The sequence below is a fragment of the Serratia nevei genome (assembly GCF_024160145.1).
Lineage (GTDB): Bacteria > Pseudomonadota > Gammaproteobacteria > Enterobacterales > Enterobacteriaceae > Serratia > Serratia nevei_A.
Genome location: NZ_JAMYWQ010000017.1, coordinates 1 through 56,700, shown reverse-complemented (window position 1 = coordinate 56,700; position 56,700 = coordinate 1). Strand labels below are relative to the sequence as shown.

51 protein-coding genes, 2 tRNA genes, 3 other RNA genes and 1 pseudogene are annotated in these 56,700 nt (G+C 56.3%); 29 read left to right on the top strand and 28 right to left on the bottom strand.

Annotated features, from left to right (window positions below; translation table 11 throughout):
• Nucleotides 1–125: 125 nt before the first annotated feature.
• Nucleotides 126–1,661, bottom strand: coding sequence for a SpoVR family protein (locus M6G53_RS13525; RefSeq protein ID WP_253332149.1), 1,536 nt, complete (start codon nt 1,659–1,661; stop codon nt 126–128).
• Nucleotides 1,662–1,974: 313 nt separating this feature from the next.
• On the opposite strand from M6G53_RS13525, the gene zinT reads away from it, so the two are divergent.
• A complete protein-coding gene (gene zinT / locus M6G53_RS13520) occupies nt 1,975–2,625 on the top strand; it encodes a metal-binding protein ZinT (RefSeq protein ID WP_253332147.1) in 651 nt (216 codons plus the stop codon).
• A 196-nt stretch (nt 2,626–2,821) separates the two neighbouring features.
• On the opposite strand, the gene M6G53_RS13515 is transcribed toward zinT, so the two are convergent.
• Both M6G53_RS13515 and M6G53_RS13510 read right to left on the bottom strand, forming a co-directional pair.
• Nucleotides 2,822–4,093, bottom strand: coding sequence for an acyltransferase family protein (locus M6G53_RS13515; protein WP_253332145.1), 1,272 nt, complete (start codon nt 4,091–4,093; stop codon nt 2,822–2,824).
• A gap of 4 nt (nt 4,094–4,097) precedes the next feature.
• Nucleotides 4,098–4,775 (bottom strand): acyltransferase family protein, encoded by a 678-nt coding sequence (locus tag M6G53_RS13510; protein ID WP_253332143.1) that lies wholly within the window; start codon nt 4,773–4,775, stop codon nt 4,098–4,100.
• Between the two features lie 629 nt (nt 4,776–5,404).
• Here M6G53_RS13510 and M6G53_RS13505 point away from each other — a divergent pair.
• Both M6G53_RS13505 and dadX read left to right on the top strand, forming a co-directional pair.
• The gene (locus M6G53_RS13505) at nt 5,405–6,709 is read left to right on the top strand and encodes a D-amino acid dehydrogenase (RefSeq protein ID WP_253332141.1); all 1,305 of its coding nucleotides are present in this window, start codon (nt 5,405–5,407) and stop codon (nt 6,707–6,709) included.
• Between the two features lie 76 nt (nt 6,710–6,785).
• A complete protein-coding gene (gene dadX, locus M6G53_RS13500) occupies nt 6,786–7,859 on the top strand; it encodes a catabolic alanine racemase DadX (protein WP_253332139.1) in 1,074 nt (357 codons plus the stop codon).
• Nucleotides 7,860–7,867: 8 nt separating this feature from the next.
• On the opposite strand, the gene M6G53_RS13495 is transcribed toward dadX, so the two are convergent.
• From M6G53_RS13495 to M6G53_RS13485, 3 genes are all read right to left on the bottom strand, one after another.
• Complete coding sequence (locus M6G53_RS13495) at nt 7,868–9,061, bottom strand: multidrug effflux MFS transporter (RefSeq protein WP_253332137.1); 1,194 nt, start codon at nt 9,059–9,061, stop codon at nt 7,868–7,870.
• Between the two features lie 77 nt (nt 9,062–9,138).
• The gene (locus M6G53_RS13490; RefSeq protein WP_253332135.1) at nt 9,139–9,699 is read right to left on the bottom strand and encodes a 3'-5' exonuclease; all 561 of its coding nucleotides are present in this window, start codon (nt 9,697–9,699) and stop codon (nt 9,139–9,141) included.
• Nucleotides 9,700–10,014: 315 nt separating this feature from the next.
• Nucleotides 10,015–10,497, bottom strand: a complete 483-nt coding sequence (locus M6G53_RS13485) for a hypothetical protein (RefSeq protein ID WP_253332133.1) — start codon at nt 10,495–10,497, stop codon at nt 10,015–10,017.
• A 225-nt stretch (nt 10,498–10,722) separates the two neighbouring features.
• On the opposite strand from M6G53_RS13485, the gene M6G53_RS13480 reads away from it, so the two are divergent.
• Nucleotides 10,723–11,016, top strand: coding sequence for a hypothetical protein (locus M6G53_RS13480; RefSeq protein WP_253332131.1), 294 nt, complete (start codon nt 10,723–10,725; stop codon nt 11,014–11,016).
• Between the two features lie 269 nt (nt 11,017–11,285).
• Here the strand turns inward: M6G53_RS13480 and M6G53_RS13475 are convergent, their stop codons facing one another.
• The gene (locus M6G53_RS13475) at nt 11,286–11,462 is read right to left on the bottom strand and encodes a GhoT/OrtT family toxin (protein ID WP_253332129.1); all 177 of its coding nucleotides are present in this window, start codon (nt 11,460–11,462) and stop codon (nt 11,286–11,288) included.
• 845 nt (nt 11,463–12,307) lie between these two features.
• On the opposite strand from M6G53_RS13475, the gene M6G53_RS13470 reads away from it, so the two are divergent.
• Nucleotides 12,308–12,997 (top strand): alpha/beta hydrolase, encoded by a 690-nt coding sequence (locus tag M6G53_RS13470; RefSeq protein WP_253332127.1) that lies wholly within the window; start codon nt 12,308–12,310, stop codon nt 12,995–12,997.
• A 198-nt stretch (nt 12,998–13,195) separates the two neighbouring features.
• Here M6G53_RS13470 and M6G53_RS13465 read toward each other — a convergent pair whose 3' ends face one another.
• Complete coding sequence (locus tag M6G53_RS13465; RefSeq protein WP_253332125.1) at nt 13,196–13,426, bottom strand: biofilm development regulator YmgB/AriR family protein; 231 nt, start codon at nt 13,424–13,426, stop codon at nt 13,196–13,198.
• Nucleotides 13,427–13,775: 349 nt separating this feature from the next.
• Between M6G53_RS13465 and M6G53_RS13460 the strand changes: the two genes are divergently transcribed.
• From M6G53_RS13460 to M6G53_RS13450, 3 genes are read left to right on the top strand one after another with little or no spacing between them, the layout of a single operon-like run.
• Nucleotides 13,776–14,339 (top strand): fasciclin domain-containing protein, encoded by a 564-nt coding sequence (locus M6G53_RS13460; RefSeq protein ID WP_219227584.1) that lies wholly within the window; start codon nt 13,776–13,778, stop codon nt 14,337–14,339.
• A 45-nt stretch (nt 14,340–14,384) separates the two neighbouring features.
• Nucleotides 14,385–14,933 carry an RNA polymerase sigma factor gene (locus M6G53_RS13455; RefSeq protein ID WP_253332122.1) on the top strand — a complete coding sequence of 183 codons (549 nt, stop codon included), beginning with the start codon at nt 14,385–14,387 and terminating at the stop codon, nt 14,931–14,933.
• Nucleotides 14,930–15,580, top strand: a complete 651-nt coding sequence (locus M6G53_RS13450; protein WP_253332120.1) for an anti-sigma factor — start codon at nt 14,930–14,932, stop codon at nt 15,578–15,580. The genes M6G53_RS13455 and M6G53_RS13450 overlap by 4 nt, the downstream gene beginning before the upstream one ends.
• A gap of 84 nt (nt 15,581–15,664) precedes the next feature.
• Here M6G53_RS13450 and M6G53_RS13445 read toward each other — a convergent pair whose 3' ends face one another.
• Both M6G53_RS13445 and yeaG read right to left on the bottom strand, forming a co-directional pair.
• Nucleotides 15,665–16,933 (bottom strand): YeaH/YhbH family protein, encoded by a 1,269-nt coding sequence (locus M6G53_RS13445; RefSeq protein ID WP_253332118.1) that lies wholly within the window; start codon nt 16,931–16,933, stop codon nt 15,665–15,667.
• 132 nt (nt 16,934–17,065) lie between these two features.
• Nucleotides 17,066–19,000 carry a protein kinase YeaG gene (gene yeaG / locus M6G53_RS13440; RefSeq protein ID WP_019452766.1) on the bottom strand — a complete coding sequence of 645 codons (1,935 nt, stop codon included), beginning with the start codon at nt 18,998–19,000 and terminating at the stop codon, nt 17,066–17,068.
• 426 nt (nt 19,001–19,426) lie between these two features.
• On the opposite strand from yeaG, the gene M6G53_RS13435 reads away from it, so the two are divergent.
• Nucleotides 19,427–20,191 (top strand): MipA/OmpV family protein, encoded by a 765-nt coding sequence (locus M6G53_RS13435; protein WP_253332116.1) that lies wholly within the window; start codon nt 19,427–19,429, stop codon nt 20,189–20,191.
• 94 nt (nt 20,192–20,285) lie between these two features.
• Here M6G53_RS13435 and M6G53_RS13430 read toward each other — a convergent pair whose 3' ends face one another.
• Complete coding sequence (locus tag M6G53_RS13430; protein ID WP_253332114.1) at nt 20,286–21,161, bottom strand: D-hexose-6-phosphate mutarotase; 876 nt, start codon at nt 21,159–21,161, stop codon at nt 20,286–20,288.
• An 84-nt stretch (nt 21,162–21,245) separates the two neighbouring features.
• Entirely contained in the window at nt 21,246–22,241 is a 996-nt protein-coding gene (gapA, locus tag M6G53_RS13425; RefSeq protein WP_004932222.1) for a glyceraldehyde-3-phosphate dehydrogenase, read from the bottom strand.
• A 348-nt stretch (nt 22,242–22,589) separates the two neighbouring features.
• Here gapA and msrB point away from each other — a divergent pair, with 348 nt between their 5' ends.
• Together msrB and M6G53_RS13415 are read left to right on the top strand one after the other, a co-directional pair.
• Nucleotides 22,590–23,003, top strand: coding sequence for a peptide-methionine (R)-S-oxide reductase MsrB (gene msrB / locus M6G53_RS13420; protein WP_253332112.1), 414 nt, complete (start codon nt 22,590–22,592; stop codon nt 23,001–23,003).
• A 63-nt stretch (nt 23,004–23,066) separates the two neighbouring features.
• The gene (locus tag M6G53_RS13415; RefSeq protein ID WP_033634809.1) at nt 23,067–23,339 is read left to right on the top strand and encodes a YeaC family protein; all 273 of its coding nucleotides are present in this window, start codon (nt 23,067–23,069) and stop codon (nt 23,337–23,339) included.
• 25 nt (nt 23,340–23,364) lie between these two features.
• Here M6G53_RS13415 and M6G53_RS13410 read toward each other — a convergent pair.
• The 4 genes and pseudogenes from M6G53_RS13410 to sppA all read right to left on the bottom strand — a co-directional run.
• Nucleotides 23,365–23,478, bottom strand: a pseudogene (locus M6G53_RS13410) (hypothetical protein); the annotation flags it as partial.
• A gap of 176 nt (nt 23,479–23,654) precedes the next feature.
• A complete protein-coding gene (pncA, locus tag M6G53_RS13405; RefSeq protein ID WP_253332110.1) occupies nt 23,655–24,287 on the bottom strand; it encodes a bifunctional nicotinamidase/pyrazinamidase in 633 nt (210 codons plus the stop codon).
• A 22-nt stretch (nt 24,288–24,309) separates the two neighbouring features.
• Nucleotides 24,310–25,326: an asparaginase gene (gene ansA / locus M6G53_RS13400; RefSeq protein WP_047730911.1), complete on the bottom strand. Its 1,017-nt coding sequence runs from the start codon at nt 25,324–25,326 to the stop codon at nt 24,310–24,312.
• A gap of 93 nt (nt 25,327–25,419) precedes the next feature.
• Complete coding sequence (gene sppA, locus M6G53_RS13395; protein ID WP_253332108.1) at nt 25,420–27,276, bottom strand: signal peptide peptidase SppA; 1,857 nt, start codon at nt 27,274–27,276, stop codon at nt 25,420–25,422.
• Nucleotides 27,277–27,436: 160 nt separating this feature from the next.
• Here sppA and M6G53_RS13390 point away from each other — a divergent pair, with 160 nt between their 5' ends.
• From M6G53_RS13390 to M6G53_RS13370, 5 genes are all read left to right on the top strand, one after another.
• Entirely contained in the window at nt 27,437–27,988 is a 552-nt protein-coding gene (locus M6G53_RS13390) for an NAD(P)H nitroreductase (RefSeq protein WP_253332106.1), read from the top strand.
• A 157-nt stretch (nt 27,989–28,145) separates the two neighbouring features.
• Nucleotides 28,146–29,189: a selenide, water dikinase SelD gene (gene selD / locus M6G53_RS13385; protein ID WP_060423833.1), complete on the top strand. Its 1,044-nt coding sequence runs from the start codon at nt 28,146–28,148 to the stop codon at nt 29,187–29,189.
• A gap of 8 nt (nt 29,190–29,197) precedes the next feature.
• The gene (gene mnmH / locus M6G53_RS13380) at nt 29,198–30,307 is read left to right on the top strand and encodes a tRNA 2-selenouridine(34) synthase MnmH (RefSeq protein ID WP_253332104.1); all 1,110 of its coding nucleotides are present in this window, start codon (nt 29,198–29,200) and stop codon (nt 30,305–30,307) included.
• On the top strand, nt 30,307–32,229 hold the full coding sequence (locus tag M6G53_RS13375) for a DNA topoisomerase III (protein ID WP_253332102.1): 1,923 nt from the start codon (nt 30,307–30,309) through the stop codon (nt 32,227–32,229). The genes mnmH and M6G53_RS13375 overlap by 1 nt, the downstream gene beginning before the upstream one ends.
• Entirely contained in the window at nt 32,226–32,522 is a 297-nt protein-coding gene (locus M6G53_RS13370) for a YnjH family protein (RefSeq protein WP_253332100.1), read from the top strand. The genes M6G53_RS13375 and M6G53_RS13370 overlap by 4 nt, the downstream gene beginning before the upstream one ends.
• A 21-nt stretch (nt 32,523–32,543) precedes the next feature.
• Here the strand turns inward: M6G53_RS13370 and M6G53_RS13365 are convergent, their stop codons facing one another.
• The 10 genes from M6G53_RS13365 to M6G53_RS13320 all read right to left on the bottom strand — a co-directional run bounded on the left by M6G53_RS13365 (nt 32,544) and on the right by M6G53_RS13320 (nt 36,943).
• Complete coding sequence (locus M6G53_RS13365; RefSeq protein ID WP_253332206.1) at nt 32,544–32,945, bottom strand: pyrimidine (deoxy)nucleoside triphosphate diphosphatase; 402 nt, start codon at nt 32,943–32,945, stop codon at nt 32,544–32,546.
• A gap of 44 nt (nt 32,946–32,989) precedes the next feature.
• Nucleotides 32,990–33,796 carry an exodeoxyribonuclease III gene (gene xthA / locus M6G53_RS13360; protein WP_038877231.1) on the bottom strand — a complete coding sequence of 269 codons (807 nt, stop codon included), beginning with the start codon at nt 33,794–33,796 and terminating at the stop codon, nt 32,990–32,992.
• 100 nt (nt 33,797–33,896) lie between these two features.
• On the bottom strand, nt 33,897–34,469 hold the full coding sequence (locus tag M6G53_RS13355) for an LOG family protein (protein WP_253332098.1): 573 nt from the start codon (nt 34,467–34,469) through the stop codon (nt 33,897–33,899).
• Nucleotides 34,470–34,653: 184 nt separating this feature from the next.
• A non-coding RNA gene (locus M6G53_RS13350) (RtT sRNA) lies at nt 34,654–34,781 on the bottom strand.
• A gap of 47 nt (nt 34,782–34,828) precedes the next feature.
• A non-coding RNA gene (locus tag M6G53_RS13345) (RtT sRNA) lies at nt 34,829–34,956 on the bottom strand.
• Between the two features lie 46 nt (nt 34,957–35,002).
• Nucleotides 35,003–35,087, bottom strand: a tRNA-Tyr gene (locus M6G53_RS13340).
• A gap of 96 nt (nt 35,088–35,183) precedes the next feature.
• A non-coding RNA gene (locus tag M6G53_RS13335) (RtT sRNA) lies at nt 35,184–35,271 on the bottom strand.
• A gap of 29 nt (nt 35,272–35,300) precedes the next feature.
• Nucleotides 35,301–35,385 (bottom strand) — tRNA-Tyr (locus tag M6G53_RS13330).
• A gap of 176 nt (nt 35,386–35,561) precedes the next feature.
• Nucleotides 35,562–36,410: a formyltetrahydrofolate deformylase gene (purU, locus tag M6G53_RS13325; protein WP_047730553.1), complete on the bottom strand. Its 849-nt coding sequence runs from the start codon at nt 36,408–36,410 to the stop codon at nt 35,562–35,564.
• Nucleotides 36,411–36,478: 68 nt separating this feature from the next.
• Complete coding sequence (locus tag M6G53_RS13320) at nt 36,479–36,943, bottom strand: YchJ family protein (protein WP_253332096.1); 465 nt, start codon at nt 36,941–36,943, stop codon at nt 36,479–36,481.
• A gap of 118 nt (nt 36,944–37,061) precedes the next feature.
• Between M6G53_RS13320 and rssA the strand changes: the two genes are divergently transcribed.
• The 5 genes from rssA to M6G53_RS13295 all read left to right on the top strand — a co-directional run bounded on the left by rssA (nt 37,062) and on the right by M6G53_RS13295 (nt 42,616).
• Nucleotides 37,062–37,964 (top strand): patatin-like phospholipase RssA, encoded by a 903-nt coding sequence (gene rssA, locus M6G53_RS13315; RefSeq protein WP_253332094.1) that lies wholly within the window; start codon nt 37,062–37,064, stop codon nt 37,962–37,964.
• 103 nt (nt 37,965–38,067) lie between these two features.
• Nucleotides 38,068–39,081, top strand: a complete 1,014-nt coding sequence (gene rssB / locus M6G53_RS13310; RefSeq protein WP_253332092.1) for a two-component system response regulator RssB — start codon at nt 38,068–38,070, stop codon at nt 39,079–39,081.
• A 210-nt stretch (nt 39,082–39,291) separates the two neighbouring features.
• On the top strand, nt 39,292–40,209 hold the full coding sequence (gene galU, locus M6G53_RS13305) for a UTP--glucose-1-phosphate uridylyltransferase GalU (protein ID WP_253332090.1): 918 nt from the start codon (nt 39,292–39,294) through the stop codon (nt 40,207–40,209).
• A gap of 43 nt (nt 40,210–40,252) precedes the next feature.
• A complete protein-coding gene (locus M6G53_RS13300) occupies nt 40,253–41,596 on the top strand; it encodes a UDP-glucose dehydrogenase family protein (protein ID WP_253332088.1) in 1,344 nt (447 codons plus the stop codon).
• Between the two features lie 9 nt (nt 41,597–41,605).
• Nucleotides 41,606–42,616 (top strand): NAD-dependent epimerase, encoded by a 1,011-nt coding sequence (locus M6G53_RS13295; RefSeq protein ID WP_253332086.1) that lies wholly within the window; start codon nt 41,606–41,608, stop codon nt 42,614–42,616.
• A 181-nt stretch (nt 42,617–42,797) separates the two neighbouring features.
• Here M6G53_RS13295 and hns read toward each other — a convergent pair whose 3' ends face one another.
• Complete coding sequence (gene hns / locus M6G53_RS13290) at nt 42,798–43,205, bottom strand: histone-like nucleoid-structuring protein H-NS (RefSeq protein WP_004932170.1); 408 nt, start codon at nt 43,203–43,205, stop codon at nt 42,798–42,800.
• A gap of 703 nt (nt 43,206–43,908) precedes the next feature.
• Here hns and M6G53_RS13285 point away from each other — a divergent pair.
• The gene (locus tag M6G53_RS13285) at nt 43,909–44,493 is read left to right on the top strand and encodes a thymidine kinase (RefSeq protein ID WP_253332084.1); all 585 of its coding nucleotides are present in this window, start codon (nt 43,909–43,911) and stop codon (nt 44,491–44,493) included.
• Nucleotides 44,494–44,611: 118 nt separating this feature from the next.
• On the opposite strand, the gene adhE is transcribed toward M6G53_RS13285, so the two are convergent.
• Nucleotides 44,612–47,284 carry a bifunctional acetaldehyde-CoA/alcohol dehydrogenase gene (adhE, locus tag M6G53_RS13280; RefSeq protein ID WP_142110013.1) on the bottom strand — a complete coding sequence of 891 codons (2,673 nt, stop codon included), beginning with the start codon at nt 47,282–47,284 and terminating at the stop codon, nt 44,612–44,614.
• Between the two features lie 531 nt (nt 47,285–47,815).
• Here adhE and M6G53_RS13275 point away from each other — a divergent pair.
• The 7 genes from M6G53_RS13275 (at nt 47,816) to oppF (ending at nt 56,533) form a co-directional block, all read left to right on the top strand.
• Nucleotides 47,816–48,460 (top strand): YchE family NAAT transporter, encoded by a 645-nt coding sequence (locus M6G53_RS13275; protein ID WP_253332082.1) that lies wholly within the window; start codon nt 47,816–47,818, stop codon nt 48,458–48,460.
• A 696-nt stretch (nt 48,461–49,156) separates the two neighbouring features.
• On the top strand, nt 49,157–50,794 hold the full coding sequence (locus tag M6G53_RS13270) for an ABC transporter substrate-binding protein (RefSeq protein WP_253332080.1): 1,638 nt from the start codon (nt 49,157–49,159) through the stop codon (nt 50,792–50,794).
• A gap of 148 nt (nt 50,795–50,942) precedes the next feature.
• Complete coding sequence (oppA, locus tag M6G53_RS13265; RefSeq protein WP_253332078.1) at nt 50,943–52,580, top strand: oligopeptide ABC transporter substrate-binding protein OppA; 1,638 nt, start codon at nt 50,943–50,945, stop codon at nt 52,578–52,580.
• A gap of 83 nt (nt 52,581–52,663) precedes the next feature.
• The gene (gene oppB / locus M6G53_RS13260) at nt 52,664–53,584 is read left to right on the top strand and encodes an oligopeptide ABC transporter permease OppB (protein ID WP_253332076.1); all 921 of its coding nucleotides are present in this window, start codon (nt 52,664–52,666) and stop codon (nt 53,582–53,584) included.
• Between the two features lie 14 nt (nt 53,585–53,598).
• Nucleotides 53,599–54,507: an oligopeptide ABC transporter permease OppC gene (gene oppC, locus M6G53_RS13255; RefSeq protein ID WP_253332074.1), complete on the top strand. Its 909-nt coding sequence runs from the start codon at nt 53,599–53,601 to the stop codon at nt 54,505–54,507.
• A gap of 11 nt (nt 54,508–54,518) precedes the next feature.
• On the top strand, nt 54,519–55,535 hold the full coding sequence (locus M6G53_RS13250; protein WP_253332072.1) for an ABC transporter ATP-binding protein: 1,017 nt from the start codon (nt 54,519–54,521) through the stop codon (nt 55,533–55,535).
• Nucleotides 55,532–56,533: a murein tripeptide/oligopeptide ABC transporter ATP binding protein OppF gene (gene oppF / locus M6G53_RS13245; protein WP_253332071.1), complete on the top strand. Its 1,002-nt coding sequence runs from the start codon at nt 55,532–55,534 to the stop codon at nt 56,531–56,533. Before M6G53_RS13250 ends, oppF begins: the two co-directional genes overlap by 4 nt.
• Nucleotides 56,534–56,700: the final 167 nt, after the last annotated feature.

The following is a 56,700-nucleotide window of genomic DNA, read 5'->3' as shown; positions in this document are numbered from 1 at the left end:
TACCGAAATTAGAAGTCGATGGGCTTTTTGTCAATTTTACCCGTCTGTTTTCGGACTTTTTCCGCCGCCGGTTAAATGGATAAATAAAGCCATTCCCCGGCTGGCCGGGGAATGGCGCGGTGCGGTTACAGCGGCGTCGGCCGCGGCGGGCAACGATCGAGTAACTCCACGCTGCCGTCTTCGTTTTGCTGCTCGAGAATCACGTCGAAGCCCCACAGGCGATGCAGGTGCTTCAACACGTCGCGCCGGCTCTTATCCAGCGGTGCGCGTTCTTGCGGGATATAGCGCAACGTCAGCGAGCGGTCGCCGCGCAGGTCCACGTTCCAGATCTGAATGTTCGGCTCATGGTTGCTCAGGTTGTATTGCGCCGACAGCTCCTGGCGGATCGCCCGATAGCCGGCTTCGTTATGGATCGCGGCAATCTCCAGATAGTTGTTGCGATCGTCGTCCAGCACGGTGAACAACCGGAAGTCACGCATCACTTTGGGCGACAGGAATTGGCTGATAAAACTTTCGTCCTTGAAGTCGCGCATGGCGAAGTGCAACGTTTCCAACCAGTCTTTGCCGGCGATGTCCGGGAACCAGTAACGGTCTTCTTCGGTCGGCGATTGGCAGATGCGCCTGATGTCCTGGAACATGGCGAAGCCCAGCGCATAAGGGTTGATGCCGTTATAGTACGGGCTGTTGTACGGTGGCTGGTACACTACGTTGGTGTGGCTGTGCAAAAACTCCAGCATGAATCGCTCGGTTACCCGGCCCTCGTCGTACAAATGGTTGAGGATGGTGTAGTGCCAGAAGGTGGCCCACCCCTCGTTCATCACCTGGGTTTGTTTCTGCGGGTAGAAATACTGGCTGACTTTGCGCACGATGCGCAGCACCTCACGCTGCCAGGGTTCCAGCAGCGGCGCATTCTTCTCGATAAAATAGAGAATGTTTTCCTGCGGTTCGCTCGGATACCGGCGCGCCTGCTCCGGCGACTCTTCGCGCGCCACGCGCGGCAGGGTCTTCCACAGCGTGTTTACCTGGCTTTGCAGATACTCTTCGCGGCTTTTCTGGCGCGCTTTCTCTTCCACCAGCGAGATTTTCTGCGGGCGTTTGTACCTGTCGACGCCGTAGTTCATCAGCGCATGGCAGGAGTCCAGCAATCTTTCCACTTCATCGACGCCGTAGCGTTCTTCGCACTGGCTGATGTAATGGCGGGCGAACAGCAGATAATCGACGATGGAGCTGGCGTCGGTCCAGCTGCGGAACAGATAGTTATTCTTGAAGAACGAGTTGTGGCCATAGCAGGCGTGCGCCATCACCAGCGCCTGCATGGTGATGGTGTTCTCTTCCATCAGGTAGGCGATGCAGGGATTGGAGTTGATGACGATTTCGTAGGCCAGCCCTTGCTGGCCCTGTTTGTAGCGCTGCTCGGTTTCGATGAATTTCTTGCCGAACGACCAATGGGTATAGTTGATCGGCATGCCGACGCTCGAATAGGCATCCATCATCTGCTCGGAGGTGATCACCTCGATTTGATGGGGGTAGGTGTCGAGCCGGTAATGCTTGGCGACGCGGTCGATCTGCTCCAAATACACCTGCAGCAGTTCGAACGTCCAGTCCGGTCCATCGCTCAGACGTTTATCATCCTTAACCTTTTCATGTGTTGAAGTAGTCATCAGCGCACCCTCATTATTCACAGGTCTTGCTCAAACGGCAGGCCCTGTAACAAGCATAGTTCAAGTCATAATTAACCGTTGCAAATCAGTGAAATAAAAATGGCGGTACGCAAGGGAGCGAACGGCAGTCAATCCGTCGCCCGCCGGCGCCGCGTCCGTCTTGGCAGAAGGCGGCACCGAGACGCATATCCTCTTCGAGTATAACCCCGCGGTGAGGGCACGCAACACATTGCCGGCTGCGTGACAGGGATTGAAAGTTGTTATGTTATATTGTAACTTTTAATTTTTCTCAATGACGGACAAGGAGCATCTTTTGGCGAGGCATTTTGGCAAACTGGCGGTGGCGCTGGTGGCGTTGTTTATCAGCGGGCAGGCGCTTGCCCACGGGCACCATTCACATGGCAAGCCGCTGACGGAAGTGGAAAAAAAGGCGGAAGCGGGCGTGTTCGACGATAAGGACGTTAAAGATCGCAACCTGGCGGATTGGGAGGGCGTGTGGCAATCCGTGTATCCTTATCTGCTCAATGGGGACCTCGATCCGGTGTTCAAGAAGAAGGCGGCGCAGGATAAGAGCAAGTCCTTCGCAGAAGTGAAGGCGTATTACCGCAAAGGGTACGCCACCGATGTGGATACCATCGGCATTGAGAACGGCGTCATGGCGTTTCACCGCGGCGACCAATCCAGCGCCTGTCAGTATAAGTACGCCGGGCATAAGATCCTGACCTATGTCTCCGGTAAAAAGGGCGTGCGTTATCTGTTCGAATGCCAGGATGCCGGCAGCCAGGCGCCGAAATTCGTGCAGTTCAGCGATCACATCATCGGTCCGCGCAAGTCTGCGCATTTTCATATCTTTATGGGCAATACCTCGCAGGAGGCGTTGCTGAAAGAGATGGACAACTGGCCGACCTACTACCCGTTCCAGCTGCAGACCAAAGACGTCGTGGACGAGATGCTGCATCATTGATGCGGCAATTCCGCTGATTCTGGGTGCGGCCAAGTCGATCGTACGGCTGCAAATAGCCACAATAAGGGGAAACCTGCCGCATTCTTAACTCTATGAGCTAAGCATTACTGACAGAGTGTCAGTGAAATGTGTCCACGTGATTTAGGACGTCATCCCCAAAAATAAACCCGCAATTGCGGGTTTATTGATTCGTGCACTACAGGAATATTTGCTGAAACATCGGTACTAACAGTTTGTTGCCATATTCACTGAGGTGGTCGTCATCGTAATAGATCGGGCGGCCATTGTGTGTGCTGTCGCAGAGACCGTTTTTGCACAGAATCGGAAGAGGATTGAGGATTTTGACACCGCATTTCTCCGCTGCCTCGTTCTGCGCTTCCCAAACGAATTGATGACGTTTGTGGTAATCCTCTTCCGAGAGGTAAATGTGCAAGCTCTTACCCAGCATCATTGAGCGGGAAAGTGTTTTCGGGACATCCAGCATCATTTCCGGCGTTGGCCTAACCATGAACACCGGATGATCAACGGCCAACTCGCATGCTGTTTCCACCAGATCCTTTTTGAACTCCTTCAGAAATTCGGGGGTAGGGCGCGAATAGATCTTGGAAAAATAAACCATCGGCATGTTCATTTTCGCCACGATATTGTGTTGGCCGAAGGCGTAGACGGATGAACGGTTTATGATGACGATCGGGATCGTTTTATCAATGCGCTTCAACCTCTCACGTTCCCACTGGTTAAATTCGTGACACTGGCTTCCCGGCACTTCTCCGGGCACCATCTTCGCTCCGAAAAGAGTCGGGCAACTGGCGTAAGTCAGGTCAAGAACCCCGTCATTCTTGTTAGGTAATGCGGCGACGACCCCAGTCAGCATAGCGTCGGCATGGCTATCGCCTACCACCACGGCTTTAATGTCATGGCCGCCGTATATGCATTCCGGTGAACGGGTGCTGGTAGAGGCAATGCACTTGTCGCGATTAGGGATGACGTTTAGGCTTTCGTTGGCCACTACATCAATTTGCGGTGGCACGCGATGTGGGAAATTGATCTTGAATAGCGCGATAGAGGCGAAACCGATGACCGTAGTGCAGGTTGCGATCGTAAATACATTTCCCCAGGCTGTTTGCCTCGACAGTCTTTTTCTGGCGAGGTTTTCGATCATTCTTAATGAGAGTTCGCCAAGAATAAGACTCAAAATGATGCCGGCAATCAGCCAATTCCATGAGCTCGCAGCGTTGTTATAGCCGAGAAACACGACAATAGGCCAGTGCCAAAGATAGATTGAATAGGACGAGACGCCAAGGCGTTCTGCCAGGTAGTTAGAGGTAAACAGAGAGTTTTGGCGGCTTGCAGCCAGCACCAACATGGCGCCAGTAACCGGCACCGCTGCATATAACCCGGGCCACGCCAAGCTGGGATTAAACAGCGTGATGGCGGCGATAATTAAAGCGAAACCAGACCATTCCAACCATTTAGCCTTGGTGGCATGGAGTTGAACGTTTCGTGTCAACCCCCACACTGCCCCCCCCGGCCAGCATCTCCCAAGCACGCGTTGGCAGCAAATAAAATGCTGATGACGGGGATTTGATCGCGAGGTAGCAGGACAGGGCAAATGAAAGTATCAGGCCGACGAATATCGTCAATTGAATGCCGCGAGTTCTCCACAGACGAGCCATGAACACGAGGGCAATGGGCAGAATAATATAAAATTGCCATTCAACGGAAAGTGACCAGGTATGCAGTAACCACTTCTCATGCGAGTCTGCGTCAAAATAGCCGGCCTCACGCCAAAACTTGACATTTGAAATAAAAAGAATTGCGGTCAGAACGTGTTTGTCAAGGGTGGTGTAATCCGTAGAGACAAGGAAAAACCACCCCAGTACCAATAAAGTGATGCACAGTGCCATGAGCGCTGGAATGATTCGCCGAGCGCGCGCCAGATAAAAATGCCAGATAGAGAATTTGCCGGTTTCCAAACCGCTGACAATTATTTGTGTCATTAAAAAGCCGGAAATAACAAAAAACACATCGACTCCGACAAAACCGCCCGCAAAACCGGGGATGCCGAAGTGAAAAAGAACAACGGCGATGACGGCCCAGGCTCTTAAGCCGTTAATGTCATGCCGGAAGACCCTTGCAGTAGAAGTCATATTGATACTCATTTATCAAAATGATGATGCTGATTAACAACTTGTAACGTTGCTTGGCGATGTATTTTGCACCAAGTGGCAAAAAATGCCTATACGTCTGGCTGTTGAATAGGATTTTTACGCAGAAACAGGCGCTTGATCGGTTATGAAGTGATGTGTTGGCCTGAAGAACGGGCGATTTTGGGTATGGTGCGCCGCAAACGGAGATACGCAAGCCATAAAGTGTTTAGGGGATGTTGGTTTTTACTGCGTTTTTTCTGCTGTCGAGGTTGAAATTCTTATTTTCTTTTTATGCTTTATTTCTTTTGTATTTTGGTTTTGTATTCTTTACGTTTTGTGGTTGGTGTTTTTATGTTCTGTTAAATTCTTGTTACCTATCATGCCTTTTTTTGGTGCTATCATTGACAGCGTTGCTGTCGATTCAGTGGCGGTATGACGCCATAATCCCCCTTAAACCGCATCTTATCGCTATTTGGCGGCGGCTATTGCAAACGCAGTCCCCATCGACGATAAATTAATTGTGAATATTGTCACGTTTGATGATGAAGTTGTTGGACGGATTTTTTCACTGAGTTAATTTCCTGTGAGCAGAAGATTATGCTTTGTGAGGCCTTGGGCTGGAGTCAGCGATGCGAGTAGTAATTTTAGGTAGTGGAGTGGTGGGCGTAGCCAGTGCCTGGTATTTGGCGAAGGCGGGACACGAGGTGACGGTGATCGATCGTCAGCCTGGCCCGGCATTGGAAACCAGCGCGGCGAACGCCGGGCAAATTTCTCCAGGCTATGCCGCTCCCTGGGCGGCGCCGGGTGTGCCGCTGAAGGCCATCAAGTGGATGTTCCAACGCCATGCGCCGTTGGCGATCCGTTTCGACGGCAGCAGCTTCCAGCTCAACTGGATGTGGCAGATGCTGAAAAACTGCAACACCGAACACTACATGACCAACAAAGGCCGCATGGTACGCCTGGCGGAATACAGCCGTGACTGTATCAAGGCGCTGCGGCAGGAAACGGGGATCCAGTACGAAGGGCGGCAGGGCGGCACGCTGCAGCTGTTCCGCACCCAGCAACAGTTCGAAAACGCCGCGAAGGACATCGCGGTATTGGAAGATGCCGGGGTGCCTTACAAACTGCTGGAGGCTAGCCAGCTCGCCAGCGTTGAGCCGGCCCTGGCGCAGGTGGCGCACAAGCTGACCGGCGGCCTGCAGCTGCCGAACGACGAGACCGGCGATTGCCAGCTGTTTACGCAACGGCTGGCGAAGATGGCAGCGGAGGCGGGCGTGACCTTCCTGTTCAACCGCGGCGTCGATCGTCTGCTGGTGGAGGGCGACAAGATCGCCGGCGTGCAGTGTGGCGAGGACGTGTTCAAGGCCGATAGCTACGTGGTGGCGTTCGGCTCGTACTCCACGGCGCTGCTGCGCGGCCTGGTGTCGATACCGGTTTACCCGCTGAAGGGCTATTCGTTGACCATTCCTATCACCGACGAAGCGGCGGCGCCGTTCTCTACGGTATTGGATGAGACGTACAAAATCGCCATCACGCGCTTCGACCAGCGTATTCGCGTTGGTGGCATGGCGGAGATCGTCGGTTTCAACACGCAGCTGGAGCAAAAACGGCGCGAAACGCTGGAGATGGTGGTACGCGATCTCTACCCGAACGGCGGCAGAGTGGAGGACGCGACGTTCTGGACCGGCCTGCGGCCGATGACGCCGGACGGCACGCCAATTGTCGGCCGTACTTCGCTGAAGAACCTGTATCTCAATACCGGGCATGGCACGCTGGGCTGGACGATGGCCTGCGGTTCCGGGCAGTTGTTGTCCGATCTGATGTCCGGTATTACGCCGGCGATCCCTTCCGATGATCTGGCGGTGGCGCGTTACAGCGCCGGGTTTCGCCAGCAACACGCGGTTCCGCTGAACGACGTGCATCCCGCACGTTAATCGTCGACGCTGTCATAGACTTTCCCGGCCACGCGCAGGTGCGCGTGGCCGCTGTATGCTGCCCCAAGGAGAACCGATGCCCCGTCCCATAACCGCCACGCTGCATCTCGGCGCGATTGAAAATAACCTGCAGGTGGTGCGTCGTTTCGCCCCCGGCGCCAAAGTCTGGGCGGTGGTCAAAGCCAACGCCTATGGTCACGGCATCAAACACGTTTGGCGCAGCATGGCGCAAACCGACGGCTTCGCCCTGCTGGATCTGGCGGAAGCGGTGCTGCTGCGCGAGTCGGGTTGGCAAGGGCCGATTCTACTGCTGGAAGGTTTCTTCCAGCCGCAGGATCTGGCGTTGCTCGATCGTTACCGCCTGACGACGGCGGTACACAGCGACTGGCAGCTGGCGGCGATTGCCGACGCCGCGCTGAGCGCGCCGCTCAATGTCTATCTGAAAGTGAACAGCGGCATGAATCGGTTGGGGTTTGCACCCGAGCGGCTGCGCGAGGTGTGGCAAAGGGTGCAGGGAGTAGCCAACATCGCCGAGCTGACGCTGATGAGCCATTTCGCTACCGCCGACGGCCCGGAAGGCGTAACCCAGCAGATGGCCACTATCGAGACGGCGGCTACCGATATACCGCTGCCGCGCTGCCTGGCTAACTCGGCCGCCACGCTGTGGCACCCTTCGACCCATGGCAGCTGGGTCCGCCCTGGGATCATTCTGTATGGCGCTTCGCCGAGCGGTTGCTGGGACGACGTTGCAGCGATGGGACTGCAGCCGGCGATGACGCTGAGCAGCGAGATCATCGGCATTCAACAGCTGAAGTTTGGCGATCGCGTGGGCTATGGCGGCCGTTACAGCGCCAGCGGCCCTCAGCGTATCGGCGTGGTGGCCTGCGGTTACGCCGACGGCTATCCGCGTCATGCGCTGACAGGAACGCCGGTATGGGTTGACGGCGTGCTGACGCGCACCTTGGGGGCGGTATCGATGGATATGCTGGCGGTGGATCTGACCCCTTGTCCGCAAGCCGAGTTGGGTGCCGAAGTGGAGCTGTGGGGGAAACGCCTGCCGGTGGACGAGGTGGCCACGGCGGCAGGGACGTTAGGTTATGAGCTGCTGTCGGCCCTGACGGCGCGAGTGCCGGTGGTTACCGAAGCCTGAGCTGCGGCTCAGGCCACTTTTCGTATCTGTCCTTTAATCTGCTTGCTGAGCCGCCGCGCGTGCAGCTCCAGCAGGCAGCCCGCCAGCATCACCAACGCCAGCGACAGCTTAGGTTGCAGCGGCAACGCCATCGCCACCAGACCCAGCGCAGCGCCGCCCGCCATCTGCACGAAACCGACCAGCGCGGACGCGACGCCGGCCTCATTGGAATACGGCTCCAGCGCGTAACTGGTAGCCGGGCCCATCACGAACGCCAACCCGGCGCAGGCGCTGGCGACCGGCAGCATATACGCCAGCCAGTGCACCTGCGCCGTCGCAGGCAGCAGCATGACCCCCAGCAGCAGGCCCAGGCAGCCCAGCCCCATCAACATGCCGCCGGTCGCCAGACAAACCGGGCGGCCGACCTTGTGAATGATGCGGTTGGCGAAGAAGCTGACCAGCATAATCCAGAAACCGTTGGCGCCGAACACCAGCGAGAATTGCAGCGGGGTCAGGCCGGCAGTGCCCATCAGCACGTTAGGAGCCAGCGAAACGTAGGTCAATGCCATGCCCATCGCCCCGGAGTTCACCACCGCAAAGGAGAGGAAGCGCCGTTCGCTGAGGATGCGCGCGTATTGGCGCACCGGCAGCCCTTTGACCGGCACGGTGTCGGCGGGGCGGGTTTCCGGCAGGCGCAGCGCGATGAGCGCCAACACCAGCAGCGCGTAGCCGACCAGGAACCAGAAAGGCGCGCGCCAGCCGAAGGCTTCGGCGAGCAGGCCGCCGAGCAGCGGCGCCAGTGCCGGGATGATGTTCAGCGTGCCGTTGAGAAAGCCGAAGGCGCGGGCGGCGTCGTCGCCATTCAGGCGATCGCGCACGCCGCTGAAGGCGACGACGGCGGTGCAGCAAACCGCCACGCCTTGCAGCAGACGCGAAGCGATGAAAACCGTTGGGCTGGTGGCCAGCGCCGCCATGGCCGCGCCGATCATGTAGAGGATAATGCCGGCCAGCGCCACCGGCTTGCGGCCATAGTTATCCACCAACGGACCGGCGATCACCTGGCCAAGGCCAAGCACCAGAATAAACAGCGAAATAGTGGATTGGATCAGCGCTTCACTGCTGCCGAGGCCGGTGGCGATGGCGGGAATGGTCGGTAGGTAAAGATCGATGCCCAATGGGCCGAGCAGCACCAGGCTGAGAAGCATAAACAGAAACTTTTGCATAACAGGAAAGGCACGTCCGAGTGACAAAGAGGGCTAGAGTAGAGATTCTGGCGATAAATGAAAAGAGGCAAAGCGGGTCAGCGCTGCGCCCCCTGGCGGACGTAGAGTGCCGAGACGGTATCGGCCACATAGCGTGCCTGGTGGCGTGCGTCGTCCAACGCGCGATGCGGCATGCCTTCGAACGGACGGGTCTTTTTCGGGTTAAAGCCGTGCAGTTCCGCCAGCGTGATCACCGTACGCACGTCCTGAGTATCCCAGAATTTCCACGGGCAGGGCATCTCCTGCTGCTGGAAGGCGTGTTCGAGGATCGCACAGTCGAACTCTTTGCCGTTGCCCCAGACCTTCACCGTGTCGGTGCTGTTCATATGGATAAAGCGGCTGAGGCTGCTCAACACGCGCTTCAGGCTCTCGGTGCCGCCGAAAGCCAGTTTGCGCGCTGCGTCGGACTGTTTCGCCCACCAGGCAACCGTGTCCAGGCTAATGGTTCGGCCTGGTTGCTCCTTCTGGCTGCTGACGGTGGCTTCGAATTCGGCGCCCAGCTCCCCGGTGCGAGGATCGAAGAACACCGCCGCAACCACCAGAATGACGGCGCTGGGTTTTATGTCCAAAGTTTCAATGTCTAACATCAGATGGTTCATCGGCGTTTCCGGCGGTTGGCATGAGGGTTCAATGTTACTACAGAACGCATGGCGATGCGGCTCGTACACGAATGAAATACTTTGATACGGGCTAAAGCACCCCGTTCAGGTTATGATGCTTGCGATATTCTTGTCAGGTTGGTCGCTATCGGTGAGAACGCTTATCTTTATTTTGTGCATGGTCGGCTACTTACTGCTGCTGGGTTATCTTAGCGTGTATGTCACGGACAAGATCTGTGAAAAAGCGGGAAACTACACCAAAATATGCCGAATGGTGGACGTTTCCGAACCCCATATTCCCAAATAGCCCCCTGTTTATCCCAGATAGTCGGTGGTAATCAACGGCGTCAGGATGGCCGCCAGCGCCGTGAGCGCTCCCCATTGGCGCCAGCCCAGCCGCGCCAGCCAGTCCAGCCGCTGTGGCGGCGTGGCCAACTGCCCGACGGCCACCGTGCCGGTAAGGAGCAGCGTCAAAATCAACAGTACCAGCCCGCGGCTCACCAGCGTGAACTCGACATGCAGCAGATTGGCGTAATACAGGCGCATCAGAATAAAATAGCTCAGCAAGATCCAGGCGAAAACGACGTTTTTCTTGAGCACCTGCTGCAGCATCAACGCGAGGAACAGGCTGTGAAACAGCGACAGCAGCGGGGCTTCGATCGGGTGCCGAACGCAAACGTTGTAGACCGCCATGTAGATGTTAAAAACCAACAGAATATAGATAACGTAAATATACCAGCCGTAGATCACCTTGAGCTTTTTCGCGGTCGGCGGCGGGGAGAGGGCGTCCGGTTTCATTAAGGCCTCCTGATGATGCGGCATAAACGCTGCGGTTGAAGGCGGCGCGCCGGCATCATAATTTAAAATCCACAGGGTATATATCATTCGAGGGCTAAATGAGCATTAAACGCTGGACAGGCTTTATTTATGCGTTGGCGTGGAACTCTTTTTCGCTCACAGGGTCGGTAAGCGTGCGGCCGTCAGGCGATTTTCGCACTGAGATGAAGCAAGCAATACGTTGATATGAAAGATTATAAAAACACTTATGGCACAAAATTCCTGCTGATATTCGGCCTGGCTTTTTACCTGCTGTTGCCGCCGTTGCTGACGGCCTGTGTCTTCAACCGTTTTAACCTCAACCCCTTCGCGATCGTCAAGTTTTTGCGCTTTAACCCGTTCCAGGCCGATCGCGGCATTCCGGGTTATCAGACTTTCCTCTATCTGCTGATGCTCTGGGGGGGACTGAACATCTTACTATGGCTGATGCTGTGGGGCGCGGGGCGGGTGTATCAGTGCTGGCGAGCGCCGCGCGGCTGATCGTCTCTCCTGGGGAAAGGTTGCGCAGTGAAATTATTTTGCATTTGGTAGTGAGACGCATTATCATCTTTTGCGCCGGTGAGGGGAAAAGGGTTGTCTCCTTCTGTGCCCCCCGAGCCGGCACGACATTGCTCACATTGCTTCCAGTTTCATGCCAGCCTTGCGCTGGCGTTTTTTTATCTCACCCAAAATCGCGACTTCGTCGGTTATCTTATTCTCATTAATGCAGCTGTTGAAAAGACAAAAGCGGCCCGAGGCATTTTGGCGCGTTAGAACAGTGAAAACAGCAACACCACCGGCAGACTCAATGGCCAGGTTAACCCGATGGTCAGTGCGCTGATACAGCGAATTTTGACGGTGTCCCGGCTAACCAGGTAGGTGAAAACCATAGAAACTAAAAGACCAATAACATAACAGTATTGCGTTGCAACCCACAGCGACGACATGAAACCCGATCCCAGTTGTATTTTTACGCGCGAATTCTAGGAGCTTGGCGAGCGATAATCAATGATCAAAGGCCGTTTATTCAAACCTTTATCCATAAGAGTACATAATTTATTGCTATAAATAGCGCAGGGTTATTAGCATCTTTGCGTTTATTACGAATAGAAATCAACAACATAGTTACCGGTAACATTTGGCGGCGGGCAAGCGCTTTCTCAGGAGGGGGTACCGCTAAATAAAAGAAGCTTCGGTGAAGCGTACAGAGACGTGCTGGGGCCGTTATCCATAAAAATTAATGATGTATTCTTGGGATGAGAGGCTAAGGCGAGGCGGCGCCGGGTTTGGCGGATCTCGCGTCCTGTTGGGCGCCGATAGGCCGGCGTGTTTAGCGCATCGCGCCGATGCGCTGCTTGTCAGCCAGGAAGGGGCGTTTGTTGCCGCCACAGGTTTAATGAATGTTAAGACCGTAGACGAACAGCCACGAAAACAGCAGCGCCAGCAGGCATGTCATCAAGACGATGGAGATCATTTCCTTCACAACTTTATTCCTTTTCCCGGTGAATAAAAATTTCTTCTCTTTGTTTTTGCGCAGGATTTTAGATCGCTATGGGTAAAAATCCTAGTTTTAATCCCATCTTTCTCTCTGCCTTTGTGGTTAACGCCGCGTCGGCAAGCCGTGGCGCAGCCGTAAACCGGGAGGGCATTAACCCGTCGGAGCTATTGCCGAGCGTTGCGCGGCTGACTATATAAAATAGGGATCGCGTGACGTCGCAGGCTGCAAGGCGCAGCCCTTTGGGGCGGCCGCTTACCTGTTTATCGCGCTTCCATGTAGATGAAGGAGTCGGCAATGAGTACCAAACCTACTATCGTGCTGGTACATGGATTTTGGGGCGGCGCCGCGCACTGGCGTAACGTCATCATCGAGTTGTCGCGCCGGGGACATACGGCGATTCGTGCGGTAGAAATGCCGCTGACCTCACTGGCTGAGGATGCGGAACGCACGCGTAAGCTGGTCGCGCAGCAAGCGGGGCCGGTATTGTTGGTGGGGCACTCTTACGGCGGTGCGGTGATCACGGAAATGGGCAATCAGCCTAACGTGGTTGGCCTGGTGTATATCGCTGCGTTTGCGCCGGATGCCGGGGAAAGCCCCGGAGGCATTACGCAAGCGTACCCGCCTGCGGCAATGGCGAACCTGGCCCCGGACAGCGATGGTTATCTGTGGATCAAAACCGACAAGTTTCACGAAAGTTTTTGCCAGGATCTGAGCGCCGATGAGGCGCTGGTGATGGCGGTGACGCAGAAGGCTCCGCTGGCCGGCACGTTCGGCAATACCCTCGGTGAACCGGCCTGGCGACATAAACCGTCATGGTATCAACTTTCCAGCGACGATCGCATGATAGCCCCGGAGAACCAACGGCGCATGGCGCAGCGGCTACAGGCGAAGAAAGTCATGGTGCTGAATGCCAGCCATGCCTCGCTGGTTTCCCATGCTGATGAGATCGCGGGATTGATCGACGAAGCGGCCGGTTCGCAATAGAGCAGGGGCTGGAATGCTATGCAGGGGAAAAGAGATACCCTGCCTCTTTGCCCCCTGTTTCGCCGTACTAAAGGGCAGCATACCCGGATCCAATTAGGGATAAACGCTGATGTCGCTATTGATGTTGATCATTAACAGCATTATCAACACCACGGCGGCGGCAATGATCGCGTAGATTTCCGACTGACGCATATCGCGTTAGCGCCCGTTAACGCCGATCAGTTCTATGGCGGCGCGATGCAGTTTTTGAAAATGCTCGTCGGGCTGCTTTTCTACCTCCTGGATAAGGCTGGCGAGCAGGTTCTGCTTGGTTATCGGCTTGTTGGCCGTCAGCACCAACAGCACGCTTCTGCCGAGCAGGCAGCATATTTGCTTATGGTATTCATCAACATCGGGCTTGCTGAGGCCATAGAGGGTGTAGTCGATCATGATATCTAACCTGCTGACAGGTAAATGCCCGCCGAAGCGGGCTGAGAAGCCATAAAATAAAGTGAGACAAATTTCGCTTAAGACCGGGTTTAAGCAATGGGATAACGATAACTGAATGGGAATATTCCTATCAAGCCGTGCGGGCGTGGAGGTGAATGTTTAGGAATAACCTCAGAAGAAAGAATGGAAAGTGGCTGTCAGCACCGGAGCACGTATTTGTTAGGGATCTTTGTAAAGGTACTCGTTCCTTTTGCGTTATTTTTTGCCATCCGTGCATCCACTTGGCGCCCCTCATACGTATATCAGTAATGAGCGACACTTCCGCTCCGCTTACGTTGAGGACTTAATCATGAAAACGCTTATCTCCACTCTCTTCACCGGCTCATTACTGTTCAGCGCCGCAACCCTGGCCGTTGCCGCTGATTCAGCATCCGTGATGGTTGGGGGGGCTGCGATGTACCCCTCAAAAAACATTGTGCAAAATGCGCTGAATTCAAAAGATCATACGACGCTGGTCGCGGCGGTTAAAGCTGCCGGCTTGGTCGACACCTTGCAAGGCAAAGGACCTTATACGGTCTTTGCGCCAACGAATGCCGCATTCGCCAAATTGCCGGCCGGTACGGTGGATAATCTACTAAAACCTGAGAACAAAACTCTGTTGACCAGCGTGTTGACCTATCACGTCGTGGCGGGGAACTATGACATGAAAGCGCTGGAGAGAAAAATTGAGCAAGGCGGAGGACGGGCGGAACTCAAAACCGTCAATGGCCAGTCGCTATGGTTTATGAATAACGGCCCGCATAATATTCAGATCAAAGATGCCAAAGGCGACGTCGCCAACATCAGCACCTATGATGTGCGGCAGCAAAACGGTGTAATCGAGGTTATTGATACCGTGCTAATGCCCAAGTAATGCCTATACTCGAAATGGGCAAAGCTTACCCGCTTTAGGAATGGTATGGATCACTCGTTGAAAGAAAACCAGATAATGTGCTTAAAGGCGATCGCTAATGGCGATCGCCGAGCATTTGAACGCCTGTACAGTTCGACATCCGCATGTTTATTCGCCATTGCGCTACGCATGTTGCGTAATCGTCAGTGGGCAGAAGAGGTTCTGATCGACGGCTTTCTTACCGTATGGCAACGTGCTGGAGATTATGATCCGACCATGAGTTCGCCTATGACATGGCTTACTCATATTATAAGGAATCGATGTATTGATGGATTGCGTAGCCGGTACGGACGCCATGCCGAACTGGAAGAAGAATATAGTGACCAAATCCCTCAGTCGGAAAATGAAAGTTTGGATGACGATGGGGAGCAGGCTAAAAAGTTAAACGATTGTTTGAAGCATCTGACTTCTGAACAACGGCAAAGTATTATTTTGGCATATTATCAAGGGATGTCGCACGCGGATATCGCTGATTGGTTGCAGCAACCGCTGGGTACGGTTAAAAGCTGGGTCCGTCGTGCGCTATCGCATCTGAAGGATTGCCTAGGCCTATGAACAGACGTGAAAGTGATGAAATGCTGGCTGCAGAGTATGCTCTTGGCACGCTCAGAGGGAATGCTCGGCTGCATTTTGAGCGCCGTCTGAAAACGGATAGCGTTTTAGCTTCCCAGGTTGGAAAATGGCAAAGTATCTGGTCAGGGCTGGATATCGGTATCACGCCGATCCCTCCGCCCGAAAGCGTTTGGAAAAGAATTGAATTAAATCTGCCTCGATACTCTTCGTTCAGACGGCATATCCGAAACTATATTGCATGGGGGGTTGCGGCGGGAATCGGCGTATTGAGCCTGAGTTCGTGGTTTCATTGGCGTACGCCAGAGCTGAAACCGCTAGTTGTGCTGAACGGAACGAATCAAGTGTCGTGGGTTGTGAGTTCCGATAGGCAAAGAAAAATTGTTCGAATAACACCATTAGGCCTGGCCGCTATTCCCGTCGGAAAAAGCCTTGAATTATGGCTTATCCCCGTTGGGCATAAGCCCGTTGCAATTGGCCTTGTAAACGAGAACGGCATGAGTCAGTTTTATTTGGCGGATGCTGATTTAGTTAAAGGAACAACGATTGCTATCAGCCTGGAGCCGTTAGGCGGCTCGCCGAACCAACAGCCGACCGGCCCTGTGTTGTATTCCGGCGAATTGGTTCTATGATTGACGTCGGAAGTATCCTGAATATGATTTAAATTCGTTCAGTATGAAAACGGCCGGAGAATATGTGTCCGGCCGTTTTTATGGTTATACGGTCTGCTTGCGAAACAGTTCGCGGAATACCGGATAAATATCGTCCGGCTCGCGGATATGCTGCATGGCGAAGTTGTCGAATTTCGCCTGCAGATCCTCATATTCGCGCCACAGCGTTTGGTGAGCGCGGCGAGTGATTTCTATATAACTGTAATAGCGCACCATCGGCAGGATCTTCTTCGCCAACAGCTCATGACACAGCGGTGAATCGTCGGCCCAGTTGTCGCCGTCCGACGCCTGCGCGGCGTAGATATTCCATTGCGCCGGGTCGTATCGCTCCTCAACCACTTCGTTCATCAATTTCAGCGCGCTGGAAACGATGGTACCGCCGGTTTCCTGCGAATAGAAGAACTCCTGCTCGTCTACCTCTTTCGCCTGAGTATGATGGCGAATATAGACCACTTCGACGTTTTTGTAGGTTCGGCTCAGGAACAGATAGAGCAGAATGTAAAAACGTTTGGCCATGTCTTTGGTGGCCTGATCCATCGAGCCGGATACGTCCATCAGGCAGAACATCACCGCCTGGCTGGAAGGCTCCGGCCGGCGCTCGTAGTTTTTGTAACGCAGGTCGAAGGTGTCGATAAACGGCACGCTTTCGATTTTCTTGCGCAGTTCGGCAATCTCCTTGCGCAGCCGCTCTTCTTCCAGCAGCTGCACCGGCTCGGTGTTTTCCAACTGGTTCAGCTCGTCTTCCAGTTCGTGCAATGCACGTCTTTTACCGGCGGTCATGGCGGTACGTCGCGCCAGTGAGTTTTGCAGCGAACGCACGACGCTGATGTTGGCCGGTACACCGTTGGCGGTATAGCCGGCGCGATGGGTTTTGAACTCGGTCAGCTGCTTGTACTGATTTTTTTTCAGGTTGGGCAGGGCGAGATCCTCGAACAAAAGATCGAGATACTCGTCTTTGGATATCTGGAAGACGAACTCATCCTGGCCCTCGCCGTCCTGGCTGGCGTTGCCCTGGCCACCGCCACCGCCTGCGCCGCCCTGAGGCCGTTCGACGCGATCGTTCTGAACGAAGTGGTCGTTGCCTGGGTGAACGCGATGGCGCGTGCCGCCGCGCCCCTGATGAAACATCGGTTCGTTGATATCGTCAGTGGGGATGGAGACCGACTCCCCGCTGTCTACGTCGGTGACCGAACGCTTGTTAATGGCTTCGGCAATCGACTGTTTGATTTGCGACTTGTAACGGCGCAAGAAGCGTTGGCGATTCACCATGCTCTTGTTTTTGCCGTTCAGCCGTCGGTCAATGAAATAGGCCATACTTCCCCCAAACGACGTTGCCAACTTTTCATGTCCCGGCCGCAGCAGCGCAAGGTGCCAGCCCCTCCGTGGGCTGCGCTGCAACGTCCATGACTGTGGACATGGCCCTGATAATGCCGCTTACCTGAGGCGTTATGAGGATTTTCTGACCCGCAGATACCATTCACACAGCAGGCGCACCTGCTTGCGGGTATAGCCTTTTTCCATCATGCGATCGACGAAGTCGTCGTGTTTTTTCTGCTCGTCCGTCGAGGTTTTGGCGTTGAACGAAATCACCGGCAACAGCTCTTCGGTATTGGAGAACATTTTCTTCTCGATCACGGTGCGCAGCTTCTCGTAGCTGGTCCAGTTCGGGTTACGGCCGTTGTTGTTGGCGCGGGCGCGCAGCACGAAGTTCACGATTTCGTTGCGGAAATCTTTCGGATTGCTGATGCCGGCCGGCTTTTCAATTTTCTCCAGTTCGGCGTTCAGGGATTCGCGGTCGAACAGCTGACCGGTGTCGGGATCGCGATACTCCTGATCCTGGATCCAAAAGTCTGCGTAGGTCACGTAGCGGTCAAAAATGTTCTGTCCGTATTCCGAGTAGGATTCCAGATAGGCGGTCTGGATCTCTTTGCCGATAAACTCGGCGTATTTCGGGATCAGGTAGCCTTTCAGATGTTCCAGGTATTTCTCGGCCAAATCCTGCGGGAACTGTTCGCGTTCGATCTGCTGCTCCAGCACATAGAACAGGTGCACCGGGTTGGCCGCCACTTCGGCGTGATCGAAGTTGAATACTCGCGAGAGGATTTTGAAGGCGAAACGGGTGGAGAGGCCGTTCATGCCTTCGTCAACCCCGGCGTAGTCGCGGTACTCCTGATAGGACTTGGCTTTCGGATCGGTATCCTTGAGGCTTTCGCCGTCATACACGCGCATCTTCGAATAAATGCTCGAGTTTTCCGGCTCTTTCAGCCGCGAGAGCACGCTAAACCGCGCCAGCGTTTCCAGGGTGCCCGGCGCGCAAGGTGCGTGGGTCAGCTCGCTGTGATCCAGCAGCTTGTCATAAATCTTGATCTCTTCCGACACGCGCAGGCAGTAAGGCACCTTGACGATATACACGCGGTCGAGGAACGCTTCGTTGTTCTTGTTGTTACGGAAGGTGACCCACTCGGATTCGTTGGAGTGCGCCAGAATGATGCCGTTGAACGGCAGGGCGGAGATGCCCTCGGTGCCGTTGTAGTTGCCTTCCTGGGTGGCAGTCAACAGCGGATGCAGCACCTTGATTGGCGCTTTGAACATCTCGACGAACTCCATGATCCCCTGGTTGGCACGGCACAGGGCGCCGGAGTAGCCGTAGGCGTCCGGATCGTTCTGCGCGTGGTTCTCCAGTTTGCGGATATCCACTTTACCGACCAGCGCCGAGATGTCCTGGTTGTTTTCGTCGCCCGGCTCGGTTTTGGCGATGGCTATCTGTTCCAGAATGGAAGGGCGCACTTTCACGACTTTAAACTTGGTGATGTCGCCGCCGAACTCATGCAGGCGTTTCGCCGCCCACGGCGACATGATGGTACCGAGATAGCGACTGGGGATGTTGAACTCTTTTTCCAGGATCGTGGCGTCTTCCTGCGGATTAAACAGGCACAGCGGATGATCGTTCACCGGGCTGCGTTCGCCGTTGGCGCTGAGGGTATAAATAGGCACGCGCTGCATCAGCGCCTTCAGACGTTCCGCCAGCGAGGATTTACCGCCGCCCACCGGGCCCAGCAGGTAAAGGATCTGTTTCTTCTCTTCCAGGCCCTGAGCGGCGTGTTTCAGGTAAGAGACGATCTGTTCGATGGCCTCTTCCATGCCGTAGAATTCTTCGAAGGCCGGATAACGTGCGATCACGCGGTTGGAGAACAGGCGCGACAGGCGTGACTCTAGCGCAGTGTCGACCATCACAGGTTCACCGATAGCCATCAGCAGACGTTCGGCCGCATTGGCATAGGCACTGCGATCTTGCCGGCAAATGGTAAGAAATTCCTGCAGTGTGAACTCTTCGTCCTTGGCAGCTTCGTAGCGCTGGCGATAGTGGTCAAATATGTTCATGATGCCCGTCCTTTCGTTATTAGCACAGGTTAAAGAGAGCGTGTGATAGTGTTCTGGCTCCCGAAAGATGAGAATACGCCTGAGTACAGCAACCCGTATGCCAACTTGGTGCGCTTATTATCGCGAGTTGCGCTGTATGCCACTGGGCCCAGGATAAATCCACCTTCTGATTTAAGCTTAGTTTGCTTGCCGGAAAATTTCCTGCCGTAGAAAAAGCTTTTTTTAAGTCATATCAATGACTCAGTTATGACAATGAAAGCCAAATGCCTTGTCTGGCGCGGCCTGCGGCATGAAACGTCATCGTTCCGCCATGATTAATTCATAATTCCGCTATAAGTTATTCGATCTTGGTCGTTTTCTATTGTAAAGATTAGGCACATAACTAAATTTTCACATAAACTATCGCGGCTATTAACCCTGTAATTTATGGAAAAAGAACCAGTGAAGATTTCAAAACTCAAAACGCTAGCAATTATCGCTTCCGCAATGGTTTGTGCGCAAAGTGCTCAGGCGGGAACCTGGTCACTCGGCGCTGCCGCGCTGGTTAGCCCGGACGCGTATCGTGGTTATCAGGACCGCGTTTATCCGGTGCCCGTCATCGACTATGAAGGTGACGACTTCTACTTCCGTACGCTGACCGCCGGTTACTACCTGTGGAAAGATCAGGAAAACCAGCTGAGCATCATGGGTTACTACACGCCATGGGGCTACCGTCCGGGCGACAGCGACGACGATCGCATGAAGCGTCTCGACAAGCGCCGCGGCACGCTGATGGCCGGCCTGGCCTATTCGCACAACGCCGAGTGGGGCACCCTCCGTACCACCTTCACCGGTGACACGCTGAACTACAGCAACGGCCTGGTGGGCGATGTGGCTTACCTGTACAAGTTTGATCTGGACGCGCTGACGTTGGTCCCGGGCGTGGGCGTGATGTGGAACAGCAAAAACCAGAACAAATATTACTACGGCGTCAGCGCCAATGAATCGCGCCGCAGCGGCCTGGACAGCTACACCCCTGGCGATAGCTGGGCGCCGTATCTCGAGCTGAGCGCCAATTACCAGATCAACAAAAGCTGGAATGCCTTCTTCGTCGGCCGCTATGTGAAACTGTCTGATGAAGTGAAAGACAGCCCGATGGTGGATAAATCCTACACCGGTTTGTTAATGACGGGTGTGAGCTACACCTTCTAATCGCGCATTGCACAACTATTGTGCATCACGTGCATCAAAAAGGGGCGTTTGCGCCCCTTTTGCACATCTGTAGTGCGCTGACGCACGCGGCCTCTCAGGCCTTTTTACGGCTGCGGAAGGTGACGCCCAAACGGGCGGGTTGTTCACCGGCGGCGACCAGCGGTTTGCTGACGCGCCCGGTTTCTACGCAAACCATGGTCTTGTAACCGTCATTCGGCATATCCCCCATGCTGCAGGAGAGTTCTACGCCGGGGTTCCAGGCGATGACGTCGCTCATATGATGGTGGTGAACCTCGATGGTGCGTGCGAACGCCGGATCGCGGATCAGGCTGAAGGCCTCCGGGTGGGTATAGACGCGGTCGGTTTGGCCGACGAAGGTCACTTCGCCTGCCTGGCGCGCTTCGGTGCCGCCCGCCACTTTGTCGATATAAGGCTCGCCGAGGCCCGCCACGCTGACCCGATCGATGTCGCCGACCTGGAGGTAGCTGTGCAGCGCCGCCGTGGCCTGATAATCGCCGTGCGATTCCAGTTCGATCTCGCACTCTTCACCCAGCTTGAAACGGGCAATTAGCGTGAAGGCGTGCGGCCACAGTTTGCGGGTCTGTTCATTGTCTTTGAGCGTAAAGGTCAGGATGACGCCGTTGTCGTCTTCATCGTGCGCCGTCAGGCTCCAGGGCTGGTTGCGGGCGAAGCCGTGGGAGGGTTGCGCCACCGGGCCGAACCAGGGCCAGCAGATCGGCACGCCGCCGCGGATGGCCTTGCCCTTGGCGAAAGGGGTGTTGCTGCTGAGCCAAATCATCGGCTGCTCACCGCTGGGCTGCCAGGCCAGCAAATGGGCGCCCTGCAGCGCGACGGCTGCGCGCACTTTAGGGTGCGAGACCACAACCACGCCCAGCTCATCGAGTTGACGCTGGCTGATGTAAGGAGAAATCTGTGCGGAAACGGGCAGGGTGAAAATTTTATCTTTCATTTCATGACCTTATTGTTTGCCGGAGAGACAAATAAAAAAGGGCGACAGAAATGTCGCCCTCATTATCAGCTTAACATCATGCCATTATTTGGAGATGTGAGCGATCAGGTCCAGAACCTTGTTGGAATAACCGGTTTCGTTGTCGTACCAGGAAACCAGTTTCACGAAGTTGTCGTTCAGTGCGATACCGGCTTTGGCATCGAACACGGAAGTCAGCACTTCGCCGTTGAAATCGGTGGAAACCACGTCGTCTTCAACGTAGCCCAGAACGCCTTTCATAGAGCCTTCGGCGGCGTCTTTGATGGCTTTCTTGATTTCTTCGTAGGTAGCCGCTTTTTCCAGACGCACGGTCAGGTCAACAACGGATACGTTAGGCGTTGGTACGCGGAACGCCATACCGGTCAGTTTGCCTTTCAGCTCTGGCAGAACAACGCCAACCGCTTTCGCTGCGCCGGTAGAAGAAGGGATGATGTTCTGGGATGCGCCGCGGCCGCCGCGCCAGTCTTTGTGGGACGGGCCATCAACGGTTTTCTGCGTTGCGGTGGTCGCGTGAACGGTGGTCATCAGGCCTTCAACGATACCGAAGTTGTCGTTGATGACTTTAGCCAGTGGCGCCAGGCAGTTGGTGGTGCAAGAGGCGTTGGATACGATGTCCTGGCCGGCATATTTGTCAAAGTTAGCGCCACGCACGAACATCGGGGTCGCATCTTTGGATGGGCCAGTCAGAACCACTTTTTTAGCGCCAGCGGTGATGTGTTTACGTGCGGTTTCGTCGGTCAGGAAGATACCGGTCGCTTCAGCAACCACGTCAACACCCACTTCGTTCCACTTCAGGTTAGCCGGGTCTTTCTCTGCGGTAACACGGATGGTTTTGCCGTTAACAACCAGGTGGCCGTCTTTAACTTCTACCGTACCGTTGAAACGGCCGTGAGTAGAGTCATACTTCAGCATGTAAGCCATGTACTCTGCGTCCAACAGGTCGTTGATTGCAACGATCTCGATGTCAGAACGCTCTTGAGCAGCACGGAAAACAATGCGACCGATACGGCCAAAACCGTTGATACCTACTTTGATAGTCATATATTCCACCAGCTATTTGTTAGTGAATAAAAGGTTGGTTGTAAAATTACAAAAACCTTACCCAGCGTCAAGCGGAATCGTGTCAATTCTTGCGGCAAGTCAAACCGGAAGGGTGGTTTTGCACGCTTATTGCACAGTCCATTTGCGCTCGGCCTCATCCGCTATATGGGGACAAGCCGCCAAGTATAAAGTCAGCATACGCAAGATGTGTGATCGCTATCACATATCATCGTCGCGTGGCCTTTATGGGCTACAGTTTAGGCCAAAAACCCCTGCAGCGGTGTTAATTTTTTGTTATTATTAATCATTGTTTTCGTTGACATTATCCACATTCAGAGATAAGCACAAATGGCTAAAGAGACAACCCCCGGTCATCCGGTCACGGAACTGAATGAAATCCAACGTTATGTGACGCAACAGCGTGGCACCGAAGCCCCGTTCAGCGGCAAATTGCTGCACAACCAGCGTGAGGGCGTGTACCATTGCCTGTGCTGTAACCAGCCGCTGTTCTATTCCGAAACCAAATACGATTCCGGCTGCGGCTGGCCGAGCTTTTATGAGCCGGTTTCCGCTGATGCAATTCGTTATCTTGATGATAATTCACATAATATGCATCGTGTTGAAATCCGCTGCGGCCACTGCGACGCGCACCTGGGGCACGTTTTCCCCGATGGCCCGCAGCCGACCGGCGATCGCTATTGCGTCAACTCCGCCTCGCTGAGTTTCACCGATGGCGAAAATGGCGACCAAACGGCCGGTTAAGTGGTAATTTAACCAACAAAATCGATTCAGCTAATTATTCATCCGTAAGCGGGAAGGGCCCTGATGGACGTGAAAGATCTGATTGCGGCGATGACGCCCGAAATATACCAGCGCCTGGTGCAGGCGGTTGAGCTGGGCAAATGGCCGGACGGCGTGGCGCTGACGCCGGAGCAGAAAGAAAACAGCCTGCAGGCGGTGATGCTGTGGCAGTCGATGAACAACGTCGATCCGCAGCACATGAGCATCGGTACCGACGGACAAATCGTGATGAAGAGCAAGCAAGAGCTGAAACAGCAGTTCGTCGCCGAGCCGCTGGCCAAACTCAAACCGCAGTAAGGCTGCCCCTCAAGCGGGGCGATGTCGCCATCGCCCCGTCGATGCCCGCTTCGGTCGCCCGTTTTGGCACCCGGCCGTAGAAACCGATACCGAGGTTCATCTGCGCCGGTTTCAGTCCGGCAGCCAGATAATGCTTTAAAGCCGGGCTCAGCGGGCCCCGGATGCGTATAACCGATTGACGCCAAAAGCGTCGCAGTCATAACAGCAAAGCGCCTGCCGGTCACAAGCCGTTGGGGGCGGAGAAGGGCGGTATTGTGAGCGGCGTCGATATTGTCGCCGCCGCGCAGAGAGGGGGCCGGTGGCACCCGAGAGGCTTCAGTTGGCGAGAAACTGCGACAGGGTAACCAATTGCGCGCCGGCGCGCGCCATGTCCTGCAGCGCCCGCTCGCTGTCTTCCGAATGCAGATTCACGCCGCGGCAGCCGTCGACGATCACCTGCGTTGAATAGCCGATGGCCAGCGCATCCAGCACGCTGAACTTCACGCAGTAGTCGGTCGCCAGGCCCATGATCGCCAGCCGCTGGACGCCCTGCGATTGCAGCCAGCCGTGCAGTTCGGTCTGCGCCCGGTGGCCGTTATCGAAGAATGCGCTGTAGCTGTCGATGTCCGTCTCCTGGCCTTTGCGAAAAACGGCATTGATATGTTGCCGCTGCAACCGGGGGTGAAAATCGGCGCCGTGGCTCCCTTGCACGCAGTGCACCGGCCACCACACCTGCGGCAGGCCTTCCAGCTCGCCGAGGGTGCCGACCTGTGCCTGGGAGTTCACCGCAAAGCTGCGGTGATTGGCGGGGTGCCAGTCCTGGCTGGCCACCACCGGCTCGCCACGGGCCAGACAGGCGGCGATAGCCTGATTGGCCACCGGGATGACGGCGTCGCCCGCCGTGACCGCCAGCGCGCCGCCGGGACAGAAATCGTTTTGCAGATCGATCAACAACAGGGCCGTTTTCATCGCCGCTCCAGCGTTCAGTAGGTTAACCGTTGATGCTCAGTTCGCCGCGCAGGTCTTGCTGCATCAGGGCGCGGATTTGTTCCGGCGTCAGCGGCTGGCTCAGCAGGTAGTGCAGCTTGGTCAGGGCGGCTTCCACCGTCATGTCGAAACCGCTGATCACCCCGGCGTGCGCCAATGCGTTACCGGTGGCATAGCCTTCCATATTGACGCGCCCGGAGATGCACTGCGTCAGGTTGACCACCACGATGCCGCGTTCAGAGGCCGCGCGCAACTCGTCGATCAGCTCGGCCTTCTGCGGTGCGTTACCAACGCCATAGGAGCGCAGGATCAGCGCCTTGACCGGCTGCAGCAGGAAGTTGCGTACCACCGCGCCGGAAATGCCCGGATAGATGGTGACCACGCCGATCGGCTGCGGCGTGATGTCGTGCACCCGCAGCGCGCCATTGCAAGCCGGGCTGTCGATGCCGTGCTGGCGGCGAATGTGGATACCGGCTTCCAGCAGCGGCGGCAGATTCGGGGAGGCGAAGGCGTCGAAACCGTCGGCGTGCGCTTTGGTGGTGCGGTTGCCGCGGAACAGCTTGTTGTTGAAGAACAGGCTGACTTCGTTCACCGGATGGTTGGCCGCCAGATACAGCGCGTTGAGCAGGTTGGTCTGGCCATCGGAGCGCAGCTCCGCCAGCGGGATCTGCGAACCGGTGACGATCACCGGTTTAGCCAGGTTTTCCAGCATAAAGGAGAGCGCCGACGCGGTGAACGCCATGGTATCGGTGCCGTGCAGGATCACGAAGCCATCGTAGCGATCGTAGTTCTGTTTGATGTCGTCGGCGATGTGCTGCCAGTCTTCCGGCGTCATGTCCGAAGAGTCGATCAATGGCGCGTATTCATGAATGGTGAAATCCGGCATTTCCGGACGATGGAATTCGGGCATCAGCGCCAGCTGGCGCTGCAGGTGGCCGGAAACCGGGATATAGCCGTGATCGGAACGCTGCATGCCGATGGTGCCGCCGGTGTAGGCGACGTAAATGGATTTCTTTTGCATGGTCATGATTTTAACAAAGATAAGATGGGCTGAATTATAGGGGCATGGCGGCAGAAAAAAAGCCCGGCGGTGGCCGGGCTGTAGAATTATTTGTTAGCGGACTTCTCCGCAGGTCAGGCAGATCGCATAGCGGTTCTGCGGATCGTTCAGGTTATTGAACAAACCCGGCTGTTCTTTCACCGCGTTGGCGACCGAGGCCAGTGGGGCGGGCAACATGGCCTGAATCGCCGCCGGCAGCATGGCGTGAATGGAAACGCCGAACTGGCTGAGCACCATATCGCTCAGGCTTGGGGTATCGACGAACCAGTCGAGCTGCCACTGCTGCAGCTTCGCCAGCTCGGCGGCTTTCTTCACCGCATCGTCGAAATCGCCCAACTGATCGACCAGGCCGTTGGCCTTGGCGTCGCTGCCGAGCCAGACGTGGCCCTGGGCGATTTGATCAACCTGCTGTGGGGTCATCTTGCGCGATTTGGCGACCAGTTCGATAAAGTTCTTATAACCGTTTTCGATGTTCAGCTGCATCATCTGCGAGAACTCCTGCGGCAGCGCCTTGGTGACCGCAATGTCGGCCAGCGGTGAGGTCGCCACGCCGTCGGTGTGCACGCCCAGCGTATCCAGGGTTTTCTCGTAGGTGTTGATGATGCCGAAAATGCCGATGGAGCCGGTCAGGGTGCTCGGGCTGGCGATGATGTAGTCGGCCGGCGTCGAAACCCAGTAGCCGCCGGACGCGGCCATGCCGCCCATCGAAACCACTACCGGCTTGCCGGCGGCGCGCACGGCGGCCAGTTCGGAACGGATCACTTCGGATGCGCTGACGCTGCCACCCGGGCTGTTGACGCGGAACACCACGGCCTTGATGGCCGGATCCAGGCGCGCCTGGCGCAGCTCGGCGGCGGTGGTATCACCCCCGACGTTGCCCGGCGTCTGCGGGCCGTCCATGATGGCGCCGTTGGCGAACACCACGGCTATCTTGCCGCCCTGATTGGCATCCGGCTTCGGCTGGTAGTCGTAGATGCTGGTGGCGTTGAAATCGTTCGCCTGTTTATCCCAGCCGAAGGTTTTGACCAGCTGATTTTCGATCGCGGTGCGCGACGCCAGCTCATCCACCAGCTTATTGTCCAGCGCATAGCGAGCGGTGTCGCCACCGGCCGCCTGCAGGCCGCTCAGCACGCCGGCGGCGCCCGGGAACAGCTGCTGCGGCGTCAACTGGCGGTTGGCGGCCACGGTTTCCAGGTAGTTCTGCCACAGGCCGCCGATCCAACGGCTGTCCGCTTCGCGCGCCGCCGGGGACATATCGTCGCGGATCAGCGGCTCAACCGCCGATTTATAGGTGCCGACGCGGAAGATATTGGTGGTGACCTTAAGCATGTCCAGCAACGACTTGTAATACAGGTTGTTGGTGGCGAAACCGTGCAGATCGACCGCGCCCTGCGGCGACAGGTAGATTTTGTTGGCGTAGCTGGCCAGGAAATATTGCGTCTGGTTGTAGCTGTCGCCGATGGCGAAGATCGGCTTGCCGCTGTCGCGGAACTCGCGCAGCGCCTTGCCGATATAACGCAGCGACGGCTGATCGGCACCGGCGAAGTCATTCAGTTGCAATACCATGCCGGTAATGTTTTTGTCGTCTTTAGCCTTGCGGATACTGTCCACCACGTCGAACAGCGAGTTTTCCTGCAGGCGGCTGCTGGAGGCGCCCAGCAACTCGCGGCCCCATTGCCGCACCCGGTTGTTTACCGAAGGCTGATCGACCACCACGCCGCTTAAGTCGACCAGCAGTGCCCCGCGCGCTGGCGCCGTCGAGGTGGAGGAACTTTGGAAGGACAGATAGATGCCGACCCCAACCAGGATCAGCAAGACCAGGAACAGGTTAAGGATCAGTTCCCTGATAAAATTCAGCAGACGCCATGTCCACCGGAAAATGCCGGCAATAATTTGCCACAATGTGCGCATGTGCTCTCCAACAAGAGTCGAGAATGTTCCGCTATCCTAATGAGCGGCCGGGGAAATGTCAGCTTTAAATCGTGGTACACAGACGCTATCGCCGAGGCTGTAACTCGCCGTTTAGCTATGTTAACGTGGCCGGAATGAAAATTGTTATCAGGAGTTTACGATGGATGCTCTGGATCTGTTATTGAATCGCCGCTCGGCTTCGCGCTTAGCGGAACCGGCGCCGGCGGGGGAAGTGCGTCAAAATATCATCAACGCGGGCCTGCGAGCGCCCGATCACGGCGCACTGCAGCCGTGGCGTTTCGTGATGATCGAAAATCAGGGTCTCGAGCGCTTCAGCCAGCTGCTGCAGGCGGCGGCGAAGCAGGATCAACTGGACGACGCGGCGATCGAAAAGGCCACCAAGGCCCCGTTCCGCGCACCGCTGATCGTCACCGTCATTGCGCACTGCACCGAAGAAACCAAGGTGCCACGCTGGGAGCAGGTAGTTTCCGCCGGTTGCGCGGTGCAGGCGATGCAGATGGCGGCGCTGGCGCAGGGCTTTAACGGCATCTGGCGCACCGGCGCCTGGACCGAGCATGCGCTGGTGCGCGAAGCCTTCGGCTGCCGCGAGCAGGATGAGATCGTCGGTTTCCTCTATCTGGGCACGCCACAGCTGAAGGCCGCCACCAAGGTGACGCCGCCGGACAGCGCGCCTTTCGTCAGCTATTTCTGAGTTTTCTCCCGCGGGGCGCGGCGAAAATGCGCCAAACCCCGCAAAATTGCATGGTTTCTGAGCAGGCCGTTCGCTTATCGGCGGCCCGCTCTTATCAATCCCCTCGGCAAGCGCTACCCTATGTTATCTTGAGTGCCGTTACCGAAGGGAGTGGACTATGACATCGCCAGCGATCCGTTTAACCCAGTACAGCCATGGCGCTGGCTGCGGCTGCAAAATCTCACCGAAAGTTCTCGAAACCATCTTGCACAGCGAGCGGGAAAAATTTGTCGATCCGCGCCTGCTGGTCGGCAATGAAACCCGCGACGACGCGGCGGTGTACGACATCGGCAACGGCGTCGGCATCATCAGCACCACCGACTTCTTCATGCCGATCGTCGACGATCCGTTCGATTTCGGCCGCATTGCGGCCGCCAACGCCATCAGCGACGTGTACGCCATGGGCGGCAAACCGATCATGGCGATCGCCATTCTTGGCTGGCCGATCGCCAAACTGCCGCCGGAGGTGGCGCAGCAGGTGATCGACGGTGGCCGTTTCGCCTGCCAGCAGGCGGGTATCGCACTGGCCGGCGGCCATTCCATCGATGCGCCGGAACCGATTTTCGGCCTGGCGGTCACCGGCGTGGTCAATACCGAGCGGGTGAAGAAAAACAGCGCCGCACAGGCCGGGGCGAAACTCTATCTGACCAAGCCGCTGGGCATCGGCGTGCTGACGACCGCCGAGAAGCAAAGCAAGCTGCGCCCTGAGCATCAGGGCCTGGCGACGGAAGTGATGTGCCGCCTGAACAAGCCGGGCGCAGATTTTGCCGAGGTGGCGGGCGTTACGGCGATGACCGATATCACCGGTTTTGGCCTGCTGGGCCACCTGAGCGAGGTGTGCCAGGGCTCCGGTCTGCAGGCCACGGTCTGGTTCGACCGGGTACCGAAGCTGCCGGACGTCGAGGCGTATATTGCCGAAGGCTGCGTGCCGGGCGGCACCGGGCGCAACTTCGACAGCTATGGCCATCTGGTGGGCGAGATGAGCGATTTGCAGCGCCAGCTGCTGTGCGATCCGCAAACCTCCGGCGGCTTGCTGTTGGCGGTATTGCCTGAGTCGGAGGCGCAGGTGCTGGCGATTGCCGAGCAGCACGGTATTACGCTCAACGCTATCGGTGAATTGCATGCCGCACAGACCGGGCAGCCGCTGATCGAGGTCGCGTAGTGTCCAACATGCAAGGAAGGCCGGACAGCGACGATTACCAACGCATTTTCCTGCAGGACGTGCCGCTGATTGACGTGCGCGCGCCGATCGAGTTTCAGCAGGGCGCCTTTGCCCAGGCGGTGAATTTACCGCTGATGATCGACAGCGAACGCCAGGCGGTCGGCACCTGCTATAAGCAGCATGGGCAACAAGCGGCGATCGCGCTCGGCCACAGCCTGGTGAACGGCAAACTGCGCGAACAGCGCACCGCCGCCTGGCTGGCGGCCTGCGCAGAGCGGCCCGCAGGCTATATTTACTGCTTCCGCGGCGGGCTGCGCTCGCAGCTGGTGCAGCAATGGCTGCATGAGGCCGGCGTGGATTATCCGCGTATCACTGGCGGTTATAAGGCACTGCGCAATTATCTGCTCGGTGTGCTGACGCAAAGCGCGGCATTGCCGATGGCCCTGGTGGGCGGCAATACCGGCAGCGGCAAGACGCTGCTGGTCAACGAACTGGCCGACGGCGTCGATCTGGAAGGCGCGGCGCGCCATCGCGGTTCATCTTTTGGCCGAACGCTGGCGGGGCAAAGCTCGCAGATAGATTTTGAGAATCGTCTGGCTGTGTTATTGCTGAAAAAACAGCATGGTGGCAGCCGCCGGTGGGTGCTGGAAGACGAAGGGCGGATCATCGGCAGCAACAATCTGCCGTTGCCGTTGTTCAACGGCATGCAGCAGGCACCTGTGGCGGTGATCGACGATCCGTTCGACATTCGCCTGGCGCGCCTGCAGGCGGAATATATCGACGGTATGCGCGAACAGTTCGAACAGGCCTATGGCGTGGAAGAAGGCTGGCGGCAGTACGACGACTATTTGCATCACGGCCTGTTCGCCATCCGCCGCCGTTTGGGCCTGGAGCGCTTCCAGCAGCTGACGCAGCGGTTGGAGGCGGCGCTGCGGGCTCAGCGCCTCAGCGGCCAGGGCGACGCGCACCGCGAATGGTTGGCGCCTCTGTTGCAGCAGTACTACGATCCGATGTATTGCTATCAGTTGGAAAAGAAAGCCCAGCGGATCGTCTTCCGTGGAAACTATGCAGAAGTAAGAGAATTCTTGATGACGTTCAGCCAGAAAAACGGTGATTAATGCGACTGTTCATAGCCGAGAAACCGAGTTTGGCGCGCGCCATTGCCGACGTCTTGCCCAAGCCGCACCGCCGCGGCGACGGTTATATCGCCTGTGGCAACAACGACGTGGTGACCTGGTGCGTCGGCCACCTGTTGGAGCAGGCCCAGCCTGACGCCTATGACAGCCGCTATGCGCGCTGGTCATTGGCGGACCTGCCAATCATTCCCGAAAAATGGCGCTTGCAGCCGCGGCCTTCGGTCAGTAAACAGCTCAACGCCATTAAAAAGCTGCTGCTCGAAGCCGATGAAGTGGTTCACGCCGGTGACCCGGATCGCGAAGGGCAACTGCTGGTGGATGAGGTGCTGGACTACCTGGATTTGACGGCGGAGAAGCGCCAGAACGTGCGCCGCTGTCTGATCAACGATCTCAACCCGCAGGCGGTGGAGCGTGCGGTCGAGCGCCTGCGCGACAACCGAGACTTTATCCCGCTGTGCGTGTCCGCGCTGGCGCGTTCGCGCGCCGACTGGCTGTACGGCATCAATATGACCCGCGCCTATACGCTGCTGGGCCGCAACGCCGGTTACGACGGCGTGCTGTCGGTGGGCAGGGTGCAGACCCCGGTGCTGGGGCTGGTGGTGCGTCGCGACGAAGAGATCGAAAACTTCGTGCCAAAAGACTTTTTCGAGGTTAAGGCGCACATCGTCACGCCGAAAGAAGAGCGCTTCGTGGCGCTGTGGCAGCCCAGCGACTCCTGTGAACCCTATCAGGATGAAGAGGGGCGTTTGCTGCATCGGCCGTTGGCGGAGCACGTGGTCAAGCGCATCGAGGGCCAGCCGGCGCTGGTCACGGCCTATAACGATAAACGGGAATCAGATACCGCACCGCTGCCGTTCTCGCTTTCCACGCTGCAAATCGAGGCGGCCCGGCGCTACAACCTCAGCGCGCAACAGGTGCTGGACGTTTGCCAGCGGCTGTACGAAACCCACAAATTGATCACCTATCCGCGTTCCGACTGCCGCTATCTGCCGGAAGAGCATTTCGCCGGCCGCCACGCGGTGCTGAACGCCATCAGCGTGCACCAACCCGAGCTGTATCCGCAGCCGGTGATCGACAGCGATCGCCGCAACCGCTGCTGGGACGATAAAAAGGTCGATGCGCACCATGCCATCATTCCCACCGCCCGCGCCGGCAAGGTCAATTTGACGCAGGATGAACGGAACGTGTATGGGCTGGTGGCGCGTCAGTATCTGATGCAGTTTTGTCCGGATGCGGTGTTCCGCAAATGCGTGATCGAGCTGGATATCGCCGGCGGCAAATTCATCGCCAAGGCGCGTTTCCTGGCGGAGGCCGGCTGGCGCACGCTGCTGGGCAGCAAGGAGCGCGACGAGGAAAACGAAGGTGCGCCGCTGCCGGTGGTGGCCAAAGATGATGAGCTGCTGTGCGAGCGCGGTGAGGTGGTGGAGCGCCAGACGCAGCCGCCGCGGCCGTTTACCGACGCCAGTCTGCTGTCGGCGATGACCGGCATCGCGCGATTCGTACAAGATAAAGCGTTAAAGAAAATCCTGCGGGCGACCGATGGTTTAGGAACGGAAGCGACGCGAGCGGGGATCATCGAATTGCTGTTCAAGCGGGCGTTTCTGTACAAGAAGGGGCGCTATATTCACTCCAGCGAAACCGGGCGCGCGTTGATTCACTCGCTGCCGGATCTTGCTGCGCGTCCTGATATGACGGCCAACTGGGAAGCCACGCTGACGCAAATCAGCGAGAAATCCTGCCGCTATCAGGACTTTATGCAGCCGTTGGTCGGCACGCTGCAAGAGCTGATTTATCAGGCCAAGCAGAGCCGGGCGAGCATGGCGTTTCGTGGGTTGCCGCCGCCTTCCAGCGGGGGCAAAAAACGCAGGAAAAGCGCCGGCAAGGCGCAGGAGAAGAGTGAATGAAGCATGGACTCAGTGGAGTGTTGGCTGCCGCCGCCCTGATGTTTTCCGCCCTGGCCGCCGCTAACCGTGGCGATGTGGACGTGGTGCTGCCGGTTTCACCGGAGATCTGGGGCACGGCCAAAGGCGGCGTCAATCCGCCGCCGGCGCAGCCCTGCAACCGCTGTTGCGTCTACCAGAATCAAAACTATTCCGAGGGCGCGGTGCTTAAAGTGGAAGGGGAAGTGCTGCAGTGCGTGCGTGAGCCTAACACCATTGGCACCAACCCTTTGATTTGGGTGCGACTGAAGAAGTGACGATGTAACCTGTCGCTGCGTTCAGCGTGCACCGCGTTGCGCAGCGATATAGTCCGCCAGCAGCGGAACGTCGGCGGGCGCCAGGGCGTATTCCTGCGCCTGTTGCGGCGTGACCCAGACCAACGCCGAGTGGCAACGTTGCTGTAATTCGCCGGAGAAATCCGCGACTCGCCAGGCGTGCAGCCGGATGATGCGTTCGTCTTGCTGCCACTGATTGCTGCCCACATAGTCGCCGATACGGGCGCAAATTCCCAATTCTTCATCCAGCTCGCGCGCCAGCGCTTCTGGCTGGCTTTCGCCCGTTTCAACCTTGCCGCCGGGAAACTCCCACAGACCGGCCTGGTCACTGTTTGCGCCACGCTGGGCCAGTAAAATGTGGCCGTTCTGTTCCAGAATAGCGGCTACCACGTCGATAATTTTCATTGGCTTCACAGAGTAAAACCCCGGCGAGCGCCGGGGTGATGGGATTACAGCGTAAATTCCGCCCAGACCGGCGCATGGTCGGAAGGTTTTTCCATGCTGCGGGTTTGGTAATCGATGCCGGTGGCGATGCAGCGCGAAGCCAGCGGGGTGCTGGCCAGCAGCAGATCGATACGCAGGCCGCGGTTGTCGTCGAACCCCTTGGAGCGGTAGTCGAACCACGAGAATTCGTCGTTGCGCCCCGGGTTGGCGTGGCGATAGGTGTCTACCAGGCCCCAGTTCAGCAGGCGGTCCATCCATTCGCGCTCTTCCGGCAGGAAGGAACACTTGCCGGTGCGCAGCCAGCGTTTACGGCTGTCTTCGCCGATGCCAATGTCATAATCGCTCGGGCTGATGTTCATGTCACCCATGATCAACACCGGGGATTCCGCCGACAGTTGCTGCTCCAGGTAGTTTTGCAAATCCTGATAAAAGCGTGTTTTAGCCGGGAATTTGATCGGGTGGTCGCGGCTTTCACCTTGCGGGAAGTAGCCGTTGATCACCGTCAGCGTGCCCTGTGGCGTTGCCAGATCGGCCATGATGATGCGACGCTGCGCGTCTTCTTCATCGGTCGGGAAGCCGCGGCGCACGGCCAGAGGCTCCGCTTTGGTCAGCAGCGCCACGCCGTAATGGCCTTTTTGCCCGTGATAGAACACGTGATAGCCGTGCTGGCTGACTTCTTCCAGCGGGAACATGTCGTCGTGAACTTTGGTTTCCTGCAGACCGATCACGTCGGGCTGGTGCTGTTCGATAATTGCCGCCAGCTGATGCGGACGCGCGCGCAGTCCATTGATATTAAAAGAGACAAACTTCATGAGCGGTGCCGTTTTCACGAGAAAAATGTGCTGTGATAGTAGCAGAGTTCGGCGGGAAATGTAACGCAGACAGCGGCGCGCCCGCTGACTGCGCAGCCGGTTATTTCGCCCAGCGATCGTAATTTTTGGGTTGATAGTCGTCAAACTGTTGCAGCAGCGTTTGCGCCGATTCGCTGATGTGCAGGGTGCCGAGATAGTCGTGGCGCATGAAGCCCTGATCGGCGACGTGTTCGAGGAACTGGCTCAGCGGGCGATAGAACCCGTTAACGTTGAGCAGACCGACCGGTTTGTTGTGATAGCCGATTTGCCCCCAGGTCCAGATTTCAAACAGCTCTTCCAGCGTGCCGATGCCGCCGGGCAGGGCGATAAAACCGTCCGCCAGCGCAGCCATGCGGGCTTTGCGCGTATGCATATCCGGCACGACTTCCAGTTCCGTCAGGCCGCGATGTGCCGTTTCCGCTTCAACCAGGCGCTCGGGGATAATGCCGACAGCTTCACCGCCCGCCGCCAACACGGCGTCTGCCACGATCCCCATCAACCCTTTTTTGCCGCCGCCGTAAATCAAACGGCGCCCCTGTGCGGCCAGCCGTTGCCCCAGTTGGCGAGCCTGCTCGGCATAAGCGGGATTGACGCCTTCGCTGGCGCCACAAAAAACGCAAATATTGTTTCGCATCCACCTGTTCCTTACTGCACTAAAGAAGCCAGTGGTATAGCGAATTGTCGGCCGGAGTTCAAGTTACGGCTGGGAGTGAGGCGAGGTAAAAGCGGGGAATAAGGGGAGATAAATTGAGTTTTATTGATACGAAAGCATTGGATGCGATGTGTTTTAACTTGGTTCAGGGATTTTTTGCAAGGGATGGTGGTGGGGGAAGGATGATTCGTCGCTGTGCGACTCACCCTGCGGGCCGCGCTGAAGCGCGTTGTCTCACTGCGTGAGACTCGAACCTTGGTCGAAGCTTCTCATCCTTCCCCGGTGCGGAGCATGAGGGATGCGATGTGTTTTAACTTGGTTCAGGGATTTTTTGCAAGGGATGGTGGTGGGGGAAGGATGATTCGTCGCTGCGCGACTCACCCTGCGGGCCGCGCTGAAGCGCGTTGTCTCACTGCGTGAGACTCGAACCTTAGTCGAAGCTTCTCATCCTTCCCCGTTGCGGAGCATGAGGGATGCGATGTTTTTAACTTGGTTCAGGGATTTTTTGCAAGGGATGGTGGTGGGGGAAGGATTCGAACCTTCGAAGTCTGTGACGGCAGATTTACAGTCTGCTCCCTTTGGCCGCTCGGGAACCCCACCATGGTATTCATGGATTTACTAATTGTTGTTCCGGTTTTATCCGGAAGAAACCTGGCCGGCTTCTTTACTGCGTCTTCGCTCCTGGCGGAGAAAAGATGGTGGTGGGGGAAGGATTATTCGTCACTTCGTTCCTCACCCTTCGGGCCGCGCTAAAGCACGTTATCCTTCCCTTTCTGATTCGCTTTAACCCAATGCGTATCAGCAACGAAAAGATGGTGGTGGGGGAAGGATTCGAACCTTCGAAGTCAGTGACGGCAGATTTACAGTCTGCTCCCTTTGGCCGCTCGGGAACCCCACCATATTACATGGCTATTTAACTGGCCTTGCTTGCGAGAGCGCTGTCTCGGTAAGCGGGGCGCATCATATCAAATGAAGCGGATGTGTAAAGCATTGAAATGCAGAAAATGAATCGTTTGCCGTTTTTTTATTCTCGACGGTGCATCCCTGAACGAAATGCACCGTTTTATTGAGCGATTAGAGAATAACGGTGCGGTTACCATAGACAAAGACGCGCTGCGCCAGCACCTGATACAGCGCACGGCTGAGCACATTTTTCTCCACGTCGCGGCCGGCGCGCATCATATCCTCGGCGGAATAGGTGTGATCGACGTGGATCACGTCCTGCATGATGATCGGGCCTTCGTCGAGATTGTCGTTAACGTAGTGGGCGGTGGCCCCGATGATTTTTACCCCGCGCTCATAGGCCTGGTGATAAGGGCGCGCGCCGATAAACGCCGGCAGGAACGAATGGTGAATGTTGATCACCTGATTCGGATAATGCTGCACGAAGGCCGGGGTCAGCACGCGCATATATTTGGCCAGCACCACGTAATCCGGCTGATATTGATCGATCTGGGCCGTCATTTCTCGGTCGTGTTGTTCACGCGTCAAGCCTTCGTGGCTCACCAGATGGAAAGGAATATCGAAACGTTCCACCAGCGATTGCAGCGTGTCGTGGTTGCCGATCACGGCGGCGATTTCAACGTCGAGGCCGCCATAGGCGCTTTTCATCAACAGATCGCCCAGGCAGTGGGCCTCTTTGGTGACCAGCACCACGATGCGCCGGCGCCCGGTGCTGTGCAGCTCGCGTAACGAACCTTCCGGCAGCGCGCTGTCCAGATCGGCCAGCAGCGTGTTATCGTTGAAAATGCCTTCCAGCTCGGTACGCATGAAGAAACGCCCGGTGCGGTGATCGACGAACTCATTATTCTGAACGATATTGAGTTCGTGCTTGTAACAGATGTTGGTGATCTTGGCGATCAGCCCTTTGGCGTCCGGGCAGATGGTGCGTAACACTTTCCGTTGTACATTTTGGTGTGGCATGGGTTTGAGGATCCTGTCTGATACTGAACGGCCTGTCTGCGCAGGCGTAAACGTGAAGTGCCGGCCGGCTAGCGCCCGCAGCACTTCTTGTATTTTTTCCCTGAGCCACAGGGACAAATCGCATTTCTGCCGGGCTGGGGTTTGGTGCCGTCGATATAATACCAACGTTGATCGCGACGAAGGAAGCGCGAGCGCTCATGCATCGCCTGCGGTTCGCTGCTTTCGCCATCGGTAAAGCGGGCGATGAATTCGACGAAGCCTTCGTCCGGCCCGTGGCCGGCTTTCTCTTCCACAATCGTCAGGCCCAGCCATTCGGTATTTTTAAAGCTGTCGACGATCGCATTGCGCCACTCTTCGGCGCCGCAGTCGGGGTGCCAGGTGGCGATCAGATAGTCGACGTTATGATTGACATAGGCGGTGAAGCGTGAACGCATCAGCTGGCCAGGCGTCGGCGCAGGCTGGTTGCCGCTGATAAAAGGGGCGCAGCACGCGTTATACGCCAGTCCGCTGCCGCATGGGCATGATTCGGGCAAAATAACTCCTGAGAAGGCGGGGCAGAAAATGAATTTAGCGCATATGTTACCTAACAATATTCGTCAGTGACAATCTACCCTGAAAGCAGAGAACATCTTTCATCGAGAGGATGGCGCGATGCGGCAAATCAAGATCGGACTGGCGCTGGGAGCCGGCTCGGCCAAAGGCTGGGCGCACATCGGCGTGATCAATGCGTTAAAGAAGCTGGGGATTGAGGTCGATATTGTTGCCGGCTGCTCTGTCGGGGCATTGGTGGGGGCCGCGTTCGCCAGCCATCGCCTGCCGGCGATGGAGCAGTGGGTGCGATCGTTCAGCTATTGGGATGTGATCCGCCTGATGGATTTTTCCTGGCAGCGCGGCGGCTTGCTGCGCGGCGAGCGCGTGTTCAATGCCGTCGGGCAACTGTTGAAGGTCAATGACATCGCCGAATGCACGCTGAAGTTTGGTGCCGTGACGACCAACCTGAGCACCGGTCGCGAGCTGTGGTTGACCGAAGGCGATATTCATCAGGCGGTGCGAGCTTCTTGCAGCATGCCCGGCCTGTTGGCACCGGTGTGGGCCGACGGTTATTGGCTGGTGGACGGCGCGGTGGTCAATCCGGTGCCGGTGTCGCTCTGCCGGGCGCTGGGTGCCGATATTGTCATCGCCGTCGATCTGCAGCATGACGCGCATCTGATGCATCAGGATCTGTTCTCGGTGCGCGCCGAGGACGAAAACCCGGAGGATACGCCTGCGAACAGCTGGCGCGGACGCCTGCGGGAGCGCGTCGGCAGAATGCGACAGCGCAAGCCGACGACGGCGCCGACGGCGATGGAGGTCATGGGCACCTCAATTCAGATGCTGGAAAATCGCCTGAAACGCAACCGGATGGCGAGCGATCCGCCGGACGTGTTGATCCAACCTTATTGCCCGCAAATTTCGACGCTGGACTTCCATCGCGCCGGCGAAGCGATCGAGGCCGGAGTGCTGGCGGTGGAAAAACAGCTGGATCGGTTGTTGCCATTGATAAAAAATAGATAATTCTCGGTTCTTGGTTGGCAATGCGCGGTAGGTCTGTTTCAGACGAGCATAAGTGACCTTTTTGAGCCACTATTACACTATGGAAAGGGACGAGGCTCGGCAGATGGCATTACCACTCACTCACAAGCGCATTTTGATCGTTGAGGACGAACAGGTTTTTCGTTCCGTGCTGGTCGGTTATTTGACCGCGCTGGGCGCTGAAACCGGCGAGGCGACCAACGGTTTACTGGCGCTGAGTGCCGTGGATGACTTTAAGCCGGATCTGATCCTGTGCGACCTCGCGATGCCTGAGATGGGCGGCATCGAATTTGTCGAACACCTGCGTTTGCAGGGCGTGCAGATCCCGGTGCTGGTGATCTCCGCCACCGACAAGATGGCCGATATCGCCAAGGTGCTGCGGTTGGGCGTGCAGGATGTGCTGCTCAAGCCGTTGACCGATCTCAATCGCCTGCGCGAAGCGGTGCTGGCGTGTTTATATCCCAATATGTTCACTTCCCAGGCGATCGAAGAGGTCGAGCTGTTTCAGGACTGGGACGCGCTGAGCAAGAATCCTTCCGAAGCCGTCAAGCTGCTTAAACAGTTGCAGCCCCCGGTACAGCAAACCATTGCGCATTGCCGGATCAATTATCGGCAGTTAACCACGGGAGAAAATCCCGGTTTGGTGCTGGATATCGCCGCGCTGTCGGAGAAAGACCTGGCGTTCTATTGTCTGGACGTCACGCGCGCCGGCGATAATGGCGTATTGGCGGCATTGTTGCTGCGCGCATTATTTAATGGCCTGCTGCAAGACCACCTGGCTAATCAACAGCATCGCCTGCCGCAAATGTCGGCATTGTTAAAGCAGGTTAATCAATTATTGCGGCAGGGGAAATTAGACGGCCAATTCCCGCTGCTGTTGGGATATTACCACGCCGAAAATAAAAACCTGATCCTGGTTTCCGCCGGGCTGCACGCCAACGTCAATACCGGCGACAATCAAATTCAGCTCAGCAACGGTGTGCCGCTGGGGACGCTGGGCGCTACCTACATGAACCAGATCAGCCAGCGCTGTACCGCCTGGCAATGTCAGGTATGGGGCAGCGGCGGCCGATTGCGGCTGATGCTGAGCGCTGAATAACGGGATTGGCGAGTTCTTAAGCTATTCACTTGCCGGTAATTAAACCGTTTATTTTCTTTTGCCGATTATCAGAGCGGGTAATAGTCCTAAATGTTTTCTATTTGTGTTCTGTCTAATGCTCGGCGCACATAAGCTGGTATACTCCGAAGGTTTTTTTATATCGAGCCCGAGCTCATAAAACGAGCGGTTTAGCCTTTAAGAGAGGAAATAATGCCTGCTGTAAATCGTAAAGTCAGAAAAGCTGTAATCCCGGTTGCAGGCTTGGGTACGCGGATGTTGCCGGCCACCAAAGCCATTCCCAAAGAAATGCTGCCGCTGGTTGATAAACCGCTGATTCAATACGTCGTCAACGAGTGTATTGCGGCGGGGATTAACGAGATTGTGCTGGTCACTCACTCCTCCAAGAACTCGATCGAAAACCATTTTGATACCAGTTTCGAGCTGGAAGCGATGCTGGAAAAACGCGTTAAGCGTCAATTGTTGGATGAGGTGAAGTCTATCTGCCCGAAAGGCGTGACCGTGATGCAAGTTCGCCAGGGGAATGCCAAAGGCCTGGGGCACGCGATCATGTGCGCTTACCCGATGGTGGGCGATGAGCCGGTGGCGGTGGTGTTGCCGGATGTGATCCTCGACGAATACAGCGCCGATCTGAAAAAGGACAACCTGCACGAAATGCTGCAGCGCTTCGAGGAGACGGGCGTTAGCCAGATCATGGTGGAACCCGTTCCGCGTAAAGACGTCGGAAATTACGGCGTAGCCGACTGCAAGGGTGTCGATCTGCAACCCGGCGAAAGCGCACCGATGGTCAGCGTGGTTGAGAAGCCATCACCGGATAAGGCGCCTTCCAATCTGGCGATCGTTGGTCGCTATGTATTGTCTGCCGATATCTGGCCGCTGTTGGCGAAAACGCCTCCGGGCGCCGGCGACGAAATTCAACTGACCGACAGCATTGAAATGTTGATGCAGCAGGAAACGGTAGAAGCGTATCACCTGAAGGGGGTGAGCCATGACTGCGGCAATAAATTGGGCTACATGCAGGCTTTTGTGGAATATGGCATGCGCCACGCCAGCCTCGGCAAAGAGTTTTCTCAGTGGCTGCAGCAGGTTGTTGCCGTTGACAAGAAATAATTGAGTGCTCTCTCGTCTTAATTTGAAAAACTAGGATTTTCACATGAAAGTAACCGTTTTTGGTATTGGCTATGTGGGTCTGGTGCAGGCCGCCGTACTGGCTGAAGTTGGCCATGAGGTTATGTGTATTGACGTCGACGAGCGAAAAGTCGAAAACCTGAAAAAAGGGAATATCCCGATTTTTGAACCGGGCCTGACGCCGCTGGTACAGCAAAACTACGAGGCCGGCCGCCTGCATTTCACCACCGATGCCAGGGCGGGCGTGGCGCACGGCAACATTCAGTTCATCGCCGTTGGCACGCCACCGGATGAAGACGGTTCCGCCGACCTGAAATACGTTACCGCGGTTGCGCGCACCATCGCCGAGTACATGACCGAACCTAAAGTCGTGATCGACAAATCCACCGTGCCGGTCGGCACGGCGGACAAGGTGCGTCAGGTGATGAGCGAAACGCTGGCGAAGCGTGGCAGCAACGTATCATTCGACGTGGTCTCCAACCCGGAGTTCCTGAAGGAGGGCGCGGCGGTAGCGGACTGCATGCGCCCTGAGCGTATCGTGATCGGCACCGACAATAAAGAGGTGATCGAACCTATTCGCGAACTGTACGAACCGTTTAACCGCAATCACGATCGCATGATCATGATGGATATTCGCAGTGCGGAGCTGACCAAATATGCCGCTAACTGCATGCTGGCGACCAAGATCAGTTTCATGAACGAAATGTCCAACCTGGCGGAAATGTTGGGGGCGGACATCGAGAAAGTGCGTCAGGGTATCGGTTCCGACTCGCGTATCGGTTATCACTTCATCTACCCTGGCTGCGGCTACGGCGGTTCCTGCTTCCCGAAAGACGTACAGGCACTGATTCGCACGGCGGAGCAGATCGGTTACCAACCGAAGCTGCTGCAGGCGGTGGAGCAGGTGAACTATAAGCAGAAAGATAAGCTAAACAGCTTTATCAACGACTACTTCGGCGGCGATCTGAAAGGCAAAACCTTTGCGCTGTGGGGGCTGGCGTTCAAGCCGAATACCGATGATATGCGCGAGGCGTCCAGCCGCGTGCTGATGGAGCACCTGTGGGCCGCGGGCGCAACCGTGCAGGCTTACGATCCGGAAGCGATGAACGAAGTTCAGCGCATTTACGGCCAGCGGGACGATTTGAAGCTGATGGGCACCAAGGAGGCCGCGCTGCACGGTGCCGATGCGCTGGTGATTTGTACCGAATGGCAGAATTTCCGTGCTCCGGATTTCGACGTGATCAAGAGTGCGTTGAAACAGCCGGTGATCTTCGATGGGCGTAACCTGTACGATCCGGAGCGTTTGGAAAATCGCGGTTTTACCTACTATGCGATTGGCCGTGGTGCTTCGATTAAGCCGGTTATTTAAGGAGTGAGCATGAAATTCCTGGTTACAGGCGCCGCAGGGTTTATTGGCTATCACGTTGCAGAACGTTTATTGGCTGCCGGTCATCAGGTTGTCGGCATTGATAACCTGAATGATTATTATGACGTAAGTCTGAAAGCAGCCCGTCTTGATATGCTGGCGGACAAGCCAGGATTTCGCTTTATCAAACTGAATTTGGCCGATCGTGAAGGTATGGCGGCGCTGTTTGCCGAGCATCACTTTCAGCGGGTCATTCATTTGGGGGCTCAAGCCGGTGTTCGTTATTCGCTGGTCAATCCGTTGGCTTATGCGGACGCTAACCTGATCGGCCATTTAAACGTTCTGGAAGGCTGCCGTCATAACAAAGTCGAACATTTGCTATACGCTTCTTCCAGCTCGGTATATGGCCTGAACCGCAAGCTGCCGTTTGCCACCGAAGATTCTGTCGATCACCCGGTGTCGTTGTACGCAGCAACCAAAAAAGCCAATGAGCTGATGTCACACAGCTATTCCCATTTATACGGCCTCCCGACAACCGGGCTGCGGTTCTTTACCGTATATGGCCCTTGGGGGCGTCCGGATATGGCGCTGTTCAAGTTTACCAAGGCCATATTGGCTGGGGAGAGCATCGACGTATATAACCATGGCGAAATGCACCGCGATTTTACTTACATCGATGATATCGCCGAGGCGATAGTGCGTTTGCAGGCGGTTATTCCGCAGGCAGATCCGTCATGGACCGTTGAGCAGGGATCGCCGGCGGCCAGTTCTGCCCCATACCATGTATATAATATCGGCAATAGCACTCCCGTTAAGCTGATGGAATATATCACTGCGCTGGAGCAGGCATTGGGAGTGACTGCCCGTAAAAATATGCTGCCGATGCAGCCTGGCGACGTGATGGATACCAGCGCGGATACGCAAGAGCTTTATCGTGACATTGGTTTTAAACCGGCAACCAGCGTTGAAGAGGGTGTGAAACGCTTCGTTGACTGGTATAAGGCATTCTACCGGGTTCAATAATTTAACGTGGAAATGCGATAAAGGGGACCTCAAGGTCCCTTTTTTACTGCCATTTCATGTGCGAATGGAAAAGCGAATTAGGATATTTACTAAAAGAAAGGCGACTCGGGGCCAGGCCTATGGCCTTCAAAAATGAAAAGGCCCCCCGCAGGGAGCCTTTCAGATACGAACGGTGTCGCTATTACAGCAGGAAATCGTCCAGAGATTTGCCTTGCTCTTCGATAGCTTTCTTAATCACCGCAGGAGTACGGCCTTGGCCGGTCCAGGTTTTCAGTTCGCCGTTTTCGTCTTTATATTGGTATTTGGCAGGGCGTGCTGCGCGTTTTGCTTTGCCGGCAGCCTTGTTGGCAGCCATGGTTTGCAGCAGTTCATTCGGATCGATACCGTCAGCAATCAGCATTTCGCGATATTGCTGTAATTTACGAGTGCGTTCTTCGATTTCCGCTTGAGCCTGGCTGTCTTCTTCGCGACGTTCGTTCACAACAACTTCCAGTTTCTCGAGCATTTCTTCCAGCGTTTCCAGCGTGCATTCTCTTGCCTGGGCGCGCAGAGTGCGGATGTTGTTCAAAATCTTTAATGCTTCGCTCATTGTCCTAGTCTCAAATTATATTGGTGGGGGGCGTCTCGATAATAATAGAGTGCTATTTTCTTTTCTGCAATAGCCAAATTGGCTTGAATACTCAAATTTACCTTTAAAGAAACCGTTAATCGGATCAGTCCGACTATTAATAGGAAGGGCTGTTAACTATTACCCTCATCTTGCTTAAGTCAAAATTTCAGCAGACGTGCTTTAAACGGTACGTGCCGCAAGGCTTTCATCGATAAGTTATCGTCGTAATTTATATCAATATTACAATGAGTTCTGTGGGCTTAATCACGCCATGGCACGGCAGACATTGTAAACATTAGGGGTATATAGGTAAAGATCGCGTCAGGAAACGTCGGCCGAATCGGCCAAGGTGATTAAATGCCCGATATTGGCCGCACGTATAATAGACCGAGGTTACGCCGCGGCTGCAGCGTCCGGCGGTGGCTAAAGGCCGGGGCACATTAATGGGCAAATGTTCGGGCTTAACCATTAGCAAGAATTAATAGTGATGACTGGCATACATTATCCTGTAAATAGCTGTAAAAAGAACGGGCTGGCAGAACGATATGTTTCGCTTGAAAGCGCATTATTACGACGAACGCAATATTCGCCCGCTTTGGGCTGAGCCGGCGCGTGGCTTATGGTACACTTACCGTTCTAATCATCATTTGAATATTTCTTATACCATTGGAGTTGCGGGGCCATGGCTCAACTTTATTTTTATTACTCTGCGATGAATGCCGGCAAGTCCACCGCGCTGCTACAGTCTTCATATAACTACCAGGAGCGAGGCATGCGCACGCTGGTGTTCACCGCAGAGATCGATCACCGCTTTGGCGTAGGTAAAGTCAGCTCGCGCATCGGTTTGTCCTCGCAGGCTCAGCTTTATAACAACGACTCGATGCTGTATGCCATGATTCAGCAAGAGCATCAACAGCAGCCGGTGCATTGCGTGCTGCTGGATGAAAGCCAGTTCCTGACCAAGGCGCAGGTTGAGCAATTGTGCGACGTGGTGGACCAGCTGGATATTCCCGTATTGTGCTATGGTCTGCGCACCGATTTCCTCGGCGAATTGTTTACCGGCAGCCAATATTTGCTGGCCTGGGCCGACAAGCTGGTGGAGTTAAAAACCATCTGCCACTGCGGACGCAAAGCCAATATGGTGCTGCGGTTGGATGAGAACGGTAAAGCGATGCATGCCGGTGAACAGGTGGTGATTGGCGGTAACGAGAGCTATGTCTCCGTCTGCCGCAAGCATTATAAAGAGGCGATTCATGCCCTGGAGTAGGGGAAAAACGCCGCCAGAGCCCGCTGAGGCGCTTTGGTGGCGTGAATCGAAATACAGCGCCTCAGGCGCAATAAAAAACCCGCCGTTTGGCGGGTTTTTTTATCGGTTCACGGAACCGTTATTTCTTGGACTTCTTTACCGCGGCTTTGGCGGCAGCCGGAGCCGCTGCTTCCTCTTCTACCGCTTCACTGAATTCGCGGCCGTAGAAGGTATCCAGCATGATTTGCTTCAGTTCGGCAATCAGCGGATAGCGTGGGTTGGCGCCGGTGCATTGGTCGTCGAACGCGTCTTCCGACAGTTTGTCGACTTTCGCCAGGAAGTCCGCTTCCTGCACGCCCGCCTCACGGATGGAGGTTGGGATGCCCAACTCGGTTTTCAGCTCGTCCAGCCAGGCCAGCAGCTTCTCAATCTTCTGCGCGGTACGGTCGCCCGGTGCGCTCAGGCCGAGGTGGTCGGCGATTTCAGCGTAGCGGCGGCGCGCCTGAGGGCGGTCGTACTGGCTGAAGGCCGTCTGCTTGGTCGGGTTGTCGTTCGCGTTGTAGCGAATGACGTTGGAAATCAGCATCGCGTTGGCCAGGCCGTGCGGAATGTGGAACTCCGAACCCAGCTTGTGCGCCATGGAGTGACAAACCCCGAGGAAGGCGTTGGCGAAGGCGATACCGGCGATGGTGGCGGCGTTGTGCACGCGTTCACGGGCAACCGGGTTCTTCGCGCCTTCCTTATAGCTGGCCGGCAGATACTCTTTCAACAGTTTCAGCGCTTGCAACGCCTGGCCGTCGGAGTATTCGTTCGCCAGCACCGAAACGTAGGCTTCCAGCGCGTGGGTGACCGCATCCAGACCGCCGAAGGCGCACAGGGATTTCGGCATGTTCATTACCAGGTTGGCGTCGACAATCGCCATGTCCGGGGTCAGCGCATAGTCGGCCAGCGGGTATTTCTGTCCGGTGGTGTCGTCGGTCACGACCGCGAACGGCGTGACTTCCGAACCGGTGCCTGAAGTGGTGGTGATGGCGATCATTTTCGCTTTCACGCCCATTTTCGGGAACTTGTAGATACGCTTGCGGATGTCCATGAAGCGCAGCGCCAGATCCTCGAAGTGGGTTTCAGGATGTTCGTACAGCACCCACATGATTTTCGCGGCGTCCATCGGCGAGCCGCCGCCCAGCGCGATGATGACGTCCGGTTTAAAGGAGTTCATCTGCTCGGCGCCTTTACGCACGATGCTCAGCGTCGGATCGGCTTCCACTTCGAAGAACACTTCGGTTTCGATGCCGTGTGACTTCAGAACCTTGGTGATCTGGTCGGCATAGCCGTTGTTGAACAGGAAACGGTCGGTCACGATGAAGGCGCGTTTTGCCCCGTCGGTCGCCACTTCTTCCAGCGCGATAGGCAGCGAGCCACGGCGGAAGTAGATCGATTTCGGAAGTTTATGCCACAACATGTTTTCTGCTCGCTTCGCTACAGTTTTCTTGTTGATCAGGTGTTTGGGGCCGACGTTTTCAGAGATGGAGTTACCACCCCAGGAACCGCAACCCAGCGTCAGCGAAGGCGCGAGTTTGAAGTTATACAGGTCGCCGATACCGCCCTGAGAAGCCGGGGTGTTGATCAGGATGCGAGCCGTTTTCATTTTATCGCCGAAGTAGGCGATGCGAGCCGTTTGGTTATCCTGGTCGGTGTAGAGGCAGGAGGTGTGGCCGATGCCGCCCATGGCGACCAGTTTTTCGGCTTTGGCGACGGCGTCTTCGAAGTCTTTGGCACGGTACATCGCCAGGGTAGGCGACAGTTTTTCATGTGCGAAAGGTTCGGATTCGTCGACCAGCTTCACTTCGCCGATCAGCACTTTGGTGTTGGCCGGTACTTTGATGCCCGCCATTTCGGCGATTTTCGGTGCGGATTGCCCCACGATGGCCGCGTTAAGACCGCCGTTTTTCAGGATGATGTCCTGTACCGCTTTCAGCTCTTTGCCCTGCAGCAGGTAGCCGCCGTGGGAGGCGAAGCGTTCGCGTACCGCATCATAGATGGAGTCAACGACGATGACCGACTGTTCGGAAGCGCAGATAACGCCGCTGTCGAAGGTTTTGGACATCAGGATAGACGCGACCACGCGCTTGATGTCTGCGGTTTCGTCTACCACCACCGGCGTATTACCCGCGCCGACGCCGATTGCCGGTTTGCCGGAGCTGTAGGCGGCCTTCACCATCCCCGGGCCACCGGTGGCCAGGATCAGGTTGATGTCAGGGTGGTGCATCAGCTGGTTGGACAGCTCGACGGTCGGCTGGTCGATCCAACCGATAATGTCTTTGGGTGCGCCGGCGGCGATAGCGGCCTGCAGCACAATATCGGCGGCTTTGTTGGTGGCATTCTTGGCGCGCGGGTGCGGCGAGAAGATGATGCCGTTACGGGTTTTCAGGCTGATCAGCGCTTTGAAGATCGCGGTGGAAGTTGGGTTGGTGGTAGGAACGATACCGCAAATCAGGCCGATAGGTTCGGCGATGGTGATGGTACCGAAGGTGTCATCTTCAGACAGGATGCCACAGGTTTTTTCATCTTTATAGGCGTTGTAGATATACTCGGAAGCGAAGTGGTTTTTGATCACTTTGTCTTCGACGATACCCATTCCGGATTCTTCCACGGCCATTTTGGCCAACGGGATACGGGCATCAGCAGCGGCGAGGGCGGCAGCGCGGAAGATTTTATCCACTTGCTCTTGAGTGAAGTTGGCATATTCGCGCTGGGCTTTTTTGACACGTGCGACAAGCTCGTTCAGTTCAGCGACATTCGTTACAGCCATAATGCTCTCCTGATAATGTTAAACTCTTTCAGTAAATAAGCCGTGCGAGCCACTAGTATAGTCGTAACGGGAATAAACGGTGATTCGAAAACCGGGGTTTTCCCGCGTTATTTCTTCGCATGCTGCTGATTTGCTTAAAGAGCTTTGCCCTACGCCAACCGGAGGGGCAGGCAGTGAGGAGAACGGAACCGGCGATGTGGCCACCCACTTTGTTCTACTCCCTGACTACGACTAAGAGCTTACCCACTGTTGGGTAGTCGATTTGTGATCTAAATCATGAAAAGTGCAAGCTGACACCTTTCAGCCTGCTGATGTTGGGAATCATTCTTGATAACTGTGAGCAATGACTCTTTTTCCAACAAAAAAAATCAAAAGGCCATACATCACTTTAACAAAGGGTATTTGTTTTGTTGCATAACTGCTCGCTAGTCAAAAATGCTGCTCTGGCCGGATGGATTACCTGCGACAATTCCATTACATTAGCGCGCATAGGCAGCACACCTTTTTATAGCGATTAATGCGGAGCCATCTGTGGGCCAATCTCTGTTGGATCTTTCCGGCTTTATCAAGTTCTTTGTCGGTCTGTTCGCGCTTGTCAACCCGGTGGGCATTTTGCCGGTGTTTATCAGCATGACCAGCTACCAGGCGGAAGCGGGGCGCAATAAAACCAACCTGACCGCCAACCTGTCGGTCGCCATCATTTTGTGGACGTCGCTGTTCCTGGGCGAAGGGATCTTGCGGATGTTCGGCATCTCGATCGATTCGTTCCGCATCGCCGGCGGGATTCTGGTGGTGACCATCGCCATGTCGATGATCAGCGGCAAGCTGGGGGAAGACAAACAGAACAAACAGGAGAAATCGGAGAGCGCTATTCGCGAAAGCATCGGCGTGGTGCCGCTAGCGCTGCCGTTGATGGCGGGGCCGGGGGCGATCAGTTCCACCATCGTGTGGAGTTCTCGTTATCACAACTGGCAAAACCTGCTCGGCTTTACGGTGGCGATCGCCTTGTTCGCCTTCTGCTGCTGGCTGTTGTTTCGCGCCGCGCCGCTGTTGGTGCGTTTGCTGGGGCAGACCGGCATCAACGTGATCACTCGAATCATGGGGCTGTTGCTGATGGCGCTTGGCATCGAGTTTATCGTAACCGGCATTAAGGCGATATTCCCCGGTCTGTTGTAATACCTGTTGTTTAGCCGCGCACCCTTCGCGTTAGCGCGGCTAAAATTAATTTTAAAGTTTAAATTATTTATTGGGTCGCATTATTATAGTGCACAGGATGAATAAAATTTATGCGGCTGCACTCTTATGTTGCATAAATCTCATGTTGCTGCTCAAAAAAAACGCTAAGCGTTATTTCAATCACTTTTCCTCCCCCATTTCTGCCCATTTCTCCCCGGTTAGCCGGTAACGTTGTTGTTAAATTAGTCACATCATTCTGTGGGGCTTGTCTCACTTTCATCCAGGTGTTATTAGTGATTAACCGCACATTGGCAGGTGTTTGTTCTTTGAATGATTGGATTGTTAACTGAATGTTTCTTTTTGCGGCGGTGAGATTGTGCTGCCGGTTTCAAACGAAATGGATTTTGTTTTTTTGTCTTTAAAATCATAGTGGTGAGCGCAGTTTTTCTGGGCACCTGTCTCCAGGGATGGATTGGGCTTCGTGCGATAAAAGAGAATTGCTTAACATTTTCGTAAAATTTATTGGCTATGGAATTTGGCTTCTGCTAATTTCCGAGCAACTTTCCCGTGGTCAATTAACTGAAATGTGCCACAAAAACGGGAATGATTTTTGCTGGTATCCGTTTATTTAGAATTCTTATAAACACTTCACAAATTTCGATAAGCAATGCTTGTCGGTGAAAAGGAGCCTCGATTATGCAGCAAACCCTGAAGCGTAGTTCTTTGACCTTGTTGATTAGCGGCGCGCTGGGCGTCGGCGCCGTAAATAGCAGTTTGGCGGCGGAGGTTCCGGCCGGCGTCCAATTGGCGCAGCAGCAGAATATTGTGATCAACAACGGCAGCGAAGTGGCTTCATTGGATCCGCATAAGGTCGAGGGCGTACCAGAAAGCAATATCATCCTTAACCTGCTGGAAGGGCTGGTGAGCACCGACGCCAACGGGCATGTGGTGCCGGCGGCGGCGACAAGCTGGGAAAACCAGAATTATCAACAGTGGATCTTCCACCTGCGCCCCGGCGCGCTATGGAGCGACGGGAGCCCGGTGACCGCGCAGGACTTCGTCTACAGCTGGCAGCGTCTGGCCGATCCGAAAATCGCTTCTCCCTATGCCAGCTACCTGCAATACACCAAAGTCGAGAATATCGATGACATCCTGACCGGCAAGAAGAGCCCGCAGAGCCTCGGTATCAAGGCGTTGGACGATCAGACGCTGCAGGTGACGCTGAGCGAACCGGTGCCGTATTTCATCAGCATGCTGAGCCACACGTCGCTCAAACCGGTCAAACGGGCGGTGGTGGAGAAATTCGGCGATAAATGGACGCTGCCCGCCAATTACGTCGGCAACGGCGCTTACCGTCTGAAAGAGTGGGTGGTGAACGAGCGCATCGTGCTGGAGCGTAGCCCGAGTTACTGGAACAACACGCAGACGGTGATCAATCAGGCGACCTTCCTGCCGATTACCTCGGAAGTCAGCGACGTCAACCGCTTCCGCAGCGGTGAGATTGACATCACCAACAGCGCCATTCCGCCGTATCTGTACGTCAAAATGAAGCGCGAAATGCCCGAGCAGCTGCACGTTAACCCTTATCTGTGCACCTTCTATTACGAGCTCAATAACCAGCGGGCGCCGTTCACCGATCCGCGCGTGCGTACGGCGGTGAAGATGACGCTGGATCGCGACATTATCGCCAATAAGATCATGGGCCAGGGGCAAATCCCGGCCTACAGCTTCACGCCAACCTTCACGGGAGGCGCCAGCTTCACGCCGCCGGCCTGGGCCGGCTGGAGCCAGGAGCAACGCAACGCCGAAGCCAGGAAACTGCTGGCGGAAGCGGGCTACAGCGACGCCAAGCCGCTGAAGTTCTCGCTGCTGTACAACACCTCCGATCAAAACAAACAGCAGGCGATCGCCGCCGCGTCGATGTGGAAGAAGAACCTGGGCGCCGAGGTCACGCTGCGCAACCAGGAATGGAAAACGTCGCTGGAGAGCCGCCATCAGGGGCAATACGACGTGGCGCGTGCCACCTGGTGCGGGGATTACAACGAACCCAGCGCGTTCCTGAACCTGGTCCTGTCCAACAGCAGCATCAATACCGTGTTCTACAAGAGCCCGGCGTTCGACGCCATCATGGCCGCCACGCTGAAGGCGCCGGATGAGGCCGCGCGCGCTGCGCTCTATCAGCAGGCGGAAACGCAACTGGACACAGACTCCGCGTTGGTCCCGGTTTATTACCGCGTCAGTGCGCGGTTGATCAAGCCGACGGTGGGCGGGTTCACCGGCAAAGATCCGCTGGACTATACCGACGTTAAAAATCTGTACATTATCAAGCAGTAAAAGGGGTATTCCTCACGCCGAACCGCTGAGGGATATAGGGAAGGCCGGCCGCCGCATTCGTTCCGCGGCGGCGGGAAAACAGAGTCCGCTTACGGGCAACGCAGGCTCCACGAAGAGCCTGTGATAATAAAAACTGGAGTCGATACGTATGACCAACATCACGAAGAAAACGCTCATTGCCGCCGGCGTCATCGCCGCGTTGGGTATCACAGCAACCGCCAGCGCTTTCGCCGCTGACGTCCCGGCGGGCGTGCAGCTGGCCGACAAGCAAGAACTTGTCAAAAACAACGGTTCCGAAGTGCAGTCGCTGGATCCGCATAAAATCGAGGGCGTACCGGAAAATAACGTCACGCGCGATCTGATGGAAGGCCTGGCGAACAACAGCCCGAACGGCTCCATCGTGCCGGGTGTCGCGGAAAGCTGGGATAACAAGGATTTCAAAGTCTGGACCTTCCACCTGCGTAAAGACGCCAAATGGTCCAACGGCAAGCCGGTGACGGCGCAAGATTTCGTCTACAGCTGGCAGCGCGTGGTGGATCCGAAAACCGCATCGCCTTACGCCAGCTACCTGCAATACGCCCATGTGGAAAACGTCGATGACATCATCGCCGGTAAAAAAGACAAGTCGACGCTGGGCGTGAAGGCCATCGACGACCACACTTTCCAGGTGACCCTGAGCGAGCCAGTGCCTTATCTGGTTGAAATGACCCCGCACTACGCCATGAAGCCGGTCTACAAGGACGCGGTGGAGAAGTTTGGCGAGAAGTGGACCCTGCCGGCCAACTACGTCAGCAACGGCGCATACAAACTGAAAGACTGGATTGTCAACGAACGCATCGTACTGGAACGCAACCCGGAATATTGGGATAACGCCAAAACCATCATCAATAAAGTGACGTTCCTGCCTATTTCTTCGGAAGTGACCGACGTTAACCGCTATCGCACCGGTGAAATCGACATGACCTATAACAACATGCCGATCGAACTGTTCCAGAAGCTGAAGAAAGAGATCCCGAAAGAGGTGCACGTTGATCCTTATCTGTGTACCTATTACTACGAAATCAACAACCAGAAGGCGCCGTTCACCGATGCTCGCGTGCGTGAAGCGCTGAAGCTGGGCATGGATCGCGACATCATCGTCAACAAGGTGAAAAACCAGGGCGACCTGCCGGCCTACAGCTTTACGCCGCCATACACCGACGGCGCCAAGCTGACTCCGCCGGAGTGGTTCGGCTGGACGCAGGAAAAACGCAACGAAGTGGCGAAGAAACTGCTGGCCGACGCCGGCTACGGCCCGGGGAAACCGCTGACCTTCTCCCTGTTGTACAACACCTCCGATCTGCACAAGAAGCTGGCGATCGCCGCCGCCTCCATCTGGAAGAAAAACCTGGGCGTGGACGTGAAGCTGGTGAACCAGGAGTGGAAAACCTTCCTGGATACCCGCCATCAGGGCACCTATGACGTGGCGCGCGCCGGCTGGTGTGCCGACTACAACGAGCCGAGCTCGTTCCTGAACATGATGCTGTCGGACAGCAGCAGTAACACCCCGCACTACAAGAGCGCCGAGTTCGATAAGTTGATGGCCAACGTGTTGACCGCGAAGACCAAAGACGAGCGCGCCGATCTGTATCAGAAAGCGGAAGTTCAGCTGGATAAAGATTCCGCCATCGTTCCGCTGTATTACTATGTGAACGCCCGTTTGGTAAAACCTTACGTCGGTGGTTACACCGGCAAAGACCCGCTTGATAACGTGTACGACAAAAACCTGTACATCATCAAGCATTGATACGGTAAGAGCCGGCGGCGCAGGCCGCCGGCCCATGCTGAGAATAATAAGCCGTCATCAGGCTGTCGCACAGGGTTAGGGCAATGCTTAAATTTATACTTCGTCGCTTGTTGGAAGCGATCCCGACACTATTTATCCTTATCACCATTTCATTCTTCATGATGCGCCTGGCGCCCGGCAGCCCATTTACCGGGGAACGCGCTTTGCCGCCGGAAGTCATGGCGAATATCGAAGCCAAATATCATTTGAACGATCCGATCTGGAAACAGTACGGTCATTATCTGGCGCAGCTTGCGCAGGGAGACTTCGGCCCGTCCTTTAAATACAAGGATTACTCGGTCAACGATCTGGTGGCGGCCTCTTTTCCGGTGTCCGCCAAGCTCGGTCTGGCCGCGTTTCTGCTGGCGGTGGTGCTGGGCGTGACCGCCGGCGTGATCGCCGCGTTGAATCAGAACACCAAATGGGACTACACGGTAATGGGGTTCGCCATGACCGGGGTGGTGATACCCAGTTTCGTGGTGGCGCCGCTGTTGGTGCTGATCTTCGCCATCACGCTGAAATGGCTGCCTGGCGGCGGCTGGAATGGCGGCGCGCCTAAATTCATGATCCTGCCGATGGTGGCGCTGTCGCTGGCCTATATCGCCAGTATCTCCCGCATCACGCGCGGCTCGATGATTGAAGTGCTGCACTCCAATTTCATCCGCACCGCGCGCGCCAAAGGCTTGCCGATGCGCCGCATCATATTCCGCCATGCGCTGAAGCCGGCGCTGCTGCCGGTGCTGTCCTACATGGGCCCGGCGTTCGTCGGCATCATCACCGGTTCGATGGTGATCGAAACCATCTACGGTCTGCCGGGGATCGGCCAGCTGTTCGTTAACGGCGCGCTGAACCGCGACTACTCCCTGGTGCTGAGCCTGACCATTCTGGTGGGCGCTCTGACCATTCTGTTCAACGCGATCGTCGATGTGCTGTATGCGGTCATCGATCCGAAAATCCGTTATTAATCTGGAGCACGCGAATGATGTTGACTAAAAAGAACAGCGAAGCTCTGGAAAACTTCAGCGAAAAGCTGGAAGTGGAAGGGCGCAGCCTGTGGCAGGACGCGCGTCGGCGCTTTATGCACAACCGCGCGGCGGTCAGCAGCCTGTTCGTGCTGGCGCTGATCACGCTGTTTGTGGTGCTGGCGCCGATGCTGTCGCAGTTTGCCTACGACGATACCGACTGGGCGATGATGTCCGCCGCCCCGAGCGTAGAGTCGGGGCACTATTTCGGCACCGACTCCTCCGGGCGCGATCTGCTGGTGCGCGTGGCGATCGGCGGGCGCATCTCGCTGATGGTCGGCGTGGCGGCGGCGCTAGTGGCGGTGATCGTCGGCACCCTTTACGGCGCAATGTCCGGTTATCTGGGCGGCAAGGTTGACTCGGTGATGATGCGCCTGCTGGAGATCCTCAACTCCTTCCCGTTCATGTTCTTTGTGATCCTGCTGGTGACCTTCTTCGGCCAGAACATCCTGTTGATCTTCGTGGCGATCGGCATGGTGTCGTGGCTGGATATGGCGCGTATCGTGCGCGGCCAAACTCTCGGTCTGAAGCGTAAGGAGTTCATCGAAGCGGCGCTGGTGTGCGGCGTCTCCACACGCAATATCGTGCTGCGGCATATCGTGCCGAACGTGCTCGGTGTGGTGGTGGTGTACGCGTCGCTGCTGGTGCCGAGCATGATCCTGTTCGAATCCTTCCTCAGCTTCCTGGGGCTGGGCACGCAGGAGCCGCTCAGCAGCTGGGGCGCATTGCTCAGCGACGGCGCCAACTCAATGGAAGTTTCACCGTGGTTGCTGCTGTTCCCGGCGGGTTTCCTGGTTGTCACTCTGTTCTGTTTCAACTTTATCGGCGATGGCCTGCGTGACGCCCTCGACCCGAAAGATCGTTAAGGAGTGCAATCATGAGCACCATTGAACATCCTCAACTGCAAACCGGCGCCGGCGTCAAGACGTCGCCGCTGCTGGACGTGAAAGACCTGCGCGTCACGTTCTCCACCCCGGACGGCGACGTGACGGCGGTGAACGATCTAAACTTCGACCTGCGCGCCGGCGAAACGCTGGGCATCGTCGGTGAGTCCGGCTCCGGTAAATCGCAGACCGCGTTCGCTCTGATGGGGCTGCTGGCCAGCAATGGCCGCATCGGCGGTTCGGCTAAATTCAACGGCCGTGAAATTCTCAACCTGCCGGAAAGTCAGCTCAACAAGCTGCGGGCCGAGGAGATCTCGATGATCTTCCAGGACCCGATGACCTCGCTCAACCCTTATATGCGCGTTGGCGAACAGCTGATGGAAGTGCTGATGCTGCATAAGAAAATGAGCAAAAGCGAAGCCTTCGAAGAGTCGGTACGCATGCTCGACGCGGTGAAAATGCCGGAAGCGCGCAAGCGCATGCGCATGTATCCGCACGAGTTTTCCGGTGGCATGCGCCAGCGCGTGATGATCGCCATGGCGCTGCTGTGTCGGCCGAAGCTGTTGATCGCCGACGAGCCGACCACCGCGCTGGACGTGACCGTCCAGGCGCAGATCATGACGCTGCTCAACGAGCTGAAGCGCGAGTTCAACACCGCCATCATCATGATCACCCACGACCTGGGGGTGGTGGCCGGCATCTGCAACAAGGTGTTGGTGATGTACGCCGGCCGCACTATGGAATACGGCAGCGCGCGCGAGGTGTTCTACCAGCCGAGCCACCCGTACTCTATCGGCCTGCTGAACGCGGTGCCGCGTCTCGACGCCGAAGGCGAAGCGTTGCTGACCATTCCCGGCAACCCGCCAAACCTGCTGCGGTTGCCGAAAGGCTGCCCGTTCCAGCCGCGCTGTCCGTACGCCATGGAGCAGTGCGCGAGCGCTCCGCCGTTGGAGCAATTTGGGGAAGGGCGCCTGCGCGCCTGCTTTAAACCGGTGGAGGCGTTGGTATGACAGCGGTAACCGACAAGAAAGTGCTGCTCGAAGTGGCCGATCTGAAAGTGCACTTCGACATTCATGACGACAAACAGTGGTTCTGGCAGCCGCCGAAAACCCTGAAAGCGGTCGATGGCGTCACGCTGCGGCTGTTCGAGGGGGAAACCCTGGGCGTGGTCGGCGAGTCCGGCTGCGGCAAATCCACCTTCGCGCGCGCCCTCATCGGCTTGGTGAAAGCCACCAGCGGGCGCGTCGCCTGGCTGGGCAAAGATCTGCTGGGCATGAGTGATGCCGACTGGCGCAAAACCCGCAGCGATATCCAGATGATCTTCCAGGATCCGCTGGCTTCGCTCAACCCGCGCATGACCATCGGCGAGATCATCGCCGAGCCGCTGCGCACCTACTACCCGAAAATGCCGCGTCAGGAAGTGAAGGACAAGGTCAAGGCCATGATGCTGAAGGTCGGTCTGCTGCCTAACCTGATCAACCGCTACCCGCACGAGTTCTCCGGCGGCCAGTGCCAGCGTATCGGCATCGCGCGCGCGCTGATCCTCGAGCCGAAGCTGGTGATCTGCGACGAGCCGGTCTCCGCGCTGGACGTGTCGATTCAGGCGCAGGTGGTGAACCTGTTGCAGCAGCTGCAGCGCGAAATGGGCCTGTCATTGATCTTTATCGCTCACGATTTGGCGGTGGTGAAACACATCTCCGATCGCGTGCTGGTGATGTACCTGGGCCATGCGGTGGAGCTGGGCACCTATGACGAGGTGTACCACAACCCCCAGCATCCTTACACCAAGGCGCTGATGTCGGCGGTGCCGATCCCGGATCCGGACAAGGAGAAGGAAAAGCAGATCCAGCTGCTGGAAGGGGAGCTGCCTTCGCCGATCAACCCGCCTTCCGGCTGCGTGTTCCGCACCCGCTGCCCGATCGCCGGGCCGGAGTGCGCCAAGACGCGTCCGCTGCTGGAGGGCAGTTTCCGTCATGCGGTGTCCTGCCTGAAGGTCGATCCGCTGTAATGCGCCGCTAGCCGGCAACAAAAAGCCCCGCTGAATGAGCGTAATGCCGTTCACTTAAGCCTCACGTGACTTATAGCTGAATGGATATTTAGGCGGAACATAAAGCACCGAACGATCATATCTTCGGTGCTTTCTTTTTTCCGGCAGAATGAAGGCCTTTACGTTTT

Bases quoted from the DNA above. Each gene is read 5' to 3' on its own strand.
- selD (WP_060423833.1), top strand. From the start codon at position 28,146: ATGACATCGCCAGCGATCCGTTTAACCCAGTACAGCCATGGCGCTGGC.
- ansA (WP_047730911.1), bottom strand. From the start codon at position 25,326: ATGCAAAAGAAATCCATTTACGTCGCCTACACCGGCGGCACCATCGGC.
- M6G53_RS13370 (WP_253332100.1), top strand. From the start codon at position 32,226: ATGAAGCATGGACTCAGTGGAGTGTTGGCTGCCGCCGCCCTGATGTTT.
- M6G53_RS13470 (WP_253332127.1), top strand. From the start codon at position 12,308: ATGAGTACCAAACCTACTATCGTGCTGGTACATGGATTTTGGGGCGGC.
- M6G53_RS13270 (WP_253332080.1), top strand. From the start codon at position 49,157: ATGCAGCAAACCCTGAAGCGTAGTTCTTTGACCTTGTTGATTAGCGGC.
- oppB (WP_253332076.1), top strand. From the start codon at position 52,664: ATGCTTAAATTTATACTTCGTCGCTTGTTGGAAGCGATCCCGACACTA.
- dadX (WP_253332139.1), top strand. From the start codon at position 6,786: ATGCCCCGTCCCATAACCGCCACGCTGCATCTCGGCGCGATTGAAAAT.
- sppA (WP_253332108.1), bottom strand. From the start codon at position 27,276: ATGCGCACATTGTGGCAAATTATTGCCGGCATTTTCCGGTGGACATGG.
- M6G53_RS13505 (WP_253332141.1), top strand. From the start codon at position 5,405: ATGCGAGTAGTAATTTTAGGTAGTGGAGTGGTGGGCGTAGCCAGTGCC.
- M6G53_RS13435 (WP_253332116.1), top strand. From the start codon at position 19,427: ATGGAAAAAGAACCAGTGAAGATTTCAAAACTCAAAACGCTAGCAATT.
- oppA (WP_253332078.1), top strand. From the start codon at position 50,943: ATGACCAACATCACGAAGAAAACGCTCATTGCCGCCGGCGTCATCGCC.
- M6G53_RS13295 (WP_253332086.1), top strand. From the start codon at position 41,606: ATGAAATTCCTGGTTACAGGCGCCGCAGGGTTTATTGGCTATCACGTT.
- M6G53_RS13390 (WP_253332106.1), top strand. From the start codon at position 27,437: ATGGATGCTCTGGATCTGTTATTGAATCGCCGCTCGGCTTCGCGCTTA.
- M6G53_RS13415 (WP_033634809.1), top strand. From the start codon at position 23,067: ATGGACGTGAAAGATCTGATTGCGGCGATGACGCCCGAAATATACCAG.
- M6G53_RS13465 (WP_253332125.1), bottom strand. From the start codon at position 13,426: ATGATCGACTACACCCTCTATGGCCTCAGCAAGCCCGATGTTGATGAA.
- M6G53_RS13495 (WP_253332137.1), bottom strand. From the start codon at position 9,061: ATGCAAAAGTTTCTGTTTATGCTTCTCAGCCTGGTGCTGCTCGGCCCA.
- M6G53_RS13450 (WP_253332120.1), top strand. From the start codon at position 14,930: ATGAACAGACGTGAAAGTGATGAAATGCTGGCTGCAGAGTATGCTCTT.
- M6G53_RS13485 (WP_253332133.1), bottom strand. From the start codon at position 10,497: ATGAAACCGGACGCCCTCTCCCCGCCGCCGACCGCGAAAAAGCTCAAG.
- M6G53_RS13430 (WP_253332114.1), bottom strand. From the start codon at position 21,161: ATGAAAGATAAAATTTTCACCCTGCCCGTTTCCGCACAGATTTCTCCT.
- M6G53_RS13490 (WP_253332135.1), bottom strand. From the start codon at position 9,699: ATGAACCATCTGATGTTAGACATTGAAACTTTGGACATAAAACCCAGC.
- M6G53_RS13300 (WP_253332088.1), top strand. From the start codon at position 40,253: ATGAAAGTAACCGTTTTTGGTATTGGCTATGTGGGTCTGGTGCAGGCC.
- pncA (WP_253332110.1), bottom strand. From the start codon at position 24,287: ATGAAAACGGCCCTGTTGTTGATCGATCTGCAAAACGATTTCTGTCCC.
- M6G53_RS13365 (WP_253332206.1), bottom strand. From the start codon at position 32,945: ATGAAAATTATCGACGTGGTAGCCGCTATTCTGGAACAGAACGGCCAC.
- gapA (WP_004932222.1), bottom strand. From the start codon at position 22,241: ATGACTATCAAAGTAGGTATCAACGGTTTTGGCCGTATCGGTCGCATT.
- oppC (WP_253332074.1), top strand. From the start codon at position 53,599: ATGATGTTGACTAAAAAGAACAGCGAAGCTCTGGAAAACTTCAGCGAA.
- msrB (WP_253332112.1), top strand. From the start codon at position 22,590: ATGGCTAAAGAGACAACCCCCGGTCATCCGGTCACGGAACTGAATGAA.
- mnmH (WP_253332104.1), top strand. From the start codon at position 29,198: ATGCAAGGAAGGCCGGACAGCGACGATTACCAACGCATTTTCCTGCAG.
- rssA (WP_253332094.1), top strand. From the start codon at position 37,062: ATGCGGCAAATCAAGATCGGACTGGCGCTGGGAGCCGGCTCGGCCAAA.
- galU (WP_253332090.1), top strand. From the start codon at position 39,292: ATGCCTGCTGTAAATCGTAAAGTCAGAAAAGCTGTAATCCCGGTTGCA.
- M6G53_RS13250 (WP_253332072.1), top strand. From the start codon at position 54,519: ATGAGCACCATTGAACATCCTCAACTGCAAACCGGCGCCGGCGTCAAG.
- M6G53_RS13510 (WP_253332143.1), bottom strand. From the start codon at position 4,775: ATGACTTCTACTGCAAGGGTCTTCCGGCATGACATTAACGGCTTAAGA.
- M6G53_RS13475 (WP_253332129.1), bottom strand. From the start codon at position 11,462: ATGTCGTCGCTGTGGGTTGCAACGCAATACTGTTATGTTATTGGTCTT.
- adhE (WP_142110013.1), bottom strand. From the start codon at position 47,284: ATGGCTGTAACGAATGTCGCTGAACTGAACGAGCTTGTCGCACGTGTC.
- M6G53_RS13460 (WP_219227584.1), top strand. From the start codon at position 13,776: ATGAAAACGCTTATCTCCACTCTCTTCACCGGCTCATTACTGTTCAGC.
- yeaG (WP_019452766.1), bottom strand. From the start codon at position 19,000: ATGAACATATTTGACCACTATCGCCAGCGCTACGAAGCTGCCAAGGAC.
- rssB (WP_253332092.1), top strand. From the start codon at position 38,068: ATGGCATTACCACTCACTCACAAGCGCATTTTGATCGTTGAGGACGAA.
- M6G53_RS13285 (WP_253332084.1), top strand. From the start codon at position 43,909: ATGGCTCAACTTTATTTTTATTACTCTGCGATGAATGCCGGCAAGTCC.
- hns (WP_004932170.1), bottom strand. From the start codon at position 43,205: ATGAGCGAAGCATTAAAGATTTTGAACAACATCCGCACTCTGCGCGCC.
- purU (WP_047730553.1), bottom strand. From the start codon at position 36,410: ATGCCACACCAAAATGTACAACGGAAAGTGTTACGCACCATCTGCCCG.
- M6G53_RS13375 (WP_253332102.1), top strand. From the start codon at position 30,307: ATGCGACTGTTCATAGCCGAGAAACCGAGTTTGGCGCGCGCCATTGCC.
- xthA (WP_038877231.1), bottom strand. From the start codon at position 33,796: ATGAAGTTTGTCTCTTTTAATATCAATGGACTGCGCGCGCGTCCGCAT.
- M6G53_RS13480 (WP_253332131.1), top strand. From the start codon at position 10,723: ATGAAAGATTATAAAAACACTTATGGCACAAAATTCCTGCTGATATTC.
- M6G53_RS13355 (WP_253332098.1), bottom strand. From the start codon at position 34,469: ATGCGAAACAATATTTGCGTTTTTTGTGGCGCCAGCGAAGGCGTCAAT.
- oppF (WP_253332071.1), top strand. From the start codon at position 55,532: ATGACAGCGGTAACCGACAAGAAAGTGCTGCTCGAAGTGGCCGATCTG.
- M6G53_RS13525 (WP_253332149.1), bottom strand. From the start codon at position 1,661: ATGACTACTTCAACACATGAAAAGGTTAAGGATGATAAACGTCTGAGC.
- M6G53_RS13445 (WP_253332118.1), bottom strand. From the start codon at position 16,933: ATGGCCTATTTCATTGACCGACGGCTGAACGGCAAAAACAAGAGCATG.
- M6G53_RS13455 (WP_253332122.1), top strand. From the start codon at position 14,385: ATGGATCACTCGTTGAAAGAAAACCAGATAATGTGCTTAAAGGCGATC.